Below are 56486 nucleotides of genomic sequence, written 5' to 3'. Positions count from 1 at the left end.
GAAGGGAAGCTCAGGCAGAACGCCATGGTTTCCTTGCCGAGCGGATCGGCCACGGCGCAGCTGACCGAACCCACGCCGGGGAGGGCCTCGTCTTGCGCGGCGGCCCAGCCATCGCGGCGGATTTGCTCCAGGCGATTGCGCAGGCTGGCCAGATCCCGCGGGGAACTGGGCGCGGCCTTGGCCACCAACTGGTCGAAGTGGCTGGCGACGGTGGCGTCGTCCAGGCGCGCCAGCAATGCGCGCCCGGTCGAGGTGGCGATGGCGGCGGACTTGTGGCCGGGCCACGTCACCACCTGCAGCGGATGGCTGCCACGATGCACGCGCAGCACGACGACGCTTGCGCCGGGCTGGTCGAGCACGGAGATATATCCCGTATGGCCGCTTTCCCCCACCAGGTTCTCCAGCTCCTGCTCCATCCGCGCCAGCAGCGGGGTCGTCGCGCGAACCTGATGCGCCACTTCGAGCAGCAGCAAGGCGGGCCGATACAGCAAGGAGTCGGCACAGCGCTCCAGCATGCCGCATTCCAGCATCTGCCTGAGCAGGCGCGACGCCGAGCTTTTCGGCAAGGACAGGCCCTCGGCCACGTCGGTCACCGACAGGTCGCGCTCGGCGCTGGCGAACAGACGGAACACATTGGCGGCGCTGATCAGGACGGTCATGTCGATGGCGATTCGATTTGAGCAAAGTTCCAAATTTTGGAACTGAGTGCCATTTATTGGCAATGAATAGATTCTACCCAATGATGCGATCGGTCTTGCCTAGGAATAACCCTGATGGATGGCGCGCCGCTGTCCCGCCGCATTGCGCACGTCGCGGCCAGGGCGCTGCTGTGGCGGTATCGGGCGGCATTCGCGCGCTCGCCCGAAACAAGCCTTTGACCTAGCGACGCAGGGCCTCGCTCTTGATCAGGTCGTACAGCACGCGCGCTGTGGGCGACAGGTCATCATTCTTGCGATACAAAAGCCCCAGGGTGCGGGAGACTTCAGGCTCGATCAGGGCGATCCCCTTGTGCGTCGACTGGTTTTCCGCCGACAGGGCAAGCTTGGGCACGGCGGCCACCCCCAGGCCGACTTCGACCAGCCCCAGCAGCGAAGACACGTGGGCCACCTCGAAAAAGCTGGTCGGCCGCTCTTTCAGGCTGGCCAGCGCCGAATCCAGCAGAACCCGATTGCCGCTGTTCTTGCCCACCGTGATGAAGCGTTCACCGACCAATTCCCGCCACCGGATCTGGCGCCGCCTGGCGAACCGGTGGTTGGCGGGAACCGCCAGGACAAAGCGCTCGCTGAGAATGGGTTCGAAATGCAGGTCGGTTTCCTGGGTCCCGATGAAGTTCACGCCGAAATCGGCGCGGAAATTCAAGACGTCGTTCAACACTGTATTGGCGCCCTCGTCCAGGATCTGCACGCGGATCTTCGGGTAGAGCTGCGTGAAGGTCTTGATGACGCTGGGCAGAAAGTAATAGGCCACCGACGGCACGCAGGCCACCGTGACGACGCCGCGATAGTGTGCGGCCAAGTCTTCGATGCCCAGCACCCCTTGTTCCAGTTCGTCCAGCGCCCGGCGCGCCCTGTCCAGGAAAGCGCGGCCGACGTTGGTCAGTTCGACACGCCGCGTGCTGCGATCGAACAATCTGGCGCTCAGCAGCATCTCCAGTTTTTCAATGCGGCGACTGAGCGCGGGTGGAGAAATGCTCAGGAAATCAGCAGCTTCTCGAAACGACAGCTTGTCCGCCACCGCGACGAAAGCCTGCAGTTCCTGCAAGTCGAAATTGATGCGTGCCATGCAACTATGATTTCTAAAATTGCAATCCACTGACTAGCGATTTCCACATAATACCCCCATGGAAACGTCAATACCTTGTGTCGTGCTTCGCGGGGGAACCTCCAGGGGCCTGTATTTCCGGGCGGAAGACCTGCCCACCGACCGCGCGCAGCGCGATCGCGCCCTGCTGCAGATCATGGGCTCGCCGCACGTGCTTCAGGTCAATGGCCTGGGGGGCGGCAATTCCCTGACCAGCAAGGTCGCCATCATTTCACGATCCTCTCGACCAGGCTGCGACGTGGATTACCTGTTCGCGCAGATCGGCATCGAACAGGCCATTGTCGACACCCGCCCAAATTGCGGCAACCTGTTGTCCGGTGTCGGCCCTTACGCCATCGAAGAGGGGTTGGTGGCCGCCCAGGACGGCGTCACCCGGGTCCGCATCTACAACGTCAACGCCAGGACCGTCGTCGAAGCAGAAGTCCTGACGCCCCGAGGCCGCCCGGCGTATGAAGGCGAAGCGCACATCGACGGCGTGCCCGGCACAGGTTCCCCGATCATCCTGAACTTTCTGGACGTCCAGGGCGGCAGCACCGGAGCCCTGTTTCCGACCGGCTCGCGCATCGATATGATCGACGGCCTCGCGGCCACCTGCATCGACGTCGCCATCCCGGTCATGATTCTCGACGCCCGCGCCCTGGGGCTGTCCGGCAACGAGACGCCGGATGCCCTGGATGCGAACAAAGACCTGATGGACCGCATCGAGACCCTGCGGCTGGAAGCCGGACGGCGCATGGGGCTGGGGGACGTCACCCACAGCGTCGTACCCAAACCCATCCTGGCCAGCCCGGCGGGTCCCCAGGCGATCCAGTCCCGCTATCTGACGCCGCATCGCTGCCACAAGGCCCATGCGGTGACAGGGGCGATCTCGCTGGCCAGCTGTTTCGCCATTCCGGGCACCGTCCCCCATGGCATGTGCGAAGACCACCAGGACGACAGCCGCGTCTGCGTCCTGCACCCCGCGGGCCATATCGACATCGCCCTGGACATCCGGCAGGAAGGCGAAGCCATCCGGATCGCGCGGGCCGGCGTCATCCGGACCGCGCGCAAAATCATGAAAGGCATGGTCTTCATTCATGACACCCACACGCTCGATGCATACTTTCCCGAGCCGTGCTGAGCCCGGACGACATCCAATCAACAGGGAGACAAACATGAGACACACCTTCTCCGCAACAACGGCAGGCGCGCCGGATCGCGCCGCCCCCGCATCACGAACCGACACAGGACTGCATCGAGGCCTGTTCGGCCACCACAGGTCAGGTCGCCATGAAGATTGAAATTCAACAACTGAAGCTGCAATACGGGAAATTCACGGCTCTGCACGAATTCAACCTGCAGATCCAGGACGGGGAATCCATCGTCTTGCTGGGGCAATCGGGTTGCGGCAAGACCAGCGCCATGCGATGCGTCGCCGGCCTGGAACGCCCGACATCGGGCCGGATCATCATCGGCGAAAACACTGTTTTCGACGGTGCTGCGGGGATCAACACCCCGCCAAACAAGCGCAACGTGGGCATGGTGTTCCAGTCCTACGCCATCTGGCCGCACATGACGGTCTTTGAGAACGTCGCCTATTCCCTGGTCACCCGGAAAATCTCCAAGACGGACATCCGCAAGCAGGTCATGGCGGCGCTGACGACGGTCGGTTTGCAGGCCTTTGCGGAACGAGGCGCCAGCCTGCTGAGCGGCGGGCAGATGCAGCGGGTGGCCCTGGCGCGCAGCCTGGTCATGCAACCCGGCGCTTTGCTGCTCGATGAGCCCCTGTCCAATCTGGATGCCAGGCTGCGCGATCGCCTGCGCGTCGAACTGCGCGAACTGCAGCTGCGACTGGGCCTGACCTGCATCTACGTGACGCATGACCAAAGCGAAGCATTCGCCCTGGCGGACCGCATCGCCATCATGCAGAGCGGGCGGATCGTGCAAATCGACACGCCGCAAAACATCTACGCCAACCCGATCACATCGCAGATCGCCGACTTCCTGGGCGTCTCCAATGTCTTCCCCTGCGAGGTCAAGAAAATCAACGCGGATCACCACGTCGCGGAACTCTCCGACCACGCGCTGGCCGTGCATTCCAGCCTCATCCCGCCCTCGACGACGGGCGCCACGAGCCTGTGCGTCCGGCCGGAGAGCTTTCGCATCCAGGCCGCCGATCCGCGGGCGCCGGCTCCGGGAGAAACCGCCAACCGCTGGCCTGGGAAAATCGTGGTCGCCAGTTTCCAGGGCGGATATGTCCAGTACGCCATCCAGTTGGATCAAGGCCCCGAGATCAGCGCCGCACAGCTGACCGCCGAAGGCCCTGTGCTGAACAGCGGGGACCGCGTCCACGTCAGCCTGGACCCGTGCGCCGCGCAAATCCTGCCCTCGGAGCTCCCCGCATGAAAGCCGCCAACCTGCTGCATGGCTACTGGCGCGACCACGCCCCTGTCGCAGGGATCAGCGCCATCCTCTTCGTCCTGTGCCTGATCCCGGTGATCCTGGTTGTCTTCGCGTCGCTCTCGACCACGGTGCCCCGCCCCGGCGCCTCGACCCTGGGAAGCCTGACGCTCGACAACTTCACCTCTCTGATGACGCCGAATGCGGCCAACGCCTTCGTGAATTCGCTGAGCGTCGGCCTGGGCGCCGCCATCATCGCGCTGCTGATCGGCGGCTCGCTGGCGTTCCTGTGCGCACGCACCGATGCGCCCGGCAAACGCTTCATCTTCTTCGTCGGCATCTCTCCCATGTTCATCCCCGCGTTGGTGGGGGCGCTGGCCTGGTCCTTCCTGGCATCGCCCTCCAGCGGCTTCCTGAACGTGGCCCTGAGGAACCTGGGGCTGGATTTCGCCGTGAACATCTACAGCCTGGGCGGGCTGATCTTCGTCCTGGGCATCTATTACGCACCTTACGGCTTCCTGTTGATGCGCAGTTCCTTTGTACTGATGAGCGGCGACCTGGAAGAAGCCGCCGCCGTCCACGGCGCGTCATTCGGCCGGACCCTGAGGACCATCACGCTGCCGCTGGTGCTGCCCGCGCTGCTGGGCGCGGGCATCCTGGTGTTCGCGCTGGCCATGCAGAACTTTCCGGCGGCGCAGGTGGTCGGGATGCCGGGACGCGTCGATACCCTGCCCACGTTCATCTATCGCCTGATGAGCACGACGCCGGCGCAGAGCAATCAGGCGGCGGCGGTCTCCGTCATCCTGACCATCGGCCTGCTGATCTTCACCGTGCTGCAGCAGCGGGTGGTCAGCCGGCGCAAGTTCACCACGGTCACCGGCAAGGGCGCTATTTCCCGCCAGGTGCCCCTGGGCGGCTTCAAGTGGCTGATCATGGGCTACGTCCTGGTCTATTTCCTGGTCTCGATCGCACTGCCCATGCTCGCGCTGCTGGTGACCGCCATGCAGGAGTCTCCCTTCTTCAGCACGATCGCGCAGTTGATACAGCCCGGCGCACTGTCCCTGGGCAGGCTGTGGACCACGCTGCAGTCCTTGGATTTTCACGTCGGCCTGCGCAACAGCATCATCGTGTCGGTACTGGCTGCGGGCTTTGGCACCCTGCTCAGCTTCCTGGCCTCCTATATCCGGCACCGCTCGATCTCCGGATGCCGCGGACTCATCGACTTCATCGCCATGACACCCCTGGCCATTCCATCCATCGTCATGGGCATGGGCTTGCTGTGGACCTGGCTGCTCATCCCCATCCCGGTCTACGGCACGGTGTGGGTGCTGGTGATCGCCTGCATCGCCGTATTCTTTCCCCAGGGCTACCAGGGCATTTCGGCGTCCATCCTGCAGATCGGCAACGACCTGGAGGACAGCGCCGTGCTGCTGGGGGCCCGCCGCGCGCGCGCCGTCCGGACCATTACAGTGCCCCTGATGCGCGTCGGCATCACATCGACCTTCCTGCTGTTCCTGATGATGTCGATGCGGGAGTTGAGCGCCGTCATCTTCCTCTTCACGTCCGACACGCGCATCTTGTCGATCATGGTTTTTGAAAATTTCGAGAACGGCCAGATCCAGGCCGCCGCCGCCGTCAGCGTGTATTACTGCGTTGTGATCGCCTGCATCGCCATCCTGGGGCAGGTGCTGGGCTCGATGGAGAAACGCCGTAACGCAAGCCAACACCAACCACACAGCCTGGCAAGCTGAACCCTATCCAAGGAGACTCCGCATGGCACCCTTCACATCCGCCAAAAACCACTTCGCCACGAAGGCGATCTCAGCCGCCCTGATCCTGTCCGCCTACGCCGTCATGGCGCACGGGGCGACACCCGCAACGAACGGCGCACTGGTCATCGAGGGCGAAACCATCGCCGACAGCGCCACGTACCAGCAGGCCAGGCAGGAAACCCTGCGCCTGTACACGGGGTACGTGCAATCCGCCGAGAAAGTCCTGATCGACCGCTTCACGAAAGACACCGGCATCAAGGTCAGCATGATCCGCCTGACGCCCAACCAGCTGGCCGAACGCGTGCTGTCCGAGCAAGGCGCCGGCAAACTGGGGGCGGACGTCGTCCGCACCTCCGATTATCCAATCGCGCAAGCGATGCAAAAAGCTGGAGTCTGGCAAAAATACCTGCCCCCCATCATTGCCGACATCCCCGAACTCAGCCTGGACCAGGGCCTGTTCAACCTGACCTTCGACTCGGTCTACAGCATTGGCTACAACACCCAGCTGGTCGACAAAGCGTCCGCGCCCACATCCTGGGCGGACATGGTCAGCGGAAAATGGAAAAACAAGATCGGCATCGTACAAGGCGGATCTGGCGGCAGCACCGCGGCCCTGAACCGATTCATGCTGTCGAAGCTGGGCGAGGACTATTTCAAGAAATACGCAAGCCAGGATCCGGTGATCTATAACTCGCTCGGGCAGGAAGCCATCGCCCTGGCCAGGGGCGAGGTCGCGGTCGGCACCGTCAAGGTCAGCGACATCGGCGTGCTGGCCACCAAGGACAAGGCGCCGCTCATGTTCGTCGTCCCTGCCGAAGGCGTGGCCGTCTACGATTACTACCTGGGCATGACCAGTTCCGCCAAGAACGCGGCCGCGGCGAAAGTCTTCATCAACTACAACCTGTCCAAGCGCGGCCAGGAAGTATTCTCGAAACTGGGCGAATACCCCGCGCGTGCCGACGTGGCATCGCCCACCGTGCTGGGCGTGACCCTGCCGCCCATCAAGTCCGCGCAATACTTCCGCATGAGCACAGAGGATTCCATGAAGTATTCCAAGGATGATCTGGCGAAATGGAACGCGGATTTCAACTTCACGAAATGAAAATGCACTGAAAGCCGCCAGTCCGTAATACTGACGGGCGATTCTTGAACTCGTCGCGTTTTGGTCTTGGCCACGAGATCCCCAGCCGGGCACAGGCTCAACCATAGGGGAACGCGGGACAAAATGAATCATCGTCCCGCGTTCCCTATCAAAAAACCATAGCCTGATCCTTTAGACGATTCGGTTGTCGAGACCTTGAGCCCTTCCAGTCTTGCCGTCGTATTCAAGTCTGTAGCACCATCGTGTCCGGGAAGGCCGCCACCAGGCTCTGGCCCATGGTGATGCCCAGGCGGCCCTGGCCCGCATTTGCAGGGCGATTGAACGGACGCCGCGGAAGCGGCTGCGGGGACCGGGCCGGATCGCCGTGGCCGGACCCGGCCCCCCTGTATCACCCAGCGGATTTCAAGGAGAACCATGAAAGTCCATTTCGTCGTCCACGAGTCGTTCGAAGCCCCTGGCGCCTATGAAACCTGGATCAAGGAACGTGGATTCGAAGCTGGCTATTCCCGCGTCTACGACCATGAACCGCTGCCGCGGTCCATCGACGACATCGATCTGCTGGTGGTGATGGGCGGCCCGCAATCGCCGTCCACCACCCGGGAGGAATGCCCGCACTTCGACGCCGCCGCCGAATGCGCCCTGATCGCCCGATGCGTCGACGGCGGGAAGGCCGTCGTCGGAGTCTGCCTCGGGGCGCAGTTGCTCGGCACGGCCCTCGGCGCCCCGCACGAGCACAGCCCGGAAAGAGAGATCGGCAAGTTTCCGATCCTGCTGACGGCCGCGGGAAAGGCGAACGCCAAGTTCTCGCACTTCGGCGACACGCTGGAAGTGGGCCACTGGCACAACGACATGCCGGGCCTGACTGCGCACGCGAAGGTCATCGCCCGCAGCGAAGGATGCCCCCGGCAGATCATCGAATACGGCGATCTCGCCTACGGATTCCAGTGCCACATGGAGTTCACGCCCGAAGTGATCGAACGGCTGATCGCCGCTTCCGGGCGGGAACCGGGGACATTCGCCGCACGCCGGTTCGTGCAGCCGCCCGACGTCCTGCGCGCCCATGACTACGGCGCCATGAACCGGACGCTGTACGGCTTCCTCGACCGGCTCGTGGAAGCCTACGCCGATAGGCGCTGACCCGGACTCTTCCTGTACGCCCGGGCGGGAGAACGCCGCCCGCCCGAATGTAGCATCCGGCTGTTACCCCTCCATGCGCCGTGCTCGCATAATTGGACACAACGAGCACAAGCAAGGAGCCGGATGTGGCCAGACTCATCCATCTCGTGATCCGGGTGCGGGACCTGCGGCGGTCCATCGGTTTCTACCGGGATGCGTTCGGATTCCAGGAAACCCACCAGCTCGACTTTCCCACCTTCACCCCGGTCCATCTCCGCTGCGACGCCAGCCCGGTCGAGATCGAACTGACGCTGAACAAGGGCCACCCGGACGGCTGCAAGATCGAGGCCCTGCGGGAAGGCGGGCATTACCGATGAGAACCAGCCGGGACACCCTCACCCGGCGACATCATTTCAGGAGACAAACATGAAAGAAACCATCGACCGGCCGCCGGAGTCCGCCATTCCCCGCGTCCGGCGCGGATCGCGCCGCGAATTCCTGAAGGGAACCGTCGTCCTGGCCGGCACCCTGTCCGCCGGCACGCTGCTGGCGGCGCTGGCGCCCTCCAGGACCTGGGCGCTCGAAGCCCAGGTCCTCGACAAGAACCAGGCCCGGGACCTGCTGCTGATGGCCAGGCGCCTGTATCCGCACGACGACCTGCCGGACGCGGTCTACGCCCTGCTCGTCAAGGACATCGACGCGGCCTGCCGCGACGCAACGGTCCGCGATCTGGTGCGATCGGGCATCGAATCGCTGAACCGCGCCGCCGGCGGGAACTGGGCCTCGGCGACTCCGCAGCGGCAGCTCGCGATACTCGAAGCCATGCGCACGGATCCGTTTTTCCAGAAGATCCGCAGCCAATGCGTGACCTCGATCTACGACAACCAGATGGCCTACAAGCACTTCGGCTACGAGGGCGAGACCTGGTCGAAGGGCGGCTACATCAAGCGCGGCTTCAACGACCTGACCTGGCTGCCCGATCCGCCCGCCTCGGCGAGCCCGCCGCCCTTCGACGCCTGAAGACGGCGCGGAACCGCAAAACGCGCATCCGCGGGATGGCGTCTTTCGAGAAAAAAATCGGCAGGAGACAATCATGGCCAAGTACGACGACAAGGACGACAGCGTGGTCGTCATCATCGGTTCGGGGGCCGGCGGCGGCACGCTGGCGAACGAACTGTGTCAAAAGGGCATCCATGTGGTGGTGCTGGAAGCCGGCGGGCGGGAGAGCCCGGAAAGTTTCATCCAGGACGAATGGAAGTCGTTCGGCCAGCTCGCCTGGCTCGACAAGCGCACGACGTCCGGCTCGTGGCGCATCGCCCGGGACTTTCCCAACCTGCCCGCCTGGATCTGCAAGACGGTGGGCGGCACGACGACCCACTGGGCGGGGGCCTCGCTGCGCTTTCAGGAACACGAATTCAAGGCCAGGACGACGTACGGCGACCTGCCGGGCAGCAACCTGCTGGACTGGCCCGTCAGCCTGGCCGAGATGGAGCCCTACTACGCGCGCGCCGAGGCCAAAATGGGGGTCACGCGGACCAACGGCATCCCGGGACTGCCCGGCAACAACAATTTCAAGATCATGTACGCCGGCGCCACCAGGATCGGCTACAAGGAAGTCAGCACCGGACACATGGCCATCAACAGCGTGGCCCGCGACGGACGGTCGCCCTGTATCCAGCAGGGCTTCTGTTTCCAGGGCTGCAAGGCGGCGGCCAAGTGGTCGACCCTGTATACCGAAATCCCCAGGGCGGAAGCCACCGGCCGGCTCGACCTGCGGATCCGGTGCCAGGCGGCGCGCATCGAGCACGACCGCCGGGGCAAGGTCAATGCCGTGGTCTATTTCGACCAGGACGGCAAGGAACGGCGGCAGGCGGCGCGCGCCGTCTGCGTGGCCGGCAATTCGATCGAGACCCCGCGCCTGCTGCTGCTTTCGGAGTCCGCCAAGTTCAGGCACGGCCTGGCGAACAGTTCCGGACAGGTCGGCCGGAACTACATGCGCCATACGACCGGGTCGGTGTATGCTGTCTTCGACAAGCCGGTGCACATGTACAGGGGTACGACGATGGCCGGCATCGTCCAGGACGAAGCGAAGCACGATCCCGCGCGCGGATTCTCCGGGGGCTACGAGCTCGAAACGATCAGTCTCGGCCTTCCCTTCTACGCCGCGTTCCTGGATCCGGGCGCCTGGGGCGCGAACTTCGCCTCCTTCATGGATGACTATGTCAGGACGGCGGGCTTATGGATCGTGGGCGAGGACCTGCCCCAGGAAACCAACCGCATCACCTTGAACGCCGAGGTCAAGGACCGTTTCGGGCTGCCGGTGGCCAACGTGCACTACGACGACCACCCCAACGACCAGGCCATGCGCGATCACGCGTTCGAGCGCAGTTCGGCGCTCTACGAGGCGGCGGGAGCGCGGCGCACCTTCCATACGCCGCCCTATCCCTCGACCCACAACCTGGGCACCTGCCGCATGAGCCTCAAGGCCGATGACGGCGTCTGCGACAGGCACGGCCGCGCGCACGACGTGCCGAACCTGTTCATCTCGGACGGCAGCCAGTTCACGTCGAGCGCGGCCGAGAATCCGACCCTGACGATCGTGTCGCTGGCGATCCGGCAGGCCGAGACGATCGCGGACCTCATGTCGCGCAAGGCCCTCTGAGGCGGCGGCAGGAGGAATTTCAGATGGGAGGCGCCATGTGCCATATCTATTCCAACACCGATCCGATCCAGTACGAATCCCGGAGCCGATCGGTGCGCATCGCCAGGGTCGTGACCAGCATCAAGCTCGAGAACCTGTTCTGGGACACGCTGTCGCAGCTTGCGCACGACGAAGGGATGACGACCAACCAGTTGATCGCGAAGCTGTACGACGAGGTCTACGCATGCGGGAACGAGGTGTCGAACTTCACCTCCTTCCTGCGGGTGACCTGTATGCGCTATTCCGAACTCAGGGGCCAGTCGATGCGGGACGCCAGGAACGTGCTCGACCGGACCGTGCGGCATGCGGCCCCGGCGGCGGCGCGCGCCCTCGACGGCCGTTCCGATGCGGGCAACGAACCTTCCCTGAGGCTATAGCTATAGCCATAGCCCATCCCTTCCCAGGAGACCATGATGGCCAAGAAACTGCTGATGCTGGTCGGCGATTACGCCGAAGACTATGAAACCATGGTGCCGTTCCAGGCCCTGCAGGCGGTCGGGCACACCGTGCATGCCGTGTGCCCGGGCAAGAAGTCCGGCGAGACGATCGCCACCGCGATCCACGACTTCGAGGGCGCGCAGACCTATAGCGAAAAGCGCGGCCACAATTTCACCCTGAACGCCGATTTCGACCAGGTCGATCCGCAGGCCTACGACGCGCTGGTCATCGCCGGCGGACGGGCGCCCGAGTACCTGCGCATGAACGACAAGGTGCTGGACATCGTGCGCAGCTTCGACCGGGCCGGCAAGCCCATCGCCTCGATCTGCCACGGCGCGCAGCTCCTGGCGGCGGCGGATGTGCTGAAGGGGCGCACCTGCTCGGCCTACCCGGCATGCGCCCCCGAGGTCCGCCTGGCCGGCGGCACCTATGCCGAGATCGGCATCGACCAGGCCCATACCGACGGCAACCTGGTCACCGCGCCGGCCTGGCCCGCGCATCCCGCCTGGCTGGCGCAGTTCCTGGCGGTGCTCGGGACCCGGATCGCGCATTGAGGGACGCCGCCGCGGCGCATCCGGCAAACACGGCGGAAACCGCCCCGATCGCCCGATGCGCCGACGGCGGGAAGGCCATCACCGGGAGCCGCCCCGGATAGATCCCGCATGAAAAGGCCGGTGCGCCCTCCAGGCCGGAGATGCGGACACCGGCCGCGCCGGCCAGGCGCGACCATCCTCCCCGGCGGATCGCGCACTATGCCGCATCTACGCTTCGATTGACATCGCGCAAACCGATGTCACGGCATGAACACCCATCGCTATATATATAGATATATAACGATACCGGAATGCCCTCTCATGTCGAACGGCATCCGCCACCGGGCCGGGGCCTCGGCCCGAAGTGGATTGACGGCCCAACCCACTCCTTCATCCGAGCGTGTCCTTCATGCAACGTAGATCTTTTCTGAAAGCCGTCTTCAGCCTTGGGGCCGGAGCCACGCCCCTCCTGTCCGCCGCCAAGGAAGCATCGTTCTCCGATTCGCCTTTGCTGGCCGCCGCTTACGGCAAAATCCCCGATGCCGGCGCCATCCGGCGGATCGTCAGCGCCGGTCCGGTCGCGGACGTGCTGCTGCTCTCGCTGGTACCTGAAAAGCTGACCGGCCTCTCCACGCACAACATTCCCGACGACCACAAGAAATACTTTTCCGGCACGGTACGCGCCCTGCCCCATACCGGCCGCATCGCCGGCCGCGCCTCCACGTTCCCCATGGAACGGCTGCTGGAGCTGAAGCCCGACATCATCGTGGACGTAGGCAGCACCAGCGCCAGCTATACCTCGACCGCCGAGCGGGTCCACCAGCAAACAGGCATTCCCTATGTGCTCGTCAGCGGCCGGCTGGCCGACTCGGCGGGCCAATTGCGCCTGCTGGGAAAAATGCTGGGGGCGCCCGGAAGCGGGAAACCGCTGGCCGATTTCGCCGAATCCGTATTGTCCGAAGCGCGGTCGGTCCGGGAAAAAGCCCGTACGATCCCCGGCATATTCTTCGGCCGGGGCGCGGATGGCCTGGAGACGGGGCTGTCGGGCTCCATGCACACCGAGGTCATCGACAGACTGGGCGCGCGAAATGTCGCGGCGGCGGCGGGAAAAGACCTGATCGCCCGGATTTCCATGGAGCAATTGATCCAATGGGATCCCGACGTGATTCTGACGCAGGACCCCAATTTCTTTCAGAGGCTGCAAACCGAGCCGGTCTGGAAGGATTACCGCGCCGTGCGGCAGGGCCGATATCACCTGGTCCCATCGGTGCCATTCGGCTGGATGGATCACCCGCCTTGCATCAATCGGCTGCTGGGCCTGTTGTGGGGCATGCATGTGCTCTACCCCGACCAATGGCCCCTGGAACGCTACCGGAAAGAGGTGGTCCGGTACTTTGAATTGTTCTATGGCTACGCGCTCACGCCCGAGGCCCTGTCCGCCATCGACGGCTTCGAATCATAGGCCGGATGCGTCATGCGATCGAACACGAGCATGGCGATCTGGCCAGCCATGTCGCTGGCCTGCGCCGCCGCCATCCTGTCGGCCTTCTTCATCGGCAAATACCCGATGTCATGGCAGGACTTCGCGCTGTCATTCCGGCATTACTGGCTGGATGGCGGGGATGCCTCTCCCAATGCGGTGGATCGCGTGCTGTGGCAAGTGCGCCTGCCGCGCATCGTGGCGGGAATCGTGGTCGGCGCCTGCCTGTCCGCCGCGGGCGCCGCCTACCAGAACATGTTCCGCAATCCATTGGTGTCGGCCGACATCCTCGGCATTTCGGCCGGCGCGGGCCTGGGGGCCATGCTGGCCATCTTCTTCGGATTGCCGCTGCTGCTGATCCAGCTGTGGGCCTTCGCGGGCGGCCTGCTGGTCGTGATCCTGGTGATCACCGCGGCGCGCATGGCGCAGCACCATAGTCCCATCCTCTCGCTGGTCTTGACGGGCATCGCCGTCAGCTCCCTGTTCGGCGGAGGGATCGCCCTGGTCAGGATACTGGCCGACCCCTACCGCGACTTGCCCAGCATGACCTTCTGGCTCATGGGCTCGCTCAACGGCGTGGCCATGGAGGACGTGCGGGGGGTACTGCCCGTCATGCTGGCGGGCATGCTTCCGATGGTGCTGCTGCGCTGGCGCATGAACGTGCTCAGCCTCGACGACGAAGAGGCCCAGGCGCTGGGAGTCGATGTCCGCAATACGCGGCTGCTGTTCATCATCGGGGCCACCCTGATGACGGCATCGGCCGTCGCCATCACCGGCATCATCAGCTGGATAGGCCTGGTCATCCCGCACGTGGCGCGCCTGCTGGTGGGCCCCGACTTTCGCGCCCTGCTGCCCGCCAGCCTGATGATCGGCGCGGCATTCCTGGTCCTGGCCGACACCGTGGCGCGCTCGGCATTCGCCATCGAAATCCCATTGGGCATCATCACGGTCGGCATCGGCGCCCCCTTCTTCCTGAGCCTGCTGATCCGCAAGGGGGCCCAGCGATGAGCGTGCTGGAGCTGCGCGAGGTCAGCGTCGGCTACGGCGCAAGGCGCTGCCTGGAGCGGGTCAGCCTGACATTGGACGAGCAGGAAATCGTCTGCCTGCTGGGGCCGAACGGCTGCGGCAAGACGACCCTGCTGAAAGCCGCATTGGGCCTGCTGAAACCGCAATCGGGAACGATCCTCCTGGACGGCGAGCCCCTGTCCGGCTGGGACCGCACCGCCCTGGCCCGGCGGATCGCCTACGTCCCGCAGGCGCATCTCGTCGCATTTCCCTTCACGGTGGAGCACGTGGTGCTGATGGGACGGACCATGCACCTGCGCTGGCATGCGTCGCCCGGGCAAAAGGACCGCGCCATCGTCTCGCAGGCCCTGCAGCGGCTGGGAATTTCACACCTGCGCCATCGCAACTACATGCAGCTCAGCGGCGGCGAACGCCAACTGGCGATGATCGCGCGCGCGCTGGCCCAGCAAGCCCAGGTGCTCGTGCTGGACGAACCGACATCCAGCCTGGATTTCGGCAATCAGCTGCGGGTGCTGTCGCATATTCGGCAACTGCGCGATGCGGGCTTCCTGATTTTGCTGACCATGCACCAGCCCGACCAGGTCTTGCGCGTGGCCGACCGCGTCGTGCTGCTGCACCAGCGGCGCGTGCTGGCCTCGGGCGACGTCGACACCGTCATGACCGCGTCGAACCTGGGCCGGATATACGGGCTGGACGCCCAGGATGTACTCGACAACCTGCCCGGCCTGGTCCGGCGCGACGTCTCCGCCGCCGGGGGTCTTCCGGCGGACGGCCCATCTCAACCCGTCAGGGAATCACAACCACAAGGGGAACAGAAGCATGAAGCACGAACCAGATAACACGCCGCCGGCGACGGGGGCCGGCCCGGGCGCATCGCCATGCCCGCGCCTGCGCATCGCGGCGGCGGCCGTCATGTGCCTGTCGGCGCTTCCGCTGATGGCGCAGCAAGTCTCGCCGGCCGAGGGAAAGAACGTGTTCACCCTGGGCACGGTGCAAGTCTACGGACAAGCCGAGACAGCCGCCGAAGAAGCGGAGTCCGTCGTGGACCGCGACACGATCGAATTGCTGGAAAAAAAGGACATCGGCACCGCCCTGAAGCTGGTGCCGGGGGTCTCCTACAACCCGCCAGGCGGCGGCCGCTACGAGTCCAACGTCTACGTCCGGGGCTACGATCTGAAGGCCATGCCGATTTTCCTCGATGGCATTCCGGTGTACATCCCGTATGACGGCTATTCCGACCTGGGCCGCTTCACCACGGCGGACGTGGCCTCCATCCAGGTGGCCAAGGGCTACAGCTCCGTGCTGTATGGCCACAATACACAAGGCGGGGCCATCAATATCGTGACCTTGCGCCCGCGCTCCGCGCTGGATGCGAACGCCACCCTGGGCACGGCCACCGGCAACGTCAAAGAATTCAGCACCAACGTCGGCACATTGCAGGACAACTGGTATCTGCAGGCCGGGGCCTCGTATTTCGAGCGCGGCTATACCAGGCTGGCCGAGAACTTCGTGGGCAAGGACGAGCGCGGGTATGCGGTGGATTCCGACCGCTACGACTACAGGACGCGCGACCGCCGCGGCAGCCTGCGTCTCGGCTACGTCCCCAATGCCACGGACGAATATGTGCTCAGCTACGCCAAGCAGACCGCCACCAAGATGCCCGGGGCCGGGGGAGACGGCTATTTCGTTCCGACGGTATGGGAATGGCCGAAATGGGACCGCGAAACGATCTCCTTCGTGTCCAATACCCGATTCGCCGACAACCGGTTCTACGTCAAGCCGCGGGTGTATTACGACAAGTTCCAGAACACCATGGATTGGTGGCAAAAAAGGCCCGAAGGCAGCCACTACGACGACAAGGCCTTCGGCGCCTCGGTGGAAATCGGCACCGAAATCATCCCCAACCACCTGTTGAAGGCCATGCTCAGCTACAAGGATGAGGAGCACCGTTCGTTCAACACCAATATCTATACGGATGCGACACTGGCCGGCACCGACCAGAAGGTGAAGCAGAATTTCCTTTCCTTTGCCCTGGAAGACACCTGGACCCTCGATCCGAACTGGGAGGCCCAGATCGGCGCCATCTACACCCGGCGCGAGTCCGACGCCACGGACATCGGCAACACCACACACAGTCTGCTGGACCGGTACCCCTCGGCCAGTTCCAAGCTCAACCCAAGCATCGACACCTTCGATCCGCAGGTGGCCATCTTCTACAAACCATCGAATGCGCACACGTTCCGCCTGAGCGTATCGAAGAAAACCCGCTTCCCCTCGTTCAAGGAATCCTATTCCAACTATGGAGCGGACTCCACGACAAAATGCCCGGCCGGCATGACGGGATGTTCCAAAGGCGATGCCGTCGGCAGCCTGACGCTTCAGAATCCCGGACTCAAGCCAGAACAGTCCATCCACTATGAGCTGGGCTACGTGGGGAACCCGCTGCCGGGCATGCGCCTGGAGGGCAGCGTGTTCTACAGCCGCTCCAGGAACGCATTCCAGCGCTCGGACTTCGACTACAACCTCTACCCCGGATTCGCCGTGCGCCAGTACGAGAACGTGCCGGGCGTCACGGAGCGCAAGGGCGTGGACCTGGGCGTGCAATACACCGTATCGCCAAGCCTGCTGCTGGGCCTGAACTACGCCTATCTGCACATGCGCAACAAGGAAGACCCGGACCTGAAGTTCACCGACCGCCCCGCCCATCTGGGCCTGGCCTATGCGCAGTGGCGAGCCACGAACTGGCTGGCCGTGATCCCCGAGGTGGAATACCGCGGCAGCAGTTACTACGATGCCGCGGGCAAGAACGAGAATCCGGGCTATGCCTTGGCGAACCTGAAGTTCTCGATCACCCCGCCGGCCTGGAAGCACGTGTCGTTCAACGTGGGCGCGGAGAACCTGTTCGACAAGGACTATCGCGGCTACAACGACCTCTACGCCAGTTCCGGGCGGATCGTCTACGCGAACGTACGGATCGATTATCACTGACGCGCGCTCCATTCCATCGTTCATGGGATGGAGCCCGGTCGATCGGCTATCCCTTGCATGGGGTGCAAGGGGTCGCCGGAGCTGAAAACGGCAAGGGCCTGCAGAGAAAACTCTGCAGGCCCTTGATCATGCTGGTCGGGACGGCGGGATTCGAACTCGCGACCCCTTGCACCCCATGCAAGTGCGCTACCAGGCTGCGCTACGCCCCGAAAGAACGTGATTCTAGCACAGATTTCTTCCCGTGCCGCGGCGCCCCGCATTCGCGGCTTGAAAACCGGTCTTTTACCTAGTAACCTTCGTTACTATCATGTCCGGATCCTCCTCCTTCGACGCCTTCGAGCAGGCCATGCAGGGCCTGTCGCACCGCCTTTCTTCGCGCGGAATGATGCGCGAGGCCGTGATCGCGCGCCTTTTCCAGCACACCGGAGCGCGCCTGAACGATTACATGGATGCTCCATTCAAGCCTCATGGCCTCAACGCGACGCTATGGACCTCCCTGGTAGTGATCTACGCCAGCAAAGAGCGCCGGCTCAAACCCTCGGAGCTCAGCGTATACATGAATTCATCGCGGATGAACAGCACGCGGGTAGCGCGGCAGCTGGAACGGCATGGCCTGACCCGGCGCGTTGCCGACCAGACCGACGGGCGCCAATTGTTCCTCGAACTCACACGGCAAGGCATCGCCTTCGTGGAAAGCCAGCTTCCCCAGCGAAGGCAGCACCTCAAGAAGGCGTTCGAGGGCTTCACCCCGGATGAAGTGGACCAGTTGCAGCACCTGCTGCGCAAGCTGCTGGACAATCTCGAATAGACGCCTTCCACCCAAGCCAAATACGCCATCCACTCTTTTTTTGCGCATGTAGTAACTCAAGTTATTACATGGCTTCCTTCCATATATGACGACGGCCCCGAAGTTCCACCATCCCGACGCCGACCAATCCAGGCGGCCCATGATCACCGTGTCGATCATGCTGGCCACCATCATGCAGACGCTGGACAGCACCATCGCCAACGTCGCCCTGCCGCACATGGCCGGCGGGCTGTCGGCCTCGCAGGACCAGATCACCTGGGTACTGACCTCCTATATCGTCGCGGCGGCCATCGCCACCCCGGTCACAGGGTGGGTATCGGGCAGATTCGGGCGTAAAACCGTATTCCTTGCGTCCATCGCCGGATTCACGATCAGTTCCCTGCTATGCGGCATGGCCGGCAATCTCCCGGAAATCGTCGTGGCGCGCCTGCTGCAAGGCGTGTTCGGCGCGGCCCTGGTGCCCTTGTCGCAAGCCGTGATGCTGGACATCAATCCGCCGGAGCGGCACGCCCGCGCAATGGCCCTCTGGGGCATGGGAGTGATGCTGGGGCCGATCCTTGGACCGACCCTGGGGGGCTGGCTGACCGACAACGAGAGCTGGCGCTGGGTGTTCCTGATCAATCTCCCGCTGGGCGCCCTGGCGCTGATCGGCGTCTATCGCTTCGTCGGCGAAACCAGGTCGTCCGCGCCGCCCGGATTCGACTGGTTCGGCTTCGCCATGCTCGCCATGGCCATCGGAATGCTCCAGCTGCTGCTCGACCGCGGGGAACAGGCGGACTGGTTCGGGTCCATCGAGATCCGGGCGGAAGCGGTCTGCGCGATCATCGCCTTCACCTTTTTCGCGCTGCACACGGCCACCGACGGCAGCGAGTCCTTCTTCAACAAGGCACTGTTGAAAGACCGCAATTTCGTCACCGGCCTGGCCTTCTATTTTTTGCTGGGCCTGCTGCTGTATGCCACGCGCGCGCTGCTGCCGTCGATGCTCGAGACGCTGCTGGGCTACCCCGTGATGACGACGGGGCTCGTGACGGCGCCGACGGGCATCGGGACCATGATCGCCATGCTGCTGGCCGGCCGGCTGGTCGGACGCATCGACAGCCGCCTGATCGTCGCGCTGGGATTCGGCCTGACGGCATCGTCATTGTGGAACATGTCATGCTATACGCCGCAAGTCACGGAATGGGACGTGGCCTGGCCGGGATTCGTGCAAGGGCTGGGCCTGGGATTCACATCGGTGCCGCTGATCACCATGACATTCTCCACCTTGGCAAGGCCCCTCAGGCCCGAAGGCACGGCCATTTACAGCCTGTCGCGCAACATCGGCAGCAGCATCGGCATTTCCGTCATGCAGACCTTGATGGTGCGCAACACGGCCATCATGCACAGCACGCTCGCTTCCCACATCACCTCGAAGGCGCTGCTGGCCGGCCCCGTGGCCGCGGCGCTGGCCAGCGGTCCGGGCCCGATGGCGGCGCTGAACGAAATCCTGAATACCCAGGCTTCCTTCATCGCCTACCTGGACGATTTCAGGCTGATGTTCTGGATGACTCTGTTCGCCATCCCCTGCCTGTGGCTCATGCGAACGCGCGGGATCGGGCGGAAACCGCCGGAGCCCGACGGAGAGGCGGAAGCGGCCTCGATGATGGAATAGGCGGCACGCGGAATAGGCGGCACGCGCGGCCCCGGCCTGGGGGTCCTCACGCCGCTTACGATGCGGACAGCGGCCGGGGCTGGCGGCGCTCGACGTACAGGCAAGGCCCGGCGAGCTTCTTGGCCTGGGCCTTGGCCTCGCTGGCCGCCTGGGCGATCTGGTGGCGCGACTGGTAGGCGCCGGGCTCGACCCGCACGGCGCCCAGCGACAGGGTCGGCGGGTCGTAGCGCCGGCGCTGGCCCTGGCGGTCTTCGGCCTCGTAGCCCGCGGCCGCCGACCGCCCCATTCCGTCCAGCAGCCGGGCCATGCCCCGGGAAAAATCATCCAGCATGGATTCGCACCGCGCCTGCCAGTCGGGGCTGCGGAACAGCAGGATGAAGTCGTCGCCGCCGATGTGGCCCAGGAAGTCCCGGCCGGCGTCGGCGTGCGCCGACAGGACCCGGCCCAGCAGCTGGATCGCATCATCGCCGCAGCGGTAGCCGAACACGTCGTTGAAGGGCTTGAAATGGTCCAGGTCGGCATGGCAGACCACGAACGGCAGGCCGTCCGACAGGAAACGCTGGATCCGCCGGTCGATGGGTACGTTGCCCGGCAACTGCGTCAGGGGGTTGGCGTGCTGCGCGGCGCGCAGCTGCAGGCGATTGAGCGCCTGCAGCAGGTCCTGGCTGGCGCCGATGCCCAGGTACCGCCCCCGTCCCGTGATGATGAAATCGTTGACCAGGCCATGGCCCTCGGCCTCGGCCAGCCAGCGGCTGAGCGTCATCAGCGGCGTGTGCATGTCGACGATCAGCGGCGCGGCGTCCATGAACAGGCGGCAGGGCTTGGGGCCGTACAGCTCGCGCTGGAACGGCAGCGAGAAACGTTCGATCAGGCTGGCCCGGGTCAGCACGCCGACCGGCATGTCCTCGTCCACCACGGGGACGGTATGCAGTTCCGGCTGGCGGCGGAACAGGTCGAACACGGCTTCGTTGGGCATGGCGGACGACACGCACGGCACGCGGCGCAGGAGCTGCAGCGCCCGGCCTTCCGTCCCGTCGTGGGACGGCTCGGATTCCATGCCGCCGCGCGAGTCGGCGATCCGGCGTTCCGCGAGGCGGGCGGTCAGGTCGGACCAGCGCGTGCGGGCGGGCTCGGCCGTGGGACGTTCGATGTAATAGCCTTGGGCGCAGGCCACGCCCAGATCGGCCACGCAGGCCAGTTCGTCCAGGGACTCGACGCCTTCGGCGACGACGACCGCCCCGGCCACGGTGGCGATGTCGCACACCGAGCGCAGGACCTGCTGGCGCAGCAGATCGTCCTGGATGCCGGCCGTGAAGACCTTGTCGGTCTTGATGAATTCGGGGCGCAGGTCCAGCCAGCGCCCCAGGTTGGAAAACCCCGACCCCAGGTCGTCGATGGCGAACTGGACACCCCGGGCGCGCAGCCGGATGACGGCCGGGGTCAGGTCCGTCCGGAACTCGCCCTGGTGCTGCTCGGTGATCTCGATCACCAGGCGGGCGGGATCCAGGCCGGATTCGGCCAGCAGCGCGATCAGGTCGAGCGCGCCGTCGGCCGCGTGCGGCAGGGCCATCGGACTGACGTTCAGGAACAGGCGGCCCGGCAGGCCCAGCGCCGCGAAGCGCCGGATCACCACGCGGCAGCAGCGGTGTTCGACCTGGAGGCCCAGGCCGCGGGCGCGCGCCGCCTCGAACAGGCGGTCCGGCGCGCGCAGCGGACTGCCCTGCGGTCCCCGGATGAGCCCTTCGTACCCCAGGAGCGCGCCTTCCCGCATCCGCAGGATGGGCTGGAAGACGGCGCCCAGCTCTCCCCGGAGCAGCAGCGCGGTCGCGTCGTCCGGTCTTGCGCGACGAGCCGCGTCGAATATCGGCGGTTCACACACTTCGGGATCCGAAAGCGAAGACATGACGTGCGCGGCAAGATGAAGTGCGCATACTTTAACTGCGATTCATGACACGGAAATGAATCCGTGCGCCGCCGCGCTGCGAAAAATCAAGAACCCCGGCAAGGCGCCGGGAAACCGCCGGACCCGGAAGCGCCCCTTTACAGCAGGCCGAGCTGTAGGCGCGCGGGTTCGCTGATCATCTCGCGGCTCCAGGGGGGATCCCAGACCAGGTCGACCGTGGCCTCGTCCACGCCCTCGATGTTGAGCAGCTTGTTGCGGGCCTCGTCGGCGATCATGGTGCCCATGCCGCAGCCGGCCGCCGTCAGGGTCATCTTGATTTCGATGCGGAAACGGTCCGGGACGCTGGCGGGTACGACCTTGCATTCGTACACCAGTCCCAGGTTGACGATGTCCACGGGGATTTCGGGATCGTAGCAGGTGGACAGCATGGCCCAGGCGGCTTCCTCCACCGATTCGGCGGTGGCGGGTCCCTGGTGGACGTGCTTGACCTCCTCGGTCGGCTCGAAGCCCAGGGCGTCGCCGTCCTTACCCTCGATGCGATAGAGGTTGCCCTCGACCATGACGGTGTAGGTGCCGCCCAGCTGCTGGGTGATGACGGCCTCGCAGCCGGCCTCGATGGTGACGGGGGAGCCGTAGGGGACGGTGACCGCCGGGCAATCCCGGTTGACGATCACTTCCTGACGATTGAAGCTCATGATGTTACCTTTGGTTCATCGCGTTATTCAGTGACGGCCGTGTCGCCCGCCCGGGTGATGGCGTTGTGCAGGGTATGCCAGGCCAGCGTGGCGCACTTCACCCGCGACGGGAATTCGCGCACGCCCGACAGGACCTCGAGCTTGCCCAGGTCGCAGTCCGGGTGGGCCTCGGTCAGCATGGCGTGGATGTTGCGAAACAGCGCCTCGACCTGCTCGACCGGCTGGCCGCGCACGGCCTCGGTCATCAGCGAGGCGGATGCCGTGGAAATGGCGCAGCCGTGGCCGACGAAGCTGACGTCCTGGACGATGCCGTCGCTGACCTTGGCGTAGACCGTCAACTGGTCGCCGCACAGCGGGTTGTGTCCGTCGGCGCGGTGCGATGCGTCGTCCATCGCATGGAAATTGCGCGGCTTGCGGTTGTGATCGAAGATGACTTCCTGGTAGAGGTCGCGCAGGCCGTCGTCGTTGTCCCTCATGCCTATGCCACTCCAAACAGTTTCTGCGCCTTGCGCACGCCCGCCACCAGGGCGTCGATGTCGCGCCCGTCGTTGTACAGGGCGAAGGACGCGCGCGCCGTGCCGGGGATGCCGAAGCGCGACATCAGGGGCATGGCGCAATGATGGCCGGCGCGGATGGCCACGCCTTCGGTGTCCAGGATCGTGCCCAGGTCGTGCGGATGGATGCCGTCCACCAGGAACGACAGGATGCCGGCCTTGTGGCCGGCCGTGCCGACCAGGCGCACGCCCGGCAGTTCCAGCATGCGCCCGGTGGCCTCGGCCAGCAGCGCGGCCTCGTGGGCGGCGATGCGGTCCAGCCCGATGGACAGGACGTAGTCGATGGCGGCGCCCATCACGATCGAGCCGCCGATGTTCGGCGTGCCCGCCTCGAAGCGCTGCGGGCCGGTCGCCCAGGTGCTGCCCTCGAAGCTGACCGTGCGGATCATGTCGCCGCCGCCCTGCCAGGGCGGCAGGCCGGCCATGATGGAGCCGCGCACGTACAGCGCGCCGATGCCGGTGGGGCCATAGAGCTTGTGGCCGGAAAAAGCGTAGAAGTCGCAATCCAGGGCCTGCACGTCCACCGGGGCGTGGGCCACGGCCTGGGCGCCGTCGATCAGCGCCAGGGCGCCGGCCTCGTGCGCCAGACCCACCAGTTCGGCCACCGGGTTGACCGTGCCCAGGGCGTTGGACACGTGGGCGAACCCCACCAGGCGCGTGCGCGGGTTCAGCTGGGCGCGGAAGTCGTCCAGGTCCAGCTCGCCGCTGTCGGTGATGCGCGCGTGGCGCAGCACGGCGCCGGTGCGCGCGCACAGCAGTTGCCAGGGCACGATGTTGGAGTGGTGCTCCATGCCCGTGACCAGGATTTCGTCGCCGGGGCGCAGCGACTGGCCCCAGGTCTGAGCCACCAGGTTGATGGATTCCGTGGTGCCGCGCGTGAAGACGATGTCCTGGCTATCCGGCGCGTTCAGCAATACGCGCACCCGGTCCCGCGCCTGCTCGTACAGGTCGGTGGCATGCTGGGACAGCCAGTGCACGCCGCGGTGGATGTTGGCGTTGGACTGTTCGTAGAACGCCTCCATCGCCTGGATGACGGCGCGCGGCTTCTGCGTCGTGGCGCCGTTGTCCAGGTAGGCCAGGCGCCGCTTGCGCACGGGGCGCGCCAGGATCGGGAAATCGTCCGCCCAGGGCGACGCCAGGGGTCCTTCCCCGGCGGAGTCCGCGGCCAGCCGGGCGCTTTGCTGCGTGGTGAGCGGGGCGTTCATGCGGCTTCCTCCAGGGCGGCGCCGCCCGGCAGCAGGGCGCGCACGGCGCGTTCCACCCGACGGCGCAGCGGATCGGAGCCGATGCGGGCGACGCTGGCGGCGGCGAAGGCGTAGATCAGGATGTCGCGCGCGTGGGCCTCGTCCAGGCCGCGCGAACGCAGGTAGAACAGGCTGTCCTCGTCGATCCGGCCGACGGTGGCGCCATGGGCGCACTTGACGTCGTCGGCGTAGATCTCCAGTTCGGGCCGGGCGTCGGACTTGGCCAGGCGCGACAGCAGCAGGCTGTCGTTGCGCTGGATGGCGTCGGTGCCGTCGGCGCCGGGCGCCACCAGGATGCGGCCGCTGAAGACGCCGTGCGAGGCGTCGGCCATGATGCCGCGATAGGATTCGTGGCTGACGCAGCGCGGTTTTTCGTGGCCGATCAGGGTGTGGTGATCGACGTGGCGGCGCTGGTCGACGTAATACAGGCCGTTCAGCAGGGTCTCGCAGCGCTCGTCGACGAAATGCGTGGCGATGTCGTGGCGCGCCAGCCGCGCGCCCAGGGACACCGAGTGCGAGGCGAAGGTCGAGCCGCGCCCCTGGGTGGCGTCGATCTCGCCCAGGTGCCAGGCCTGTTCGGATTCCTGCTGCAGCTTCAGGTGGGTGATGCGCGCGTCCTGGTCCAGCCGCAGGCGCGTGGCCGCGTGGCGGAAATTGGCCGCGCCCGGGGCGCCCACGTAGTGCTCGACCACCGTGGCCTGGGAGCCGGCCTCGGCCTGGACCAGGTGGCGCAGGAAGTGCGCCGCGCGCGGCGAGGCCGCCGCGCAGACCAGGTGGATGGCCTGTTCGACCGCAACGCCGCGTCCCAGCCGGATCCAGGCGCCGTCGCTGGCCAGGGCCAGGTTCAGGGCGCTGGTGCTGTGGCCGTCGGCCGCGTCGCCATAGGCGGCGCGAATGGCTTCGGCGTGATCGACCCAGGCCTGCGACAGGGGCAGGACGGTGGCGCCGGCCGGCAGCGCGCCGACGTCGGACAGGGCGGCGTCGAAGGCGCCGTCGACGAACACCAGCCAATGGCCCGGCTCGGCGGCCTTCAGCGCGGCGACCTGTTCGGCGACCGGCAGGGCGTCGCCGTCGTCGAACGTGGCGGCGGCCAGGGGCGCGAGCGAGGTGTGGCGCCAGGCTTCGATGCGGGGCGTGGGCCAGCCTTCGCTCATGAAGCGGTCCAGGGCCCGGCGGCGGACGTCCGCCAGCCAGGGCACCCCGGCGCCGGGCAGGCTCCCGGCGCGCCGGCCGAACGCGTCGGCCCAGGCTTGCAGGCCGGCACCCGCCGGACTGGCTTGATGCTGTCCGCTCATGCCGCGGCCCCCCGGGCGGCGGGCTTGGCGGCGGGCGCGGCGCCCTCGATCCAGCCGTAGCCCTTTTCTTCCAGTTCCAGGGCCAGCTCGCGGCCGCCCGAGCGCACGATCCGGCCCTGGGCCAGCACGTGCACGTAATCGGGCACGATGTAGTCCAGCAGGCGCTGGTAGTGCGTGATGACGATCATGGAGCGCTCGGGCGAGCGCAGGCGGTTGACGCCGTCGGCCACCGTCTTCAGGGCGTCGATGTCCAGGCCCGAGTCGGTTTCGTCCAGGATGGCCAGCTTGGGTTCCAGCAGCGCCATCTGCAGGACTTCGTTGCGCTTCTTCTCGCCGCCGGAAAAGCCTTCGTTGACCGAGCGGTACAGGAATTCGTCGCGCATGCCCACGAGCTTCATCTCGGCCTTGGCCTTCTTGACGAAGTCCATGGCGTCCAGTTCGGGCAGGCCGCGCTCGCGGCGCATGGCGTTGACGGCGGCGCGCATGAAGTAGGCGTTGGAGACGCCCGGGATCTCGATCGGATACTGGAAGGCCAGGAAGATGCCGGCGCGGGCGCGTTCCTCGACGCTCAGTTCCAGCAGGTCGCGGCCCTCGAACTCGACGGTGCCGGCGGTGACCTTGTAGGCCTCGCGGCCGGTCAGCACCTGGGACAGCGTGCTCTTGCCGGCCCCGTTGGGACCCATGATGGCGTGGACCTCGCCCGGCTTGACCTCCAGGCTCAGGCCCTTGAGGATTTCCTTGTCCTCGATCGAGGCGTGCAGATTGTCGATTTTCAGCATGAGAGGGCTCCTTAACCTACGCTGCCTTCCAGGCTCACGCCGAGCAGGTTCTGTGCTTCGACGGCGAACTCCATGGGCAATTCCTTGAAGACTTCCTTGCAGAAGCCGTTGACGATCATCGATACCGCGTCCTCGGCCGACAGGCCGCGCTGCATGGCATAGAACAGCTGGTCCTCGGCGATGCGCGAGGCGGTGGCCTCGTGCTCGACGTTGGCGCTGGGATGCTGGACTTCCATGGTGGGGAAGGTGTGCGCGGCGCACTTGCTGCCGATCAGCAGCGAGTCGCACTGCGTGTAGTTGCGCGCGTTCTCGGCCTTGGGGGTCATGCGCACCAGGCTGCGGAAGGTGTTGCTGCCGTGGCCGGCGGAGATGCCCTTGGAGATGATGGTGCTGCGCGTGTTGCGCCCCATGTGGATCATCTTGGTGCCGGTGTCGGCCTGCTGGTGGTGGTTGGACAGCGCCACGGAATAGAATTCGCCGGTGGAGTCGTCGCCGCGCAGGATCACGCTGGGGTATTTCCAGGTGATGGCCGAGCCGGTCTCGACCTGGGTCCAGGAGATCCGCGAGCGCGGCCCGCGACAGTCCCCGCGCTTGGTGACGAAATTGTAGATGCCGCCCACGCCGTTCTCGTCGCCGGGGTACCAGTTCTGCACCGTGGAATACTTGATCTTGGCGTCGTCGAGCGCGATCAGCTCCACCACGGCGGCGTGCAGCTGGTTCTCGTCGCGCATGGGCGCCGTACAGCCTTCCAGGTAGCTGACGCTCGCGCCCTCGTCGGCGATGATCAGGGTGCGCTCGAACTGGCCGGTGTCGGCGTTGTTGATGCGGAAATAGGTGGACAGCTCCATCGGGCACTTCACGCCCTTGGGGATGTAGACGAAGGAGCCGTCGGAGAACACCGCCGAGTTCAGCGCCGCGTAGAAATTGTCGCCGGGCGGCACGACCGAGCCCATGTACTTCTGCACCAGTTCCGGATGCGAGCGCACGGCTTCGGAGAACGAACAGAAGATGATGCCGACGTCGGCCAGCTGCTTGCGGAAGGTGGTCGCCACGGACACCGAGTCGAACACCGCGTCCACGGCCACCCCGGCCAGCTTGGCGCGCTCGTGCAGCGGCACGCCCAGCTTTTCATAGGTGCGCAGCAGTTCGGGATCGACCTCGTCCAGGCTCTTGGGGCCGTCCTTCTTGGACTTGGGCGCCGAGTAATAGCTGATGTCCTGGAAGTCGGGGTCCGGATAATGGACCTTGGCCCACTTGGGCAGGGCCATCTTGAGCCATTCGCGATAGGCCTTCAGGCGCCATTCGAGCATGAATTCGGGCTCGCGCTTGATGGCGGACAGGCGGCGAATCACATCCTCGTCGAGCCCCTTGGGGAAGGTCTCGGATTCGATCTGCGTGACGAAGCCGGCCTCGTAGTCGCGGTCGAGAAAGGAATCGAGCTTGTCGTTGACGGTACTCATTTGGACAGACTCCAGTTCGTGATGTTCGGGATGGCCCGGCGCGCGCCGGCCTCGGGCGCGGGGACCAGGACGGCGGACGCGGGCGCGGCGGGCGCGCCGGCGCCCTCGCCGTCGAGCATGTCGGCGACGGTGACGGATTCCAGCGTGCGGCGCACGATGCGGTTGATGCGCTGCCAGTGGGAACGGATGTGGCAGGCGCCTTCGACGCTGCAGGCGCCCGGCAGCGCCGTGCATTCGGTCAGGCCGAAGGGCTGTTCTTCGAGGGCGTCGATGATCTCGGCCACGCTGATCCTGTCGGCGTCGCGCCCCAGGCGGTAGCCGCCGTGGGCGCCGCGGGTGCTGGCGACCAGGCCGTGCTGGGCGAGCAGTTTCAGGACCTTGCTGACGACGGGCTGGCCCAGGCCCAGGTCGCCCGCCAGTTCGGCCGCGCTGCAGACGTGCGTCGGACGGGAGGCCATGTGCGTGAGCACGAGGATTCCGTAATCGACGATCTTGCTGATCCGCAGCATCGGGGGTTCCAGGGACGGGCGTTGAAAACCAAATAGTACCTCTTTGGTACGATATAGGTCAAACCCTAGTATCCCGTTCGGGCTCGGATTGTTGCAGACGCCACATGCGGGCGTAGCGTCCGTCCAGCGCGAGGAGTTCCGCGTGGGTGCCCTGCTCCGCCACCCGGCCGGATTCCATCACCAGGATGTGGTCGGCATGGACGATGGTCGACAGGCGGTGCGCGATGATGAGCGTGGTGCGCCCCCGGGCGATGCGTTCCAGCTGCGACTGGATGGCGCGCTCGGTGCGCGTGTCCAGGGCGCTGGTCGCTTCGTCGAAGACCAGGATCGGGGGGGACTTGAGCAGCGCGCGGGCGATCGCGACGCGCTGCTTCTCGCCGCCGGACAATTTTAACCCGCGTTCGCCGACCGGGGTGTCGTAGCCCTGCGGCAGCGACACGATGAAGTCGTGGATGTGGGCGGCCCGGGCCGCCTGCTCGACGTCATCCGGCGTGGCGTCCGGACGGCCGTAGGCGATGTTGTAGCCGATGGTGTCGTTGAACAGCACCGTGTCCTGCGGCACGATGCCGATGTGGGCGCGCAGGCTGGCCTGGGTGTAGTCGCGGATGTCGCGGCCGTTCACCCGCACGCGGCCCCCGGTGGGATCGTAGAAGCGGAACAGCAGGCGCGACAGGGTCGATTTGCCGGCGCCGGAGGCCCCGACCACGGCCAGCGAGCCGCCCGCCGGCACGCTGAAACAGACCCCGTGCAGGATCGGGCGATCCGGCTGGTAGGCGAAATCCACGGCCTCGAATTCCAGGCTGGCCCGGCCCGCCCGCAGTTCGACGGCGTCGGGGCGGTCGGCCACCTCCTGGCGGTTGCCCAGCAGATCGAACATGCGCTCCATGTCGGCCAGCGCGTGCTTGATCTCGCGGTAGACGAAGCCCAGGAAATTCAGCGGCGCGTACAACTGGGTCAGGTAGGCCGACACCAGCACCACGTCGCCCACGGTCATGTGGCCCTGCACCACGCCGCGCGCCGATTGCCACAGCAGCGCGGTCATCCCCAGGGTGATGATGACGCCCTGGCCCATGTTCAGCAGGTTCAGCGACACCTGGTTGCGCACGGCCGAATCCACCCAGCGCGTCATGTCGGCGTCGTAGCGGCGGCTCTCGTAGTCCTCGTTGCCGAAGTATTTGACGGTTTCGTAGTTCAGCAGGGCGTCGACCGCCCGGCCGTTGGCCTGGCTGTCCAGGGTGTTCATGGTGCGGCGATACGCCATGCGGCGTTCCGTGACCTTCAGCGTGAAGAGCACGTAGGCGGCGATGGTGCCCAGGGTCAGCGCGGCGAAGATCCAGTCGTAGCGCCACAGCAGCACGCCCGCGACCATGGCGATCTCCAGCAGCGTGGGCACGATGTTGAAGACCATGAAATTGAGCAGGAAGCCGATGCCCTTGGTGCCGCGCTCGATGTCGCGCGTGAGTCCGCCGGTGCGCCGGCCCATGTGGAAACGCAGCGACAGCGCCAGCAGGTGGCGGAAGACCTGGCTGGCGACCCGCTGGATGGCGCCCTGGGTCACGCGGGCGAACAGGGCGTCGCGCAGTTCCCCGAACACCGAAGTGGCCAGGCGCGACAGCCCGTAGCCCAGCAGGGCCGCCAGCGGCACGGCCAGCAGCGTGGGCGCCACGCCCAGCGCATCGACGATGTCCTTGAGCCAGACCGGCGTGACGACGTTGGCGACCTTGGCCGCGACCAGGCAGACGAAGGCGAGCGTCACCCGGCCGCGAAAGGCCCAGACGTACGGCCACAGGGTCTTCAGGGTCAGCCAGTCGTCGCGCCGCGCGGGGGCGGCGCCGGTATGGGAAAAGCGCATGGAAACATCCGGAAAACAGGCGGGCGGCGAACGGCTGGGAGCGCGTCGGCGGGTACGCATACAATAGTGCCATCCCCGGCGGATGCGCCCTTTCGCGGCGCGTCCCGAGACCCGGTGAACGGGAAAGATTGTATGACTGTTTCAGTTTTCGATTTCGAAGCGGAATTGAGCGCCTGCGCGGCGGGAGACCGCGCCGCATTCCTGGCGCTGTACCGCCACGAGTCCCCCGCCATGCGCGCCCTGGCGATGGCCATGCTGGACGATCCCGACGCGGCCGACGCGGTGCTGCACGAAACCTTCGTCCTGATCTGGCGCAACGCGGCCGGCTACAGCCCGGCCATCGGCACCGCGCGCGCCTGGATCTACAGCATCCTGCGCTACCGGGCGGCGGCCCATGCGCGGCAGATGCGCGCCGAAGGCCGCCACCCGGCCGAGGACACCCCCCTGCCCCGGCTCGCCCTGCCGCCCGACGCGCCGGCCGGCACGATCGCCGGCGCCCTGGCCACCCTGCCCGCCCCGCAGCTCGACGCCCTGCTGCAGGCCTACCTGCACGGCGGCGATCCGGCCCGCATCGCCGCCCGCCTGGACCGGTCCGAGCCCGACATCGAGGCCTCCCTGGGCGCCGCCCTGGCGCACATCGACGAGGCCGTGCGCGCATGAAACCCTCTTACTCTTCCTACTCCGACGACGAAATCGCCCGCTACGTGCTGGGCCTGGACATGCCCGACCGCGTGGCGGACATCCAGTCGCGCTTGGCCCATGACGACGCGGCCGCCGCGCGCGCCCTGAAATGGGAAGCCTATTTCCTGGGAATCGTCGACGCCCTGCCCGTCCAGCCGCCGCCCGACGCCGTGCTGGACCGCATCCGCCAGAGTCTGGGGATGGAAATGGAAGAACCGCCCGTCATGGGCGAAGCCCGGATATCCGAGGCCGGTCCGCGTCCCGCGCCCGGCGGCGAGCCGCCGCGCCGCCGCGCCCGGCCAGGAACACGGCTGCGGCGCGGCCGCGTGGCCATGGCGCTGGGAATCGCCGTGGTGCTGTGCCTGGCGGCCCTGGCGCTCTGGGCCAGCCTGCGCCCGGCGCCCGCCGGGACCGTCGTCCAGCATCCCGTCCATCTGGGAAGCCGCTGAGCCGGCCTTGCGGCGCGGAACGAAAAACTCCGGCCACGGGCCGGAGTTTTCGCATTGCAGGGCAGGAAACGGGTTCGGTCAGAGATCCAGCAGTCCCGCCGCCTGGTGGGACCGGCGGCTGCCTTCCAGGGCCTGGGCCAGGCTGTCCCGGGCGGCCTGCAGGTCGGCGCGCAGGGCCTGCAATTCGGCGCCGCTCAGGCGCACGGCGGCATCCTGGTCGTGCGGCGCGTCGCCGCTGTCGCCCAGGCGGTTGCGCGCCCCGGCGATGGTGAAGCCCTGCTCGTAGAGCAGGTCGCGGATGCGGCGCACCAGCAGGACTTCATGGTGCTGGTAGTAGCGCCGGTTGCCCCGCCGCTTGACCGGCTTGAGCTGGACGAATTCCTGTTCCCAGTAGCGCAGGATGTGCGGCTTGACGCCGCACAGCTCGGAGACTTCGCCGATGGTGAAATAGCGCTTGGCGGGGATCGGCGGCAGCGTGGTCGCGGGCGTGGCGGGCGTCATGCGGCGTCTCCGTCGGTGCCCACGCCGTCCTTGAGCTTCTGGCTGGCATGGAACGTGACCACCCGGCGCGCGGCGATCGGGATGACTTCGCCGGTCTTGGGATTGCGGCCCGGGCGCGGCGGCTTGTTGCGCACCTGGAAGCTGCCGAAGCCCGACAGCTTGACCTCGGTGCCCTGCACCAGGGCGTCGCGGACTTCGGAGAAGAACGTGTCCACGATGTCCTTGGCTTCGCGCTTGTTCAGGCCCACGCGCTCGAACAGCAGTTCGGCCAGATGGGCTTTGGTGAGCGTCCGATCCGTATTCACCGGCGATTTCTCCTATGAGCGCAGGCGTGCGCCATGCGCCTGGGTCAGGGCGTCGAGCAGGCTTTGCACGCAATGTTCGACCTGGCGGTCTTCCAGCGTCGCGTCGCGGCCCTGGAACCAGAGGCGCAGCGCCAGGCTGCGTTGCTGGGCGGTCGCGGCTTCGCGCCAGATATCGAACAGTTTAATGTCTTTGACCACGGACAGGGCGTCATCGGCCGCGATCCGCTGTCGCAGTGTATCAAGCAGCGACTGCCACGGCACGCCCGCGTCCACCCAGACGGCCAGATCCCGCACCACCACGGGCTGGCGGGACTGCTCCCGCGGATGGGGGAAGATACGTTCGGATACGGCCTCGGCGTCGAGTTCGAAGACCACGGGCGCGTGCGGCAGATCCAGGGCCTGCGCCCAGCGCGGATGGACCTCGCCCAGCCAGCCGATCGCGCGGCCGTCGAGCAGCAGGCGCGCGCCGCGCCCCGGATGCAGCGCGGGATGGCTCGCGGCCTCGCAGCGCAGGCCGGCGGCGCGCGCGCCCAGCAGGGTCTCGAGGTCGCGCTTGACGTCGAAGAAGTCCACCGGGCGGACCGGCTCGCCCCATTGTTCCGCCAGGGCCGGCCCCCAGGCCGCGGCCGCCAGGCGGGTGGGCTGGGCCACGCCCGCCACGGAAAGGCCGCCGTCGGCCACCGAGGGATCGCGGGCGAACACCCGGCCCAGTTCGAAGACCCGCACGCGCGTCTGGCGGTGCTTGGCATTGTGGGCGATGTTGGCCAACAGGCCGCCGATCAGGCTGGAGCGCATCACCGCCAGCTGGCTGGCGATGGGATTGAGCAGCCGGATGGGGTCGGCGTTGCCGCAGTAGTCCCGTTCCCAGGCTTCCTCGACGAAGGAGAAGTTGATGACTTCCTGGTAGTCGCACGCGGCCAGGGCGGCGCGCAGCGCGTGCGGGCCGTGCCGGGTTTCGGGCGCCGCCCGCATGACGGCCGGCGCCACCGGGGGCCGGTCGGGGATGCGGTCGAAGCCGTGGATGCGGGCGACTTCCTCGATCAGGTCTTCCTCGATTTCCAGGTCGAAGCGCGCGGCCGGCGGCGTGACGATGAAATCGTCGCCCTGCCGCTCGAAGGCGAAGCCCAGGCGCGTGAAGACGGCGCCGACGGCCTCGGCGTCCAACGGAATGCCCAGCACGCGGGCGCAGCGCGACAGGCGCATGCGCACCGGTTCGCGCGCGGGCAGGTTGACGACCAGGTCGTCCAGCGGGCCGGCCCGGCCGCCGCAGACTTCCAGGATCAGGGCCGTCATCAGGTCCAGGTGTTCGGGAATGGTGGCGAAATCCACCCCGCGCTCGAAGCGGTGGCCGGCCTCGGAATTGAGCTTGTAGCGGCGCGGCCGGCCCATGATGGCCTCCGGCCACCAGAAGGCGGCCTCCAGGTAGACGTCGGTCGTCTCCAGGGTCACGGCCGAGGCCTGCCCGCCCATGATGCCGGCCAGGCTTTCCAGCGACCCGCCGGCCTCGATGACGCCCACGTCGGACGTCAGCTCGACGGTCTGGTCGTTGAGCAGTTCCAGCCGCTCGCCGTCGCGCGCCCAGCGCACCGTCAGGCCGCCCTCGATCCGCTTGAGGTCGAAGACGTGGGTGGGACGCCCCAGTTCCAGCATGACGTAGTTGGAGATGTCCACCAGCGCCGACACCGGCCGCTGGCCGGCGCGCTCCAGGCGCGACTTGATCCACGCGGGCGTGGCGGCGCGGGCGTTCACGCCGCGCACGATGCGCCCGGCGAAACGGCCGCACAGGTCCGGGGCCCGCACGGTCACGGGCAGGCGGTCGTCGATGGTCACCGGCACCCGGGGCGTCTCCGGCGCGCGCAGCGCGCAGCCCGTCAGCGCCGCGACTTCGCGCGCCACCCCCAGGATGGACAGGCAGTCGGCCCGGTTGGGGGTCAGCTTCAGGGTATAGATCGTGTCGTCCAGGTCCAGCGCCTGGCGCAGGTCCTGGCCCGGCTTCAGGCCGTCGGGCAGTTCGAGCAGGCCGGCGTGATCCTGGGACAGGCCCAGTTCACGCGCCGAGCACAGCATGCCGCGCGATTCGACGCCGCGCATCTTGACGGGACCGATGCGCAGGCCGCCCGGCAGTTCGGCGCCGATGCGCGCCAGGGGCACCACCAGTCCGGCCGCCGCGTTGGGCGCGCCGCAGACGATCTGCAGCGGCTCGCCCGAGCCGTCGTCGACCCGGCAGACGCGCAGCTTGTCGGCATTCGGATGCGGCTCGGCCGATTCGATGCGCGCCACCACCACGCCGGAGAACGGCGGGGCGTAGGGATCGGCGTCCTCGACTTCGAGGCCGGCCATGGTCAGCCGATGGGCGAGTTCCTGGCCGTCGATGTCGGGATCGGCCCAGGCGCGCAGCCATGATTCGGGAAATTGCATGATTCGGATTCCGTGTCGCGGAAGGCCTGGCGGGCCTAGTCGTTGAACTGGCGCAGGAAGCGCAGGTCGCCTTCGAAGAACTGGCGCAGATCGTCCACGCCGTAGCGCAGCATGGTCAGGCGCTCGAGTCCGGAGCCGAAGGCGAAGCCGATGTAGCGTTCCGGGTCCAGCCCGAAATTGCGCACGACCTGGGGATGCACCTGGCCCGAGCCGGAAATTTCCAGCCAGCGGCCCTGGTTGGGGCCGGAGGTGAACATCATGTCGATCTCGGCCGAGGGCTCGGTGAACGGGAAGAACGAGGGCCGGAAGCGCAGGGTCAGGTCGTCGGTCTCGAAGAAGGCCCGCAGGAAATTCGTGTAGACGCCCTTCAGGTCGGCGAAGGAGATGTCCTCGGCGATCCACAGGCCTTCGACCTGGTGGAACATGGGCGAATGGGTGGCGTCGCTGTCGACGCGGTAGGTACGCCCCGGGGCGATGACCTTGATGGGCGGCTTGTTCATGCGCGCGTAGCGCACCTGCATGGGGCTGGTGTGGGTGCGCAGCACCAGCGGCAGCCCGCCCGCGTCCTTCATGTCCACGTAGAACGTGTCCTGCATGGAGCGCGCCGGATGGTTTTCCGGATTGTTCAGGGCGGTGAAGTTGGTCCAGTCGTTCTCGATCTCGGGACCGTCGGCCACGTCGAAGCCGATGGAGCGGAAGATTTCCTCGACGCGCTGCCAGGTGCGGATCACCGGATGGACGCCGCCCGCGCCGCGCCCCCGGCCCGGCAGGGTGACATCGATGGTCTCGGCCGCCAGGCGCTGGTCCAGCACGGCCTGGGCCAGTTCGGCCCGCCGCGCGTTCAGCAGCGACTCGACCTGCTGCTTGGCCTGGTTGATCTGCGCGCCGCGCGTGCGCTTTTCCTCGCCCTGCAGGGCCGCGAGGCCCTTGAGCAGCGCGGTCAGCGACCCCTGCTTGCCGAGGAAGGCGGCTTTTTCATTTTCCAGCGTGGCGGCGTCCCGGGCCTGGGCGAAGCGGCCGCGGGCCTGGGCGATCAGTTCGTCGAGCGATGAGTCCATGGTGCATTCCAAAACGCAAACGGAGCCCGATGGAGCTCCGTTTGCGATGATACAGAATCGAAAACGAAACTGTGTCGGTCAGGCGGCCAGCGCGGATTTCGCCTGGGCCACGACGGCGGCGAAGCCCGCCTTGTCGTGCACGGCCATGTCGGCGAGGACCTTGCGGTCGAGTTCGATCGAGGCCTTCTTCAGGCCGGCGATGAAGACGCTGTAGGTCACGCCCAGTTCGCGGCAGCCCGCGTTGATGCGGGTGATCCACAGGGCGCGGAAGGTGCGCTTCTTGTTGCGGCGGTCGCGGTAGGCGTACTGGCCGGCGCGCATGACCGCCTGCTTGGCGATCCGGAATACGTTGCCGCGGCGGCCGCGGTAACCCTTGGCGGCCTTGATGACTTTTTTATGGCGTGCACGAGCGGTGACGCCGCGTTTGACGCGAGGCATGTGTAATCTCCGATCAGGCGAAAGGCAGCATCGCCTTCACGGAGGCGACGTTCGTTTCATGGACGGCAGCCGAACCGCGCAGCTGGCGTTTGTTCTTCGTGGTCTTCTTGGTCAGGATGTGACGCTTGAAAGCCTGGCCGCGCTTGATGGAACCACTGCCGCGCACCTTGAAGCGCTTGGAAGCGCCTTTTTTGCTCTTCATCTTGGGCATGACGATACTCTGTTGGCTTGGCAAACCCAGGTGACCCGGGATCCGGGCGCTTGTCAGACCTGGCATTCGCAATCGTTCGGACCCGGCATGCGCAACCTGCATGCGCGAATCCCGCTTTCCCCGCCCTTCGGCCCCGGCATCCCCGCAAAACCCGCGGCGCATCCGGACCAAAAGACAAATCCCCCGGGATGAAGCAAACCCGAAGGGAATTGGGAAAAGCCCTTGATTATAGGGTGATTTGCCCGGATTTGTCTATTCTTCGTCTTGCTCAAGCGCCTGGACACGGGCTTCCAGGGATTCGATGCGCTCCAGCGCGCGGGCCAGCAGGTCGGCCTGGATGTCGAATTCTTCCCGGGTGACCAGGTCCATGCGGGAGAAAGCCTGGGTCATGAAGGCCTTCATGTTGCGCTCGATGTCGGCGGCCGGGGTCTTGGCCAGGAACTCGGACATGTTCTTCTGGAAGTCGTCGAACAATTGATTGGGGGCGATCATCGCGGCCTCCTGGGATGGGGAAAGGGAAAACTGGCATTCTACCGCCCTGCCATGGATCACGGCCCACGCCATGGCTCGCAAGCCGCTCCGATTCGCCAGGTTCATTCATCGGGACGGTACTGGATCGCCTGGGCCATGTGCCCGGCCTCGATCCGGTCGTCGCCGTCCAGGTCGGCCAGGGTCCGCGCCACGCGCAGGGCCCGCCGCGTGGCGCGCGCCGACCAGCCCCAGGCCGCCGCGGCGCGCATCAGCAGCGCCCGGCCCTCGGCGTCCGGATCGCCATGGCGGTCCAGGGCCGCGCCGTCCAGTTCGGCGTTCAGGCAGCCCTGGCGCGCCAGTTGCAGGCGACGCGCGGCCAGCACCCTTTCCCGGACCAGGGCCGAAGGCTCGCCCGGCGGCGCGTCCAGCCACGAGGCTTCCACGCCCAGGCTGACGTGCAGGTCGATCCGGTCCAGCAGCGGCCCCGAGATCCGTGCCCGGTAGCGCGCGACGGTTCCCCGGGAACAGCGGCATTCCCGCCGGGGATGGGGATGCCCGTGCCAGCCGCACGGACAGGGATTCATGGCCGCCACGAGCTGGAAACGGGCGGGAAAGGAACAGCTGCCGGCCGCCCGGGCGACCGTGACGCAGCCGGTTTCCAGGGGCTCGCGCAGGGCTTCGAGGGCCTGGCGGCCGAATTCCGGCAATTCGTCCAGGAACAGCACGCCATGATGGGCCAGGCTGATTTCCCCGGGCCGGGGACGGGCGCCCCCGCCCACCAGCGCCGGCATGGAGGCCCCATGATGCGGCGCCCTGAACGGTGGCACCCGGGACAGGGACGGCCGGGACCGGGCCAGCCCATGCACGGCGGCGACTTCCAGAGCCTGCTCCGGGCTCAGGAGCGGCAGCAGGCCGGGCAGGCGCCGGGCCAGCATGCTCTTGCCCACGCCCGGGCAGCCGCGCAGCAGCAGGCCGTGTCCGCCGGCTGCCGCCAGTTCCAGGGCGCGCCGCGCCGCCGCCTGTCCCCGGACGTCGGACAGGCACGGAGCCGTGTCCTCGTCCTCCGGGCCATCGCACGCTGGCACGGCGGCGGGCAGTTCCGCCCGGCCGGCGAAATGGGCCACGACCTCGTCCAGCCCGCCAGCGGCCAGCACCCGCAATCCCGGCACCCGGGCGGCCACCCCGGCCGCCGCCGGAGCCATGATCAGCACGGCCCGCGGATCGGCGCGGGCGACCGAAAGCGCGATGGCCAGCGCGGCATCCGCCGGCACGATGCTGCCGGTCAGGGACAGCTCGCCCGCCAGCACGTAATGCCGCACGTCGGGCACCTGCCCCCGGGCATCGGCAACCTGCCCGGAAGCCAGCAGGACGCCCAGCGCGATCGGCAGGTCGAAACGGCCGGAATCCTTGGGCAGGTCGGCGGGCGCCAGGTTGGCGGTGATGCGCCCGGCCGGGAACTCGAAACCACCGCTGAGCAGCGCCGAGCGCACCCGCTCGCGGCTCTCGCGCACGCCCGCGCCCGGCAATCCGACGATGGAAAAAGAAGGCAGGCCGCTGCCCACGTGGACCTCGACCTGCACAGGCCAGACCCGCAGCCCGAACAGGGCCCGGCTGGATAGAACGGCAAGCGACATCGGCTCCTCCCGCGTCATTCCCCGTTCCACTATAGGGGCGGAGGGGGGATCGCGGGCGGCACGCGGGACGGATTTGTCCCGCCCCGCCGGGCTGACGCCCGGCGGGAGCCGGCGTTCCTTACTTGGAACCGCCGTTCGAGTTGCCGACGGCGCCCTGGATGGCGGCATCGGCCTTGGCGGCGCCTTCCTTCACGGATTCACGGGCGTTGTTGGCGGCATCGCCGGCCTTGTCGGCCAGTTCGCCGGCCTTGTCGGACACGGCCTGGCCGACTTCGGAGGCCTTGTCCTTGGCGGCTTCGGCCGATTCCTTGATCTTGTCCTGCATGGACTGCTGGTCGGCCGGGGCGCTCTGCTGTTCTTGCGGGGCGGGCGTGACGGGAGGCACGGGAGCCGGGGTCGGCGCCGTCGAAGGCGCGGGAGCCGCCGGAGGCGGCGCCGAGGCGTCATCGCTCTTGGAGCAAGCGGCCAGCAGGCTCAGCGATGCGGCCATGGCGGCCAAGGTCAGCGTTTTACGCGTCATGTTCATGATCTTCCCTATGCAAAATTCCGCTGTGTGAAATGCGGATCATCTTAGAAGACCGGTCTGTTACAACCGGCTTGGTTACAATTCTAGCGACCCTGGATCACGGGTAAACCCTGACATGTAATGACTGATGTCCGGGCCAGGGTCCCCGCCATGCCCCCTGACCCGCCCCGCCCGCAGGAGGAAGCCGTCCGGATCGACCCGCCCGGGCTCGCCGCACGGTCAACAACTGGACACAAAACCATGGGGCTCCAGGGGCCGGACCGCCGGATCGCTGCTTGAGCCTTCAACGGATCTTCGACGGATCGCCCCTCGGGCGCGCCGCCCACGGCCGCCGCACCGTTCCGGGGCGGGTCCGCACCGGCGCGGTGCGACCCGGTGCCGCCGGACCGTCTCCCCCGCCCCGCCGCCGTGCGCCCCGGCATGCGGCACAGTTGGCACGCCTCTTGCTTGAATCCTCCGTGCAAGCACACTGCAAAGGAGCATTCATGAAACTCGTCACCGCACTCATCAAGCCGTTCAAACTCGAGGAAGCCCATGCCGCGCTGGAAGCGGCCGGCATCCAGGGCATGACGGTCACGGAAGCCAAGGGATTCGGCCGGCAGAAGGGTCACACCGAGCTCTACCGGGGGGCGGAATACCAGGTCGATTTCCTGCCCAAGCTGCAGATCCAGGTCGCCGTCCCGGATGCCCAGGTGGAAATGACGGTGGAATGCCTGTGCCAGGCGGCCCGCACCGGCAAGATCGGCGACGGCAAGATCTTCGTCACGCCCCTGGAGCACGTGGTGCGCATCCGCACCGGCGAGACCGGCGAAGCCGCCCTCTGACCCCTACTGGAAAAGGAGTTCCCCATGGACAAGAGCGATCTGGTCTGGACCATGACCTCGACCCTGCTGGTCTGGCTGATGTGCGTGCCGGGCCTGGCGCTGTTCTACGGCGGCCTGGCGCGCAAGCGCCACGCGCTGTCCGTCATGACCCAGACGCTGGGCGTCTGCGCGCTGGCCACGGTGCTGTGGTTCGCCTACGGCTATTCTCTGGTGTTCACCGAGGGCTTCGGCGGCCTGGGCGGGTGGACGCGCCTGGGGCTGTCCGGCCTGTACCGCGCGGGGGACGCCGCGCCCCTGCCCCTGCTCGGCACGATCCCGGAACTGCTGTTCGCCCTGTTCCAGGCGACGTTCGCCGCCATCACCTGCGGACTGATCACCGGCAGCATGGCCGAGCGCACCCGCTTCGGCGCGGCGCTGGCCTTCGCCGGCCTGTGGTTCACGCTGGGCTACATGCCGATCGCGCACATGGTCTGGGCCGGGGACGGCTGGCTGCACCTGCGCGGCGCCCTGGACTTCGCCGGCGGCACCGTGGTCCACATCAGCGCGGGCGCGGCCGGCCTGGTGGGCGCGCGCTGGGTCGGCCCCCGGCTGGGATACGGCCGGGAAGCCATGCTGCCCCACAGCCTGCCGCTGAACCTGACCGGCGCCGCGCTGCTGTGGGTGGGCTGGTTCGGCTTCAACGGCGGATCGGCGCTGGCCGCCAACGAACAGGCCGTCCTGGCCGTGGCCAACACCTTGCTGGCCGCCGCCTGCGGCGTGCTGGCCTGGGCGCTGGCGGAGCGGGTCCTGAAGGGCCGGGCCTCGCTGCTGGGCGCGGCCTCCGGCGCCATCGCCGGGCTGGTGGGCATCACCCCGGCCGCCGGCCTGGTCGCGCCGGGCGCGGCGCTCGCCATCGGCGCGCTGGCCTCCTGGGCCGCGCTCTGGGGCGTGAGCGGCCTGAAGCGCCGGCTGGGCATCGACGACGCCTTCGACGTGTTCGGCATCCATGCCGTGGGCGGCATCGTGGGCGCCATCCTGACGGGCGTCTTCTATTCGGCCGATCTCGGCGGCCCCGGACCGGCGGGCCTGGGTGCGCTGCTGCGCCAGGTCTGGCTGCAAGCCGAGGCCGTCCTGGTCAGCCTGATCTGGGCGGCGGCCAGCGCCGCGATCTGCGCCCTGGTGGTGGACCGCCTGATCGGACTGCGGGCCGCGCCCGACGATGAACGCCAGGGCCTGGACGCCGCGGAGCACGGCGAAACGGCCTATCCGGACTGAGGCTCGGCGCGCACGTGGGCCGGGCCCCGCATCCCGGCCTCGTAGACCAGGCACTGGTTGCGGCCATGCTCCTTGGCGGCATACATGGCCAGGTCGGCGGCCCGCAGCAATTCGCTCGCGCTGTCGCCGTCGCGCGGATAGAAGGCCACCCCCATGCTGGCGGAAATCCGCGCGACGCTGTCGCCCAAGGCGTAGGGCTGGGCCAGGGATTCCAGCACCTTGCCGCACAAGGGAAGGACGTCGTCCGGGTTCCGGATGTCCCGGACGATGAGCGTGAATTCATCGCCGCCCAGGCGCGCCACCATGTCCGAGCTGCGCACGCACTCGCCCAGCCGTCGGGCCACCAGGCGCAGCAGTTGGTCGCCCGCGTCGTGGCCCAGGGTGTCGTTGACCTCCTTGAACAGGTCCAGGTCCAGGAACGCTAGGGCGAACGGCAGCCCGCCCTGCCTGGAATGCTCGATGCTGCGCCGCAGGTTCTCCTGGAACATCTGGCGGTTGGGCAGCTGGGTCAGGTGGTCGTAGTGCGCCTGGTGCCAGATCGACGCCTCGCGGCGGCGCTTCTCGGTCACGTCGGAAAACAGGCCGATGCGGCAATTGACGCTGCCGTCCTGGTTGTAGGACGTGTTGATCGACAGGCGCTCGACGTATTCCTCTCCCGATTTGCGCCGGTTGTGGATGTCGCCGCTCCAGCGGCCGGTCTCCCGCAGCCTGGCCCACATCGCCCGGTAGAAGTCCTTGTCGTGGCGCCCGGAGCTGAGCACGGCCATGGTGCGCCCGATCACGTCCTCGGCACCGTAGCCGGTCACCGCCGTGAAGGCCGGGTTGATGTCCTGGATGACGCCATTGGCGTCGGTGACCACCATGGCCTCGCTGGTGTGGGCATAGACCAGGGCGGCCCGCCGCGCCGAGGCCTCGGCGCGCTTGCGTTCGGTGATGTCGAACATGATGCCGATCAGGACCGGCCGGCCGTGCAGGGACATCAGCGAGCCGAAGATTTCCAGTTCGATCGGATCGCCGTCGCGGCGCCGCGCCACGCACTCGTAGCGTGTCCGGGCCGCGCGCCCCGACAGCCACTCCAGCGCCTGGGCGCGGGCCACCTCGTAGGCCGGCCCGACGAACACGCGCCCGAAGGGAAGGCCCGCGGCCAGCTCGGCCTGGGGATAGCCCAGGATTTCCGCCATCCGGGCATTGGCATGGATGAAGCGCAGGTTCTCGTCGGCCATGTAGATGCCCGCGACCGTGTTGTCCGACAGGCCGTTGAACATGGCCTGGGCCTCGGCCAGCGCCGCGTGCTCTCTTTCGATGTCCCGCAGCAACTGCTCGATGTGCGCCGCGGAATCGTTCAGCACCCGGCCCAGTTCGCCCAGTTCGTCGCCGGGCGGCAGCGCCGAGCGGGCGGCGTAGTCGCCCGCCGCCAGGGCCCGGCACTGTTTCACCAGGTCGCGGATGGGCCGCAGGATCCGGCGGAAGACCACCCAGCCGGCCAGGGCCAGCAGGACGAGGTCCAGCGCGAACAGGGCATAGGCGCCGTAGAGGGTCCGCTGCTGGACCGTCCGGGCCTGGACGACCAGGCCGTCCATGAGCGCCTCGGTATGCGCCAGCAGATCCGCGCCGGTCCGCGCCAGGTCCGCCACGGCGTCCCGGTCTCCGGCCGGCGCCCCGGCCAGCGCGTCGACGGCGACGCGATAGCGCATCCAGGCCAGGCCGACGGCGCTCAGCTGCGGCGCGAGCACTTCCGGCACGGGGGCGATGTCCAGGCCGAACGCGTGGCCGCCGCGGCGCAGCGTGTCGTGCGCCGCCTCGAACAGGGACGGCAGATCCGCCTGGTCGGGATCCGGCAGGTCAGGATGCTGGTGGGCCACCAGGGCTTCCAGGCCGATGCGCTGGCTGAGCATGCGCATCTTGCCCGCGACGTTCAGCGTGGCGGCCACACCATCGCTTTCCCGCAGCAGGAACTGGACGATGGACACGTTGCCGATGGCCAGCAGCACGACCAGGATGAAGGCCAGCGAGGCCTTCTGCCGCAGGGTGCGAGGGAGGGAGTCGAGTCGCAAGAGGGGCCTGGAAATGTCGGGGTCGGAAACCAGGGTACAGCCGCCTGACGATTCTATCAGCGAACCGGCGGACCCGGTGAACCCGTGCCCGCCCGCACCCGATGGCGCCGGCCGGGCTTCCAGGCGGGACTCAGGCGTCCAGGGTGGACAGGTCGATGCGCTCGGCCCGGTTCAGGGCCGACGCGACCTTGACCCGCAGGGCGTTGGAATGCGCCTTGCGGATTTCCTTCTTCACGTCCAGCAGCTGCTGCGGATGCATGGAAAACCCGGTCAGACCCAGGCCCAGCAGCATGCGGGTAACGCGCACGTCGCCGGCCATCTCGCCGCAGATCGACACGGGCTTGCCCACCCGCTCGCCGGCATTGATGGTGTGCGCGATCAGGCGCAGCACCGCCGGGTGCATCGGATCGTACAGGGACGCGACGTCGGTGTCCCCCCGGTCGATCGCCAGCACGTACTGGATCAGGTCGTTGGTGCCGATGGACAGGAAGTCGAGCGCCTCGGCGAAGGGCTCGATGGCGATGGCCATGGCGGGGATCTCGACCATGGCGCCCACCTGCACGCCGGCGTCGTGGGGCAGGCCCTGGGCGCGCAGTTCCTCGGCGGCCCGCGCCAGGGCGCGGCGGGCGGCATGGATCTCGTGCATGTGCGACACCATGGGGAACAGCACCCGGATCGGCCCGTGCACGGCGGCCCGCAGCAGCGCGCGCAGCTGCGTGTTGAACATCTCGGGATTGGCCAGGCAATAGCGGATCGCGCGCAGGCCCAGCGCCGGATTGGTGGCCACGGTCGCCTCGCCGTCGAGCGTCTTGTCGGCGCCGATGTCCAGCGTGCGGATGGTGACCGGCCGGCCCGCCATGGTACGCACGACCGAGGCGTAGGCCTCGTACTGCTCTTCCTCGCCCGGCAGGTCGGGGCGTCCCATGAACAGGAATTCGCTGCGGAACAGCCCGATGCCCTCGGCGCCGGCCGCCAGCGCGTCGGCGGCCTCCTCGGGCAATTCGATATTGGCTTCCATGCGAATCTGGATGCCGTCGAGCGTCACGGCCGGCGCGAAGCGCAGCGCCTTGAGCTCGTCGCGCTCGCGCAGGAAGGCCGCCTGCCGTTCCTGGTATTCCCGCAGCACGGCGTCCGAGGGATTGACCAGGACCAGTCCGTTCAGGCCGTCGACGATCAGCCGGTCGCCGTCGCGCACCAGCGTGCGCACCAATCCCATGCCGACCACGGCCGGCACGTTCATGCTGCGCGCCACGATGGCCGTGTGCGAGGTGGCGCCGCCCAGGTCCGTCAGGAATGCGCCGAAGCGCCCGCCCCTCAGGCGCATCATGTCGGCCGGGGAGATGTCGCGCGCCACCACGATCAGGCTGCCGTCGACGGCCACCGCGTCCAGGTTCGGCAGCCAGTGCTTGGATCCCGACAGCGCCCGCAGGACGCGCTCGATCACCTGGCGCACGTCCCCGCCGCGCTCGCGCAGGTAGGCGTCCTCCATCAGGGAGAACTGCTCCACCAGGATCTGGCCCTGGGTCGTCAGCGCCCACTCGGCGTTGTACCGGCGCTCCGCGATCAGCTGGCAGACGGACTGCACCAGCATGGGATCCTGCAGCAGCATGGCGTGCACCGACAGCAGCACGCCCAGTTCGCGCGGCGCGTCGGCCGGCAGGTCCTCGGCCATCTGGCTCAGGTCGCGCACGGTCTCGTCCACCGCGCGCGTGAAACGCCGCTGCTCGGATTCGATGTCCTCGTCGGCGATGCGGTAGTGCGCGACCTCGAGCGAGGCCGCGCTCATGACCACGGCCCGGCCGATGGCGTAGCCGCGCACCACCCCCTGGCCGTACAGGCACAGGGTGGAGGAGATCGCGGACGAAACGGGTTCCGGCGAATTCATGCGGGGCGCGGCCTGGCTTATTCCGCTTCTCCGAAACGCCCCTCGAACAGGGCCCGGATGTCGTTCAGGGCCTGGGCCTCGTCCTCGCCCTGGGCGTCGATCCGGACGGTGACGCCCAGGCCCGCGGCCAGCATCATCACGCCCATGATGCTCTTGGCGTTGACGCGCTGGGCCCCCCGCGAAATGAAGATGTCGCTACGATAGCGCCCGGCCAGTTGGGTCAGCTTGGCCGCCGCGCGCGCATGCAATCCCAGCTTGTTCGAAATCACCAGATCGATGGAAGGCATGGGCACGGGCTCCTAGCAGGCACACGGGGGTTCCGCATTCACGATTCCGCGCAACGCCCCCTGACGCACGCGTTCACTGAGAGATTCGGGGTTTTCCTGCTGGTCTGTCAAGGCTTTCAGCACCATGCAGGCGTTGGTGCCGGTCAGCAGGTGCGCCACATAGCCATCGTCCAGCGCCTGGCGCAGCGCCTGGGCGGCGATGTTGAACGGCGTCGCTCCGTACAGGTCGCACAGGATCAGGACGGGCTCGGCGGGCCCGCGCGCGCGCATCCATTCCAGGATGCGCCCGGTCTGGGTGGCGGGATCGGCGTCGGGCGCGATGTCGAAGACCGTCAGGTCCGGCACCCGGCCCAGCACGTGCCGGGCGCAGGCCTCGAAGGCCGCGCCCAGGGGCTCGTGCATGACCAGGGCGATGCGGGTATTCATGACGACGTACCGCCATTCACGGCCTGGACCAGGGCCTCCACGAAGCGGCCGGCCACGTCGTAGCCGGTCTGCTCGGTGATTTCCACGAAACAGGTGGGGCTGGTGACGTTGATCTCGGTGATGTAGTCGCCGATCACGTCCAGGCCGATCAGCAGCAGGCCGCGCCCCGCCAGCTTCCGGCCCACGGCCCGGGCCAGTTCGAGGTCGCGGTCCGACAGCGGCTGGGCGCGCCCGCGTCCGCCGGCGGCCAGGTTGCCGCGGCTCTCGCCCACGAGCGGGACGCGCGCCAGGGCGAACGGCACCGGCTCGCCGCCGATGATCAGGATGCGCTTGTCGCCGTCGAGGATCTCGGGGATGTAGCGCTGCGCCATGATGGTCCGCGCGCCCAATTCCGTCAGGGTTTCCAGGATGGAGCCCAGGTTCGGCTCTTCGGGCCGCAGGCGGAAGATGCCGCTGCCGCCCATGCCGTCCAGGGGCTTGACGATGACGTCGCCGTGCTGCGCGTGGAAGGCGCGCAGCCGCGCCATGTCGCGGCTGACCAGGGTGGGGGCCGTGTACTGCGCGAACTCGATGATGGCGAGCTTTTCCGGATGGTTGCGGATCGCCGACCCGGCATTGAACACGCGCGCGCCCTGGGCCGCCGCATAGTCGAACAAGTGCGTCGCGTAGACGTATTCCATGTCGAAGGGCGGGTCCTTGCGCATCAGCACCGCGTCGAAGTCGGCGAGCGCGCATTCGCGCGGCGCGGCGTCCTGCGTCCACCAGTCGTGGCCGTGCCAGTCGGCATCGGCGCGCAGACGCATCGCCGTGGCGGAGACCCGCACGCGGCCTTCCAGAACGTACAGGTCGCCCATCGTGGCGAAGCTGAAGTCGTGCCCCTGCGCCGCCAGGCTGCGCATGATGGCGACGGAGGAATCCTTCCAGGCCTTCAGGGCGGGCAGCGGATCGATGACGAACAGAAAATGCATGAATGCCTCTGTAATACCTCTGGTGCCCCGCTGGGGCTCTCCAACCGGGGCGGCGCTTCACCTCGCCGCTTGCAAGCGGCTCGGATTCGATCGGCACGAAATGGTCCGCAGGGACCATTTCGTGTCCGATCTCATCCCGCTTTCTTGCGTGGCGCCAGCACCATCACCATCTGGCGGCCTTCGAGCTTGGGCATGGCCTCGACCAGGACCAGTTCGCCCAGGTCGTCGCGCACCCGTTCGAGGACGCGCATGCCGAGTTCCTGGTGGGCCATCTCGCGGCCGCGGAAACGCAGCGTGACCTTGGCCTTGTCGCCATCCTCGATGAAGCGGCGCAGATTGCGCAGCTTCACCTGGTAGTCGCCTTCGTCGGTACCCGGGCGGAACTTGACTTCCTTGACCTGGATGATCTTCTGGCGGGAACGGGCTTCGGCCTGGCGCTTCTGTTCCTGGTACTTGAACTTGCCGTAGTCCATCAGGCGGCAGACCGGGGGGCTGGCCGTGGGGGCGATTTCGACCAGGTCGACGTCGTTCTGTTCGGCCATGGACAAGGCCTCGGATGTGCGAACGATACCCAGCTGTTCGCCATCCACGCCGATCAGGCGGACTTCATGAATGCGGATCTCACCGTTGACGCGGTGTTTCTTTTCGGTTGCGATGTCGAGAACTCCTGTGAGTTGATGAAAAAGGGGCGAATCAGGCCTGCGCCGGTTCGGTCCCCTGCTGTCGGGTCGAGATTTCGTGCTTCAGTCGGGCGGTGAAATCCGCCACCGGCATCGTGCCCAGATCCAGGTTGCCGCGCCCGCGCACGGACACGGCGCCGGATTCGCGCTCCTTGTCGCCGACGACCAGAATATACGGGATTTTCTGCAGGCTATGTTCGCGGATTTTACGGGTGATCTTTTCGCCCCGCACGTCGGCGAACACGCGCAGGCCCTGTTGCTTCAGGTCCCGGGCGAGCTGTTCGGCATAGGCGGCGGAACCGTCGGAGATGCAGCAGATCACGGCATGGTGCGGCGCCAGCCAGGCGGGCAGCGCCCCGGCGTGGTTTTCGATCAGCATGCCGATGAAGCGTTCCAGGGATCCCAGGATGGCCCGGTGCAGCATCACGGGCGTGCGGCGCTGGTCCTGGGCGTCGACGTATTCGGCCCCCAGGCGCGCGGGCATGGAAAAGTCCACCTGGATGGTGCCGCACTGCCAATGGCGGCCGATGGCGTCCTTCAGGGTGTATTCGATCTTCGGACCGTAGAAGGCGCCCTCTCCTTCCGAGACTTCGTAGTCGCAGTGGGACAGGTCCAGGCTGTCCTTCAGGGCCTGCTCGGCCTTGTCCCAGACCTCGTCGGCGCCGATGCGCTTTTCGGGGCGGGTGGCGACCTTGTACAGGATCTCGGTGAAGCCGAAGTCGGCGTAGACCTTCTGCAGCAGGCGCGTGAAGGCGGCGCACTCTTCCTGGAGCTGGTCTTCCGTGCAGAAGATGTGCCCATCGTCCTGGGTGAAGCCGCGCACGCGCATCATGCCGTGCAGCGAACCGGAGGGCTCGTTGCGGTGGCACTGGCCGAATTCGCCGTAGCGCAGCGGCAGTTCGCGGTAGGAGTGCAGGCCGGCGTTGAAGATCTGCACGTGGCCCGGACAGTTCATGGGCTTCAGGCCGTACACGCGGTTCTCGGACTCCGTCGTGAACATGTTTTCCTGGTAATTGTCCCAGTGGCCGGTCTTCTTCCACAGGGACAGGTCCAGGATCTGCGGCGCCTTGACTTCCTGGTAGCCGTTGTCCTGGTACACCTGGCGCATGTATTGCTCGACCTGCTGCCAGACCGTCCAGCCCTTGGGGTGCCAGAAGATCAGGCCCGGCGCCTCGTCCTGGAAGTGGAACAGGTCCAGCTCGCGGCCGATGCGGCGGTGGTCGCGCAGTTCGGCCTGCTCGAGCATGTGCAGGTAGGCGTCCTGGTCTTCCTTGCGGGCCCAGGCGGTGCCGTAGATGCGCTGCAGCATTTCATTGTTGCTGTCGCCGCGCCAGTAGGCCCCGGCGACCTTCATCAGCTTGAACACTCGCAGGCGGCCGGTGGACGGCACGTGCGGGCCGCGGCACAGGTCGATGAAGTCGCCCTCGCGGTACAGGCTGATCTTTTCGTTGGTGGGGATCGAGGCGATGATCTCGGCCTTGTAGGCCTCGCCGATGCCGCGGAAGAACTTCACGGCCTCGTCCCGGTCCCATTCCTCGCGCGTCACGGCTTCGTCGCGGCGCGCCAGTTCGGCCATCTTCTTTTCGATGGCTTCCAGGTCTTCCGGCGTGAAGGGCCGCTTGTACGAGAAATCGTAGTAGAAACCGTTGTCGATCACCGGGCCGATGGTGACCTGGGCGTCGGGAAACAGGGTCTTGACCGCGTAGGCCAGCAGGTGCGCCGTGGAGTGCCGGATCAGGTCCAGGCCTTCGGCGTCCTTGTCAGTGACGATGCTCAAGGAGGCATCCCGGTCGATCACGTGGCTGGTGTCCACCAGGCGCGCCGGTTCGCCGTCCACGGCCAGCCGGCCGGCCAGCGCCGCCTTGCCCAGCCCGGTCCCGATGGAGCGCGCGACCTCGTGCACGGAAACGGGATGGTCGAATTCGCGCCGCGAACCGTCGGGAAGGGTGATGCAAACCATTTAAGCGTGTCCTGAAAATGCGAAACGCGGCCTGCGCCGCGTCGATAAAAAGCCTGAATTTGCCGTGCAGGAAGGAATCTTCCCAGTGTAGCAATCGGGAGGGCAACAATCAATTTGATACAGGGCACGCACTGGATTCGGCGCGGCTGGACGACCTGCGAAGGCGAGGATTGTTGCAAAACAGCAAAAAGCCGCGCATCGTTCGATCGCGCGGCTTTTTTTGCAGGACTGGCCTGGTGTTTCCGGATGCAATGGTAGGCAGTACTGGATTCGAACCAGCGACCTCTACGATGTCAACGTAGCGCTCTAACCAACTGAGCTAACCGCCTGCATCGGGAAAGAACGCAATTTTATGGGGGATTTGAAAAGCTGTCAAATGCCGAACCCACCGCAAGCACCGGCCCCTTCAACCCCGGGCCAGCAGCGACCGCGCCCAGCGCCGCGCCGGCAGGCCGGTGCGGGATTCCAGCCGCTCGGCCCGGTCCAGCAGGTCCTGGCGCGACAGGTCCAGGGCATCGCCCTTGAAGGCCAGGACCACGGTGTTGCCCTCGTCGATTTCCGGCAGGCACAGCACGCGCCCGTCGAAAGCGGCGCGGATGCCCCGCAGGTTTTCCTCGAAGCTTTCGTGGTGGCCGAAGAGGTTCACGCTCATCACGCCCGGCTCGTCCAGGACCCGATGGCAGTCCCGGTAGAAATCCGGGTCGCCGCACACGGGGCCTTCGGCCCGGCTGTCGTACAGGTCCACCATCAGCGCCCGGTAGCGCCCCGCCCTGCCCGGCTCGGCCACCCAGTCGCGCGCGTCGGCATGATCGACGACGGACCGCACGCCGCCCGGCAGGCGGAAGAACGCCCGGCACAAGGCCGTGACGGCGGGATTGCGCTCGACCGTTTCCACCTGGGACCGGGTATGCCGCAGGGTGAAGCGCAGCAGCGATCCCGCGCCCAGCCCCAGGATGCCGATGCGGTCGCGCGCGCCGGCCGGCGCGAACAGCAGCCAGGCCATCATCTGCTGGGTATAGGCCAGCACCAGCTCGGACGGCCGGGCGATGCGCATCGCCCCCTGGATCCATTCCGAGTCGAAGTGCAGGTAGCGGATGCCGTCCTCTTCCGACAGGGTCGGCAGGTCGGCCTCGACGGCCGACCGCCGGTCGTCCCGGACGGCGCGAGACCGCGCCACTACAGGCGCTCGAAGATGGCGGCGATGCCCTGCCCGCCGCCGATGCACATGGTGACCAGGGCATGGCGGCCCTGGACACGCCGTAGTTCGTGCAGGGCCTTGACCGTGATCAGGGCGCCGGTGGCGCCGATCGGGTGCCCCAGGCTGATGCCGCTGCCGTTGGGATTGACCTTGTCCGGATCGAAGCCCAGTTCGCGGGACACCGCGCAGGCCTGGGCGGCGAAGGCCTCGTTGGCCTCGATCACGTCGATCTGGTCCAGGGTCAGGCCGGCGCGCGCCAGGGCGGCGCGCGTGGCCGGCACCGGGCCGATGCCCATGTACTGCGGATCCACGCCGGCATGGCCGTAGGACACCAGGCGGGCCATGGGGGTCAGCCCCCGGGCCCGGGCGGCCTGTTCCGTCATCAGCAGCACGGCGGCCGCGCCATCGTTCAGGCCGGACGCGTTGCCCGCCGTGACGGTGCCGTTTTCCTTGGCGAAGACGGGCTTGAGCTTGCTGAAGCTTTCGGGGCCGGCGTCGAAGCGCACGTGCTCGTCCTGGTCGAACACGATCTCGCCCTTGCGAGTCTTCTGCGTCACCGGCACGATCTGCTGCTTGAAATAGCCCTGCTCGATGGCGCGGGCCGCGCGGCGGTGCGATTCCAGCGCCAAGGCGTCCTGGTCCTCGCGGCTGATGCCGTATTTCTGCGCCACGTTCTCGGCCGTGACGCCCATGTGGTATTTCTCGAACGGGCAGGACAGCGCCCCCGTCATCATGTCCACCAGGCGCGAATCGCCCATGCGCGACCCCCAGCGCTGGCCCACCGCCACGTAGGGCGCGCGGCTCATGCTTTCGGCCCCGGCGCCGATGGCGACCTCGGCGTCGCCCAGCATCAGCACCTGGGCGGCGGACACGATGGCCTGCAGGCCCGAGCCGCAGAGGCGGTTGACGTTGAAGGCCGGCACGGCCTGGGGGATGCCCGCGTTCAGCGCCGCCACGCGCGACAGATACATGTCGCGCGGCTCGGTGTTGATGACATGGCCGAAGACGACGTGGCCGACGTCGGCCGCCGCCACGCCCGCGCGCTCCAGCACGTTGCGCACCACGAGTTCACCCAGTTCGCAGGGGGCGACGTCCTTCAGCCCTCCGCCGAAATCCCCGATGGCGGTACGGCAGGCTTCCACGATGACGATGTCTTGCATGATCGATTCCTATGATGAAAATGCCCCCCGTCGCTGCCCGCCTCGCGGCCTGCATGCCGCCCGGGTTCGCCAGGCGCGGGCCAATCCGCGGGGGCTGTCCCGCGTCCGGGCTCATCCCGCGGGGGGCGTTCTTGCCTTGGGGCGGCCCGGCGGTAAAAATCAGTGCCCCAGCGCCCCGCGGATGGCGGAGGACAGTTCCTCCGCGGAAAACTTGGGAACGTAGCCGTTGGCGCCGACGCTGCGCACGTGGTTCTCGTTGGCCGAGCCCGACAGGGACGAGTGGATCACCACCGGCATGGCGCTGAAACGGGGATCCTGCTTGATGTTGCGTGTCAACGTGAAGCCGTCCATTTCGGGCATTTCCAGGTCGGTCAGCATCAGGCAGACCTTGTCGTGGATGGTCTTGCCCTCGGCTTCGGCGGCCGCGGCCAGGGTGTTCAGGCGGTTCCAGGCTTCCTGGCCGGACTTGGTCATCTCGTAGGGGATTCCCATGGCCTTGAGGGTCTGTTCCATCAAGGCGCGTGCCACGAAGGAATCGTCGGCCACCAGCACCACGGTGCCGGGCTTCAGGGCGAACTTGTCGCCGACTTCCCTGGGATCGACCTGATGGCGGTTTTCCTCGGGCGTGATGGCCTGCAGGATGGCCTCGACGTCCAGCACCTGGGCCAGGCGCGCCTCGTCGCCGCCGCCCTCGGTCAGGCGGGCGATGCTGGTGATCAGGCTGGGACCCGTGCCGGTGTTTTCGGCGGAGATGACCTGGTTCCAGTCCAGCCGCACGATGTCCTCGACCGACTCGACCGTGAACGCCTGGGTGGTGCGGGCGTATTCCGTGACCAGCATCAGGGTCGGCGCGGCCGCCAGCTTGCAGCCGATGATTCCGGGCAGGTCGTACACGGGAATCACCTGGTCGCGCAGGTGCACGACGCCGAGCGAGAACTTCGGCGCGCCCGCGATCGGCGTGATGGCGGGCATGGTCACGATTTCGCGGACCTTCAGCACGTTGATGCCGAAGAGCTCGGACTGGCCCAGGACCGCGTCCGTCCCCAGGCGAAACAGGAGCAGTTCGAACCGGTTGGTGCCGGCCAGGTTGGTGCGTTCGTCGATTTCTTTCTGGAGTGAGCTCATGTCAGGCCTTTTGTGGATGCGGGGTCTCCGAACGGGAGATTCTAAACTGTCCACCAGGTTCCTGGACACACGGCGCATGCCGGTTCCGCCGGCGGCCCGCGGAAGGAACGCCGTCTCCCCCGCTCCGGACCGCCGCTAGCCGGTCAGGGCGGCAGCGGCCCTTCCAGCGTCACCTGCTCGAAATCGTCCACCAGGATCTCCATGCTCAGCCGCCAGTGTCCGGCGCCGGACACCGGCAAGGGGCCCGTTTCGGCGCGCCAGCGCCCATCGGCCAGGCGGCGGGCCTCCCGGCGCAGCGGCTCGATGCCGGCCTGCGGATCGCTCAGCGCCAGCGTCAGCCCCTGGGCCGCCAGGGGCCTGCCGGACGGATCGCTCAGGGCGACGAGCCATGCGCCGCCCGAGCGCGTCACCATGGCATGCGCCCGGTCATTGGACAGCATGAAGGACACTGGTCCATGGCCGTTCCGCTGAGAGGACGCGGCGCCGGCGGCGTCCAGGCTGCGCGGCGGCGGGGTGAAGCGCCAGAGCGACACCACGCCCAGCAGGACCACGGCGACGGCGGTTTCCGCCAGGATGCTGCGCCGCAAGCGCCCGCGGGCCGCCGCATCGCCCGCCAGGACGGGACCGGTGCAGCGCCAGCGGTTGAACGCCGCGATGCCGAGCAGCCCGCCCACCAGCGCCAGCTTCACGCTCAGGACGATGCCATAGGGCGTGTGCCACAAGTCCCCGGGCCGGTCCAGCTGCAGCAGCGCCAGCCCCGCCCCGCTCGCCAACAGGATGGCCACGACGGGCGTGATCCAGCGGGAGAACCAGGCCAGCGGCGACAGGCCGGCCGATCCATCCCGGCCGCTCCCCAGCAGGCGGGCCAGCGGCACGAGCGCGCCCAGCCAGGCCGCCGCCGTCGCCACGTGCAGCACGACCAGGGGGCGCGACAGCCACTGGGGCGGCGCCGTTCCGGCATGGCCGCTGGCGGCCAGCGCCGCGCCCGCCAGCGCCAGGCCGGCGCCCGCGCAGCCGCGCGCGATCCCGGCCCGGCGGGCGCGCAAGGCCCCCGCCGAGGCCAGCAACGCCAGGGCGGTCAGGCCCAGCGTCCAGGCATAGCGGCTGTCCAGGGCGGCCGACCAGGCGGGCCAGCCCAGCAGGGCCGATCCGGGCAGGTCCAGCAAGTCCAGCCCCTGCAGCCCCAGGTTCACGGGCAGCAGGATCAGGCCGATCCAGACCAGGTGCCGGGCCCAGGCCTGGCGGGCCGACGGTTCCCGCGCCCGGAACAAGGCCGCGCCCACGCAGGAGAACAGGCAGGCGTAGCCCAGCCAGCGGCCCAGCCAGATGGCCGCCTGGCGCCCGCCGGGCGGGGCGGCGGCTTGCATCGCCCTGGCCGGCCCGGCGAACGCGCCGACCGAATAGTCCAGCGCACCGCCCACGGGATGCCCGTCCGCCGACACGACGCGCCAACTGAGCAGGTAGGCGCCCCGCGCCGCGTCGCCGGGCAGCGGCACGCGGATCCGGCTCCCCCCGGCCTCCTCCGGCTTCACGTCCACGGGCGGCCCCTCCGGGCCGACCAGCCGCAGCGCGGTGACGCTGACGGGTTCGTTGAACGTCAGGACGGCGGCGGCCGGCGCCCGGTCGAGCACGGCGCCGGGTGCCGGGTCGGCCGACACCAGCGCGGCATGCCCCCACGCCGCCTGGCCCCACGCCAACAGGCAGGCGGCCAGGAAAAGAACGGCCTTCAAGGGTGATGGCCGTGGCCGCCCTCTCCCCCATGGGCGGGCGCCACGATCTTCACGCCCGGCGCGGGGCCTTGCGCGTCCGGATCGCCCGAGGTGTCGATCCAGCGCGACACGCCCTGCCCGCATTCCTGGACGACCGGGAAGTACACGGTCTGCCCGGGCTTGAGGGCGTCCGACAGATAGGCGCGGAAGACGAACTCGTCATAGTAGGCGTCGGGCAGGTCGCCGCTCCAGCTGATCTCGCGCACGCCGCTTTCCACCGGCGCGCCATGCAGGGTCTGGGGCCGCTCGTACTTGCCCTGGGTCAGGTCCAGGGTCCAGCCGGCCTTGGGCTGCGGCTTGGCCGCCAGCACGCCGTCGGGAATGCGCACGCGCAGCCGGGTGGTGGCGGCGCCATCGCAGCCATGGCCGACGCGCAGCACCGCTTTGTAATAGCTGCCCGCGGCGGCCTGGGTCGTTTCGAGGGTGACGTGGGCCTGGGCGGTCGAGGCCAGGCCGAGCAGGGCCATCAAGCCCGCGGCAAGAGAAAATTTCATGATGAAGCCTTTCGAATGAATCGTGATAAAGGGAACGATCAAAGGAAAGGCAGGGGCGGCGCCCGGGAACCGAGGGGCGCTCCGCGCACGCGCCGCGCCGGCGGCGCGGCGGTCCGGAACAGCGCCGGAGCGACCGCCTCCATCGCGACCGCGGCCAGGGCGGGCGCCACCGCCGGCAGGGGCGAGCCGCCGGCGTGCTGGGCCAGCAGGCACAAGGGGCTGGCGTGGGACTGCGGACGGTCGTCGGGATGGTGGTGGCCGTCCATCGACAGGCCCGGATTCTGCACCGGGCACAGCACCAGGCTCGGGAACAGGCCGTCGCGGGCCTCGACATCGAGCATCGTGCCCGCCGGCACCAGCGCGCGCAGCGCCAGGGCCAGACACAGGGTCCAGATCCAGGGCGCGGACAGGGCGCGGAACGGCCGACTCGGCGCAAGAAGCTTCATGTGGAAAGTATAGGGCACCCGGCCCGGTCGCGCGCTCCGCGCCCCAGGATTCCGGCAATCCCTTAGCGCCTAAATACCCGGCTTCCAGGGGTCATTTCGGCGCACTCACCGGCGCTTACCCATGTTAAAGATAGCGTTATTTCATTCTGTTTCTGCATGAATGATCGTGGCGCACACCCTGGCGCGCCACGCCCCCGCCGACTCCAAGGAGCCATCATGAGCATACGCGGCATCAAAATCAGCACCAGACTTTCGCTCGGGTTCGGCATCCTGATCCTGATCACCGTACTGCTCGCCGGCCTGGGTGTCCTGGAAACACGGAAAAACCTGGAGAACGGCGAGACCGTCCAGGTCCGCAACGAGATCAACGCCAAGATCCTGCAATGGGCGCGCTCCGTCGAGGTCAACGGGGAACACACGCTCGCCCTGACGCACATCCCGGATCCCGCGGCGCGCGAGGCCATCCAGGCGAAGATGGCGACCACCTCGAAGCACATCACCTCCCTGCAGGACCAGATCGGCACGCTCCTCCAGACCGCCGAGGGCCGGGCCCTGTACGAGAAAGTGCTGGAGGCCCGCAAGAACTACACCGGCCAGCGCAAGACCGCCATCGAGGACCAGAAGAAGGGCGACGCAGACAAGGCCAACAAATTCTTCCTGCAGGACATGCCGGGCCTGATCGCCGCCTACCAGGATTCGATCGACGCGCTCTACACCTTCCAGCAGGAACGCGAACGACAACTGTTCGCCGAGAGCCAGCAGGCCGGCCAGCGGACGCAGGTTCTCGTGACGCTGGCGGCCATTCTGGCGCTGGCCTGCGGCATCCTGCTGGCCTGGCGCATCAGCCGCTCCATCACCCAGCCCCTGCGGCAGGCCATGGCGCTGGCCGACGCCGTCGCACGGCGGGAGCTCGACCACGACGTCACGCCCCAGGGCAAGGACGAGCTCACCGCGCTGGAACACAATCTGCACGACATGATGGTCAGCCTGCAGCAGACCGTGCTGGACGTGCGCACCGGCGCGGACTCCATCGCCTCGGCCTCGAGCCAGATCACCGCCGGCAACCTGGACCTGTCCTCGCGCACGGAAGAACAGGCCAGCTCCCTGGCCGAGACCGCCGCCACGATGGAGGAAATCACCGCCACCGTGCGCCAGAAT

The 56486-nt window shown here is 67.4% G+C and carries 54 protein-coding genes and 2 tRNA genes (1 of these 56 only partly in view); 21 read left to right on the top strand and 35 right to left on the bottom strand.

The window, feature by feature from the left end:
• Nucleotides 1–659 carry the 5' portion of an IclR family transcriptional regulator gene (locus ACFO27_RS13755; RefSeq protein ID WP_323024729.1) on the bottom strand. It extends 103 nt beyond the left edge of the window, so 659 of the gene's 762 nt are visible here — the first part of the coding sequence; its start codon is at nucleotides 657–659; its stop codon lies beyond the left edge, outside the window.
• A 220-nt stretch (nucleotides 660–879) separates the two neighbouring features.
• Complete coding sequence (locus ACFO27_RS13750; protein WP_376817827.1) at nucleotides 880–1782, bottom strand: LysR family transcriptional regulator; 903 nt, start codon at nucleotides 1780–1782, stop codon at nucleotides 880–882.
• 58 nt (nucleotides 1783–1840) lie between these two features.
• On the opposite strand from ACFO27_RS13750, the gene ACFO27_RS13745 reads away from it, so the two are divergent.
• The 14 genes from ACFO27_RS13745 (at nucleotide 1841) to ACFO27_RS13680 (ending at nucleotide 17356) form a co-directional block, all read left to right on the top strand.
• Nucleotides 1841–2941 carry a 4-oxalomesaconate tautomerase gene (locus ACFO27_RS13745; RefSeq protein WP_376817826.1) on the top strand — a complete coding sequence of 367 codons (1101 nt, stop codon included), beginning with the start codon at nucleotides 1841–1843 and terminating at the stop codon, nucleotides 2939–2941.
• Between the two features lie 149 nt (nucleotides 2942–3090).
• A complete protein-coding gene (locus ACFO27_RS13740) occupies nucleotides 3091–4206 on the top strand; it encodes an ABC transporter ATP-binding protein (RefSeq protein WP_376817825.1) in 1116 nt (371 codons plus the stop codon).
• Nucleotides 4203–5951: an ABC transporter permease gene (locus ACFO27_RS13735; protein WP_376817824.1), complete on the top strand. Its 1749-nt coding sequence runs from the start codon at nucleotides 4203–4205 to the stop codon at nucleotides 5949–5951. The genes ACFO27_RS13740 and ACFO27_RS13735 overlap by 4 nt, the downstream gene beginning before the upstream one ends.
• Before the next feature lie 22 nt (nucleotides 5952–5973).
• A complete protein-coding gene (locus tag ACFO27_RS13730) occupies nucleotides 5974–7074 on the top strand; it encodes an ABC transporter substrate-binding protein (RefSeq protein ID WP_376817823.1) in 1101 nt (366 codons plus the stop codon).
• Nucleotides 7075–7488: 414 nt separating this feature from the next.
• The gene (locus ACFO27_RS13725; protein WP_376817822.1) at nucleotides 7489–8211 is read left to right on the top strand and encodes a type 1 glutamine amidotransferase; all 723 of its coding nucleotides are present in this window, start codon (nucleotides 7489–7491) and stop codon (nucleotides 8209–8211) included.
• A gap of 125 nt (nucleotides 8212–8336) precedes the next feature.
• Nucleotides 8337–8567: a VOC family protein gene (locus tag ACFO27_RS13720; protein WP_376817821.1), complete on the top strand. Its 231-nt coding sequence runs from the start codon at nucleotides 8337–8339 to the stop codon at nucleotides 8565–8567.
• A gap of 49 nt (nucleotides 8568–8616) precedes the next feature.
• Nucleotides 8617–9210 (top strand): tat (twin-arginine translocation) pathway signal sequence, encoded by a 594-nt coding sequence (locus ACFO27_RS13715; RefSeq protein WP_376817820.1) that lies wholly within the window; start codon nucleotides 8617–8619, stop codon nucleotides 9208–9210.
• Nucleotides 9211–9283: 73 nt separating this feature from the next.
• Complete coding sequence (locus ACFO27_RS13710) at nucleotides 9284–10852, top strand: GMC family oxidoreductase (protein WP_376817819.1); 1569 nt, start codon at nucleotides 9284–9286, stop codon at nucleotides 10850–10852.
• Between the two features lie 35 nt (nucleotides 10853–10887).
• On the top strand, nucleotides 10888–11268 hold the full coding sequence (locus ACFO27_RS13705) for a ribbon-helix-helix domain-containing protein (RefSeq protein WP_376818063.1): 381 nt from the start codon (nucleotides 10888–10890) through the stop codon (nucleotides 11266–11268).
• A gap of 36 nt (nucleotides 11269–11304) precedes the next feature.
• Nucleotides 11305–11883, top strand: a complete 579-nt coding sequence (locus ACFO27_RS13700) for a DJ-1/PfpI family protein (RefSeq protein ID WP_376818062.1) — start codon at nucleotides 11305–11307, stop codon at nucleotides 11881–11883.
• Nucleotides 11884–12271: 388 nt separating this feature from the next.
• Entirely contained in the window at nucleotides 12272–13324 is a 1053-nt protein-coding gene (locus ACFO27_RS13695; protein WP_376817818.1) for an iron ABC transporter substrate-binding protein, read from the top strand.
• Nucleotides 13325–13336: 12 nt separating this feature from the next.
• Entirely contained in the window at nucleotides 13337–14350 is a 1014-nt protein-coding gene (locus ACFO27_RS13690) for a FecCD family ABC transporter permease (protein ID WP_376817817.1), read from the top strand.
• Nucleotides 14347–15207, top strand: a complete 861-nt coding sequence (locus ACFO27_RS13685) for an ABC transporter ATP-binding protein (protein ID WP_376817816.1) — start codon at nucleotides 14347–14349, stop codon at nucleotides 15205–15207. Before ACFO27_RS13690 ends, ACFO27_RS13685 begins: the two co-directional genes overlap by 4 nt.
• A complete protein-coding gene (locus ACFO27_RS13680; protein ID WP_376817815.1) occupies nucleotides 15188–17356 on the top strand; it encodes a TonB-dependent receptor plug domain-containing protein in 2169 nt (722 codons plus the stop codon). The genes ACFO27_RS13685 and ACFO27_RS13680 overlap by 20 nt, the downstream gene beginning before the upstream one ends.
• A 132-nt stretch (nucleotides 17357–17488) precedes the next feature.
• Here the strand turns inward: ACFO27_RS13680 and ACFO27_RS13675 are convergent.
• Nucleotides 17489–17565, bottom strand: a tRNA-Pro gene (locus ACFO27_RS13675).
• Between the two features lie 98 nt (nucleotides 17566–17663).
• On the opposite strand from ACFO27_RS13675, the gene ACFO27_RS13670 reads away from it, so the two are divergent.
• Together ACFO27_RS13670 and ACFO27_RS13665 are read left to right on the top strand one after the other, a co-directional pair.
• Nucleotides 17664–18164, top strand: coding sequence for a MarR family transcriptional regulator (locus ACFO27_RS13670; protein WP_376817814.1), 501 nt, complete (start codon nucleotides 17664–17666; stop codon nucleotides 18162–18164).
• Nucleotides 18165–18249: 85 nt separating this feature from the next.
• Nucleotides 18250–19815 carry a DHA2 family efflux MFS transporter permease subunit gene (locus tag ACFO27_RS13665; RefSeq protein WP_376817813.1) on the top strand — a complete coding sequence of 522 codons (1566 nt, stop codon included), beginning with the start codon at nucleotides 18250–18252 and terminating at the stop codon, nucleotides 19813–19815.
• Nucleotides 19816–19870: 55 nt separating this feature from the next.
• Here ACFO27_RS13665 and ACFO27_RS13660 read toward each other — a convergent pair whose 3' ends face one another.
• The 9 genes from ACFO27_RS13660 to ACFO27_RS13620 all read right to left on the bottom strand — a co-directional run bounded on the left by ACFO27_RS13660 (nucleotide 19871) and on the right by ACFO27_RS13620 (nucleotide 30106).
• On the bottom strand, nucleotides 19871–21694 hold the full coding sequence (locus tag ACFO27_RS13660; protein WP_376817812.1) for a GGDEF domain-containing protein: 1824 nt from the start codon (nucleotides 21692–21694) through the stop codon (nucleotides 19871–19873).
• 161 nt (nucleotides 21695–21855) lie between these two features.
• On the bottom strand, nucleotides 21856–22413 hold the full coding sequence (sufT, locus tag ACFO27_RS13655; RefSeq protein WP_323024801.1) for a putative Fe-S cluster assembly protein SufT: 558 nt from the start codon (nucleotides 22411–22413) through the stop codon (nucleotides 21856–21858).
• Between the two features lie 23 nt (nucleotides 22414–22436).
• Nucleotides 22437–22889 carry a Fe-S cluster assembly sulfur transfer protein SufU gene (gene sufU / locus ACFO27_RS13650; RefSeq protein ID WP_376817811.1) on the bottom strand — a complete coding sequence of 151 codons (453 nt, stop codon included), beginning with the start codon at nucleotides 22887–22889 and terminating at the stop codon, nucleotides 22437–22439.
• Nucleotides 22890–22891: 2 nt separating this feature from the next.
• Nucleotides 22892–24172, bottom strand: coding sequence for a cysteine desulfurase (locus ACFO27_RS13645; protein ID WP_376817810.1), 1281 nt, complete (start codon nucleotides 24170–24172; stop codon nucleotides 22892–22894).
• Nucleotides 24169–25506, bottom strand: coding sequence for a Fe-S cluster assembly protein SufD (sufD, locus tag ACFO27_RS13640; RefSeq protein ID WP_376817809.1), 1338 nt, complete (start codon nucleotides 25504–25506; stop codon nucleotides 24169–24171). The genes ACFO27_RS13645 and sufD overlap by 4 nt, the downstream gene beginning before the upstream one ends.
• Entirely contained in the window at nucleotides 25503–26285 is a 783-nt protein-coding gene (sufC, locus tag ACFO27_RS13635; protein ID WP_323024805.1) for a Fe-S cluster assembly ATPase SufC, read from the bottom strand. The genes sufD and sufC overlap by 4 nt, the downstream gene beginning before the upstream one ends.
• An 11-nt stretch (nucleotides 26286–26296) precedes the next feature.
• Nucleotides 26297–27745, bottom strand: coding sequence for a Fe-S cluster assembly protein SufB (gene sufB, locus ACFO27_RS13630; RefSeq protein WP_376817808.1), 1449 nt, complete (start codon nucleotides 27743–27745; stop codon nucleotides 26297–26299).
• A complete protein-coding gene (locus ACFO27_RS13625) occupies nucleotides 27742–28254 on the bottom strand; it encodes an SUF system Fe-S cluster assembly regulator (protein WP_376817807.1) in 513 nt (170 codons plus the stop codon). Before ACFO27_RS13625 ends, sufB begins: the two co-directional genes overlap by 4 nt.
• 58 nt (nucleotides 28255–28312) lie before the next feature.
• Entirely contained in the window at nucleotides 28313–30106 is a 1794-nt protein-coding gene (locus ACFO27_RS13620) for an ABCB family ABC transporter ATP-binding protein/permease (RefSeq protein WP_376817806.1), read from the bottom strand.
• A gap of 132 nt (nucleotides 30107–30238) precedes the next feature.
• Between ACFO27_RS13620 and ACFO27_RS13615 the strand changes: the two genes are divergently transcribed.
• Together ACFO27_RS13615 and ACFO27_RS13610 are read left to right on the top strand one after the other, a co-directional pair.
• Complete coding sequence (locus tag ACFO27_RS13615) at nucleotides 30239–30766, top strand: RNA polymerase sigma factor (protein WP_376817805.1); 528 nt, start codon at nucleotides 30239–30241, stop codon at nucleotides 30764–30766.
• Nucleotides 30763–31236, top strand: a complete 474-nt coding sequence (locus ACFO27_RS13610; RefSeq protein ID WP_376817804.1) for a hypothetical protein — start codon at nucleotides 30763–30765, stop codon at nucleotides 31234–31236. The genes ACFO27_RS13615 and ACFO27_RS13610 overlap by 4 nt, the downstream gene beginning before the upstream one ends.
• Nucleotides 31237–31314: 78 nt before the next feature.
• On the opposite strand, the gene ACFO27_RS13605 is transcribed toward ACFO27_RS13610, so the two are convergent.
• The 9 genes from ACFO27_RS13605 to ACFO27_RS13565 form a co-directional block, all read right to left on the bottom strand.
• The gene (locus tag ACFO27_RS13605) at nucleotides 31315–31737 is read right to left on the bottom strand and encodes a MerR family transcriptional regulator (protein ID WP_376817803.1); all 423 of its coding nucleotides are present in this window, start codon (nucleotides 31735–31737) and stop codon (nucleotides 31315–31317) included.
• The gene (locus ACFO27_RS13600; RefSeq protein ID WP_323024812.1) at nucleotides 31734–32042 is read right to left on the bottom strand and encodes an integration host factor subunit alpha; all 309 of its coding nucleotides are present in this window, start codon (nucleotides 32040–32042) and stop codon (nucleotides 31734–31736) included. The genes ACFO27_RS13605 and ACFO27_RS13600 overlap by 4 nt, the downstream gene beginning before the upstream one ends.
• Before the next feature lie 12 nt (nucleotides 32043–32054).
• The gene (gene pheT / locus ACFO27_RS13595) at nucleotides 32055–34460 is read right to left on the bottom strand and encodes a phenylalanine--tRNA ligase subunit beta (protein WP_376817802.1); all 2406 of its coding nucleotides are present in this window, start codon (nucleotides 34458–34460) and stop codon (nucleotides 32055–32057) included.
• A gap of 35 nt (nucleotides 34461–34495) precedes the next feature.
• On the bottom strand, nucleotides 34496–35518 hold the full coding sequence (gene pheS / locus ACFO27_RS13590; protein WP_323024814.1) for a phenylalanine--tRNA ligase subunit alpha: 1023 nt from the start codon (nucleotides 35516–35518) through the stop codon (nucleotides 34496–34498).
• A gap of 78 nt (nucleotides 35519–35596) precedes the next feature.
• Nucleotides 35597–35956 (bottom strand): 50S ribosomal protein L20, encoded by a 360-nt coding sequence (gene rplT, locus ACFO27_RS13585; RefSeq protein WP_043682169.1) that lies wholly within the window; start codon nucleotides 35954–35956, stop codon nucleotides 35597–35599.
• Between the two features lie 13 nt (nucleotides 35957–35969).
• The gene (rpmI, locus tag ACFO27_RS13580) at nucleotides 35970–36167 is read right to left on the bottom strand and encodes a 50S ribosomal protein L35 (RefSeq protein WP_043682165.1); all 198 of its coding nucleotides are present in this window, start codon (nucleotides 36165–36167) and stop codon (nucleotides 35970–35972) included.
• A gap of 252 nt (nucleotides 36168–36419) precedes the next feature.
• A complete protein-coding gene (locus ACFO27_RS13575; RefSeq protein WP_323024815.1) occupies nucleotides 36420–36659 on the bottom strand; it encodes an accessory factor UbiK family protein in 240 nt (79 codons plus the stop codon).
• Between the two features lie 101 nt (nucleotides 36660–36760).
• A complete protein-coding gene (locus ACFO27_RS13570; protein WP_376817801.1) occupies nucleotides 36761–38272 on the bottom strand; it encodes a YifB family Mg chelatase-like AAA ATPase in 1512 nt (503 codons plus the stop codon).
• 118 nt (nucleotides 38273–38390) lie between these two features.
• Entirely contained in the window at nucleotides 38391–38792 is a 402-nt protein-coding gene (locus ACFO27_RS13565; RefSeq protein WP_323024817.1) for a hypothetical protein, read from the bottom strand.
• A 491-nt stretch (nucleotides 38793–39283) separates the two neighbouring features.
• Here ACFO27_RS13565 and ACFO27_RS13560 point away from each other — a divergent pair, with 491 nt between their 5' ends.
• Nucleotides 39284–39622 (top strand): P-II family nitrogen regulator, encoded by a 339-nt coding sequence (locus ACFO27_RS13560; RefSeq protein WP_376817800.1) that lies wholly within the window; start codon nucleotides 39284–39286, stop codon nucleotides 39620–39622.
• Nucleotides 39623–39646: 24 nt separating this feature from the next.
• Nucleotides 39647–40876, top strand: coding sequence for an ammonium transporter (locus ACFO27_RS13555; RefSeq protein WP_376817799.1), 1230 nt, complete (start codon nucleotides 39647–39649; stop codon nucleotides 40874–40876).
• Here ACFO27_RS13555 and ACFO27_RS13550 read toward each other — a convergent pair.
• The 14 genes from ACFO27_RS13550 to ACFO27_RS13485 form a co-directional block, all read right to left on the bottom strand.
• Nucleotides 40864–42930, bottom strand: coding sequence for a diguanylate cyclase domain-containing protein (locus tag ACFO27_RS13550; protein ID WP_376817798.1), 2067 nt, complete (start codon nucleotides 42928–42930; stop codon nucleotides 40864–40866). The genes ACFO27_RS13555 and ACFO27_RS13550 overlap by 13 nt on opposite strands.
• A 130-nt stretch (nucleotides 42931–43060) precedes the next feature.
• Nucleotides 43061–44815 carry a phosphoenolpyruvate--protein phosphotransferase gene (gene ptsP / locus ACFO27_RS13545; RefSeq protein ID WP_376817797.1) on the bottom strand — a complete coding sequence of 585 codons (1755 nt, stop codon included), beginning with the start codon at nucleotides 44813–44815 and terminating at the stop codon, nucleotides 43061–43063.
• 17 nt (nucleotides 44816–44832) lie between these two features.
• Nucleotides 44833–45102: an HPr family phosphocarrier protein gene (locus ACFO27_RS13540; protein WP_376817796.1), complete on the bottom strand. Its 270-nt coding sequence runs from the start codon at nucleotides 45100–45102 to the stop codon at nucleotides 44833–44835.
• Nucleotides 45103–45114: 12 nt separating this feature from the next.
• The gene (locus tag ACFO27_RS13535) at nucleotides 45115–45528 is read right to left on the bottom strand and encodes a PTS sugar transporter subunit IIA (protein WP_376817795.1); all 414 of its coding nucleotides are present in this window, start codon (nucleotides 45526–45528) and stop codon (nucleotides 45115–45117) included.
• Entirely contained in the window at nucleotides 45525–46496 is a 972-nt protein-coding gene (gene gshB / locus ACFO27_RS13530; protein ID WP_376817794.1) for a glutathione synthase, read from the bottom strand. Before gshB ends, ACFO27_RS13535 begins: the two co-directional genes overlap by 4 nt.
• Nucleotides 46497–46627: 131 nt before the next feature.
• Complete coding sequence (gene infC, locus ACFO27_RS13525) at nucleotides 46628–47152, bottom strand: translation initiation factor IF-3 (protein ID WP_376818061.1); 525 nt, start codon at nucleotides 47150–47152, stop codon at nucleotides 46628–46630.
• Nucleotides 47153–47189: 37 nt separating this feature from the next.
• The gene (gene thrS, locus ACFO27_RS13520; RefSeq protein ID WP_376817793.1) at nucleotides 47190–49136 is read right to left on the bottom strand and encodes a threonine--tRNA ligase; all 1947 of its coding nucleotides are present in this window, start codon (nucleotides 49134–49136) and stop codon (nucleotides 47190–47192) included.
• A gap of 252 nt (nucleotides 49137–49388) precedes the next feature.
• A tRNA-Val gene (locus ACFO27_RS13515) sits at nucleotides 49389–49465 on the bottom strand.
• A gap of 77 nt (nucleotides 49466–49542) precedes the next feature.
• Entirely contained in the window at nucleotides 49543–50313 is a 771-nt protein-coding gene (locus tag ACFO27_RS13510; protein WP_376817792.1) for a class I SAM-dependent methyltransferase, read from the bottom strand.
• Nucleotides 50313–51494, bottom strand: a complete 1182-nt coding sequence (locus tag ACFO27_RS13505) for an acetyl-CoA C-acyltransferase family protein (RefSeq protein ID WP_323024834.1) — start codon at nucleotides 51492–51494, stop codon at nucleotides 50313–50315. The genes ACFO27_RS13510 and ACFO27_RS13505 overlap by 1 nt, the downstream gene beginning before the upstream one ends.
• Nucleotides 51495–51653: 159 nt before the next feature.
• Nucleotides 51654–52619 (bottom strand): chemotaxis protein, encoded by a 966-nt coding sequence (locus tag ACFO27_RS13500; protein WP_376817791.1) that lies wholly within the window; start codon nucleotides 52617–52619, stop codon nucleotides 51654–51656.
• 143 nt (nucleotides 52620–52762) lie between these two features.
• Nucleotides 52763–54349 (bottom strand): copper resistance CopC/CopD family protein, encoded by a 1587-nt coding sequence (locus tag ACFO27_RS13495; RefSeq protein ID WP_376817790.1) that lies wholly within the window; start codon nucleotides 54347–54349, stop codon nucleotides 52763–52765.
• Nucleotides 54346–54882: a YcnI family copper-binding membrane protein gene (locus ACFO27_RS13490; protein WP_376817789.1), complete on the bottom strand. Its 537-nt coding sequence runs from the start codon at nucleotides 54880–54882 to the stop codon at nucleotides 54346–54348. The genes ACFO27_RS13495 and ACFO27_RS13490 overlap by 4 nt, the downstream gene beginning before the upstream one ends.
• A gap of 38 nt (nucleotides 54883–54920) precedes the next feature.
• Nucleotides 54921–55328: a DUF2946 family protein gene (locus ACFO27_RS13485; protein WP_376817788.1), complete on the bottom strand. Its 408-nt coding sequence runs from the start codon at nucleotides 55326–55328 to the stop codon at nucleotides 54921–54923.
• Between the two features lie 216 nt (nucleotides 55329–55544).
• On the opposite strand from ACFO27_RS13485, the gene ACFO27_RS13480 reads away from it, so the two are divergent.
• Nucleotides 55545–56486: MCP four helix bundle domain-containing protein (locus ACFO27_RS13480; RefSeq protein WP_376817787.1), on the top strand; the 942-nt coding region annotated here is incomplete at its 3' end.

The organism is Castellaniella denitrificans (genome assembly GCF_042653765.1).
Lineage (GTDB): Bacteria > Pseudomonadota > Gammaproteobacteria > Burkholderiales > Burkholderiaceae_B > Castellaniella > Castellaniella denitrificans.
Note: the sequence above shows the minus strand (reverse complement) of the source record. Positions and strands in the feature narration are given on the sequence as shown.

Coding starts and splice junctions, on each gene's coding strand:
- ACFO27_RS13605 (WP_376817803.1), bottom strand. CDS start 31,737: ATGACGCCCGCCACGCCCGCGACCACGCTGCCGCCGATCCCCGCCAAG.
- ACFO27_RS13485 (WP_376817788.1), bottom strand. CDS start 55,328: ATGAAGCTTCTTGCGCCGAGTCGGCCGTTCCGCGCCCTGTCCGCGCCC.
- ACFO27_RS13500 (WP_376817791.1), bottom strand. CDS start 52,619: ATGAGCTCACTCCAGAAAGAAATCGACGAACGCACCAACCTGGCCGGC.
- ACFO27_RS13705 (WP_376818063.1), top strand. CDS start 10,888: ATGTGCCATATCTATTCCAACACCGATCCGATCCAGTACGAATCCCGG.
- pheT (WP_376817802.1), bottom strand. CDS start 34,460: ATGCAATTTCCCGAATCATGGCTGCGCGCCTGGGCCGATCCCGACATC.
- ACFO27_RS13615 (WP_376817805.1), top strand. CDS start 30,239: ATGACTGTTTCAGTTTTCGATTTCGAAGCGGAATTGAGCGCCTGCGCG.
- sufD (WP_376817809.1), bottom strand. CDS start 25,506: ATGAGCGGACAGCATCAAGCCAGTCCGGCGGGTGCCGGCCTGCAAGCC.
- ptsP (WP_376817797.1), bottom strand. CDS start 44,815: ATGAATTCGCCGGAACCCGTTTCGTCCGCGATCTCCTCCACCCTGTGC.
- rpmI (WP_043682165.1), bottom strand. CDS start 36,167: ATGCCCAAGATGAAGAGCAAAAAAGGCGCTTCCAAGCGCTTCAAGGTG.
- sufT (WP_323024801.1), bottom strand. CDS start 22,413: ATGAGCTTCAATCGTCAGGAAGTGATCGTCAACCGGGATTGCCCGGCG.
- ACFO27_RS13715 (WP_376817820.1), top strand. CDS start 8,617: ATGAAAGAAACCATCGACCGGCCGCCGGAGTCCGCCATTCCCCGCGTC.
- sufU (WP_376817811.1), bottom strand. CDS start 22,889: ATGAGGGACAACGACGACGGCCTGCGCGACCTCTACCAGGAAGTCATC.
- ACFO27_RS13620 (WP_376817806.1), bottom strand. CDS start 30,106: ATGCGCTTTTCCCATACCGGCGCCGCCCCCGCGCGGCGCGACGACTGG.
- ACFO27_RS13745 (WP_376817826.1), top strand. CDS start 1,841: ATGGAAACGTCAATACCTTGTGTCGTGCTTCGCGGGGGAACCTCCAGG.
- ACFO27_RS13685 (WP_376817816.1), top strand. CDS start 14,347: ATGAGCGTGCTGGAGCTGCGCGAGGTCAGCGTCGGCTACGGCGCAAGG.
- ACFO27_RS13670 (WP_376817814.1), top strand. CDS start 17,664: ATGTCCGGATCCTCCTCCTTCGACGCCTTCGAGCAGGCCATGCAGGGC.
- ACFO27_RS13610 (WP_376817804.1), top strand. CDS start 30,763: ATGAAACCCTCTTACTCTTCCTACTCCGACGACGAAATCGCCCGCTAC.
- gshB (WP_376817794.1), bottom strand. CDS start 46,496: ATGCATTTTCTGTTCGTCATCGATCCGCTGCCCGCCCTGAAGGCCTGG.
- ACFO27_RS13680 (WP_376817815.1), top strand. CDS start 15,188: ATGAAGCACGAACCAGATAACACGCCGCCGGCGACGGGGGCCGGCCCG.
- ACFO27_RS13665 (WP_376817813.1), top strand. CDS start 18,250: ATGACGACGGCCCCGAAGTTCCACCATCCCGACGCCGACCAATCCAGG.
- sufB (WP_376817808.1), bottom strand. CDS start 27,745: ATGAGTACCGTCAACGACAAGCTCGATTCCTTTCTCGACCGCGACTAC.
- ACFO27_RS13505 (WP_323024834.1), bottom strand. CDS start 51,494: ATGCAAGACATCGTCATCGTGGAAGCCTGCCGTACCGCCATCGGGGAT.
- sufC (WP_323024805.1), bottom strand. CDS start 26,285: ATGCTGAAAATCGACAATCTGCACGCCTCGATCGAGGACAAGGAAATC.
- ACFO27_RS13735 (WP_376817824.1), top strand. CDS start 4,203: ATGAAAGCCGCCAACCTGCTGCATGGCTACTGGCGCGACCACGCCCCT.
- ACFO27_RS13700 (WP_376818062.1), top strand. CDS start 11,305: ATGGCCAAGAAACTGCTGATGCTGGTCGGCGATTACGCCGAAGACTAT.
- ACFO27_RS13750 (WP_376817827.1), bottom strand. CDS start 1,782: ATGGCACGCATCAATTTCGACTTGCAGGAACTGCAGGCTTTCGTCGCG.
- ACFO27_RS13695 (WP_376817818.1), top strand. CDS start 12,272: ATGCAACGTAGATCTTTTCTGAAAGCCGTCTTCAGCCTTGGGGCCGGA.
- rplT (WP_043682169.1), bottom strand. CDS start 35,956: ATGCCTCGCGTCAAACGCGGCGTCACCGCTCGTGCACGCCATAAAAAA.
- ACFO27_RS13560 (WP_376817800.1), top strand. CDS start 39,284: ATGAAACTCGTCACCGCACTCATCAAGCCGTTCAAACTCGAGGAAGCC.
- ACFO27_RS13725 (WP_376817822.1), top strand. CDS start 7,489: ATGAAAGTCCATTTCGTCGTCCACGAGTCGTTCGAAGCCCCTGGCGCC.
- ACFO27_RS13565 (WP_323024817.1), bottom strand. CDS start 38,792: ATGACGCGTAAAACGCTGACCTTGGCCGCCATGGCCGCATCGCTGAGC.
- ACFO27_RS13535 (WP_376817795.1), bottom strand. CDS start 45,528: ATGAATACCCGCATCGCCCTGGTCATGCACGAGCCCCTGGGCGCGGCC.
- ACFO27_RS13625 (WP_376817807.1), bottom strand. CDS start 28,254: ATGCTGCGGATCAGCAAGATCGTCGATTACGGAATCCTCGTGCTCACG.
- ACFO27_RS13575 (WP_323024815.1), bottom strand. CDS start 36,659: ATGATCGCCCCCAATCAATTGTTCGACGACTTCCAGAAGAACATGTCC.
- pheS (WP_323024814.1), bottom strand. CDS start 35,518: ATGGACTCATCGCTCGACGAACTGATCGCCCAGGCCCGCGGCCGCTTC.
- ACFO27_RS13740 (WP_376817825.1), top strand. CDS start 3,091: ATGAAGATTGAAATTCAACAACTGAAGCTGCAATACGGGAAATTCACG.
- ACFO27_RS13570 (WP_376817801.1), bottom strand. CDS start 38,272: ATGTCGCTTGCCGTTCTATCCAGCCGGGCCCTGTTCGGGCTGCGGGTC.
- ACFO27_RS13540 (WP_376817796.1), bottom strand. CDS start 45,102: ATGCCTTCCATCGATCTGGTGATTTCGAACAAGCTGGGATTGCATGCG.
- ACFO27_RS13710 (WP_376817819.1), top strand. CDS start 9,284: ATGGCCAAGTACGACGACAAGGACGACAGCGTGGTCGTCATCATCGGT.
- ACFO27_RS13490 (WP_376817789.1), bottom strand. CDS start 54,882: ATGAAATTTTCTCTTGCCGCGGGCTTGATGGCCCTGCTCGGCCTGGCC.
- ACFO27_RS13555 (WP_376817799.1), top strand. CDS start 39,647: ATGGACAAGAGCGATCTGGTCTGGACCATGACCTCGACCCTGCTGGTC.
- ACFO27_RS13690 (WP_376817817.1), top strand. CDS start 13,337: ATGCGATCGAACACGAGCATGGCGATCTGGCCAGCCATGTCGCTGGCC.
- ACFO27_RS13645 (WP_376817810.1), bottom strand. CDS start 24,172: ATGAACGCCCCGCTCACCACGCAGCAAAGCGCCCGGCTGGCCGCGGAC.
- ACFO27_RS13730 (WP_376817823.1), top strand. CDS start 5,974: ATGGCACCCTTCACATCCGCCAAAAACCACTTCGCCACGAAGGCGATC.
- thrS (WP_376817793.1), bottom strand. CDS start 49,136: ATGGTTTGCATCACCCTTCCCGACGGTTCGCGGCGCGAATTCGACCAT.